This window comes from Desulforhopalus sp. IMCC35007, from assembly GCF_005116575.1.
Taxonomy (GTDB): domain Bacteria; phylum Desulfobacterota; class Desulfobulbia; order Desulfobulbales; family Desulfocapsaceae; genus Desulforhopalus_A.
The window spans coordinates 115344-163634 of record NZ_SWCN01000012.1; the positions used below are offsets into that span (position 1 = coordinate 115344).

General features: G+C 46.6%; 42 protein-coding genes (1 of these 42 cut by a window edge). 19 read left to right on the plus strand and 23 right to left on the minus strand.

Annotation, left to right across the window (positions count from 1 at the left end):
• Positions 1-1516, minus strand: partial view of a sensor histidine kinase gene (locus tag FCL48_RS13940; RefSeq protein WP_136872899.1) — the 5' portion only. It extends 11 nt beyond the left edge of the window; the window shows 1516 of its 1527 coding nt (coding positions 1-1516); the start codon lies at positions 1514-1516; the stop codon falls past the left edge of the window.
• Between the two features lie 296 nt (positions 1517-1812).
• Between FCL48_RS13940 and nifE the strand changes: the two genes are divergently transcribed.
• The 3 genes from nifE to nifB are packed head-to-tail and all read left to right on the plus strand — an operon-like array spanning position 1813 to position 5830.
• Positions 1813-3165 carry a nitrogenase iron-molybdenum cofactor biosynthesis protein NifE gene (gene nifE / locus FCL48_RS13945; RefSeq protein ID WP_136872900.1) on the plus strand — a complete coding sequence of 451 codons (1353 nt, stop codon included), beginning with the start codon at positions 1813-1815 and terminating at the stop codon, positions 3163-3165.
• Position 3166: 1 nt separating this feature from the next.
• Positions 3167-4519, plus strand: coding sequence for a nitrogenase component 1 (locus FCL48_RS13950; RefSeq protein ID WP_136872901.1), 1353 nt, complete (start codon positions 3167-3169; stop codon positions 4517-4519).
• A 33-nt stretch (positions 4520-4552) separates the two neighbouring features.
• On the plus strand, positions 4553-5830 hold the full coding sequence (gene nifB, locus FCL48_RS13955) for a nitrogenase cofactor biosynthesis protein NifB (protein WP_136872902.1): 1278 nt from the start codon (positions 4553-4555) through the stop codon (positions 5828-5830).
• 138 nt (positions 5831-5968) lie between these two features.
• Here nifB and eno read toward each other — a convergent pair whose 3' ends face one another.
• The 4 genes from eno to FCL48_RS13975 all read right to left on the minus strand — a co-directional run bounded on the left by eno (position 5969) and on the right by FCL48_RS13975 (position 9854).
• Positions 5969-7261 (minus strand): phosphopyruvate hydratase, encoded by a 1293-nt coding sequence (gene eno, locus FCL48_RS13960; RefSeq protein WP_136872903.1) that lies wholly within the window; start codon positions 7259-7261, stop codon positions 5969-5971.
• A gap of 176 nt (positions 7262-7437) precedes the next feature.
• The gene (gene yedF / locus FCL48_RS13965) at positions 7438-8061 is read right to left on the minus strand and encodes a sulfurtransferase-like selenium metabolism protein YedF (RefSeq protein ID WP_136872904.1); all 624 of its coding nucleotides are present in this window, start codon (positions 8059-8061) and stop codon (positions 7438-7440) included.
• 68 nt (positions 8062-8129) lie between these two features.
• Positions 8130-9176: a selenide, water dikinase SelD gene (gene selD, locus FCL48_RS13970; RefSeq protein WP_136872905.1), complete on the minus strand. Its 1047-nt coding sequence runs from the start codon at positions 9174-9176 to the stop codon at positions 8130-8132.
• A gap of 216 nt (positions 9177-9392) precedes the next feature.
• Positions 9393-9854 carry a helix-hairpin-helix domain-containing protein gene (locus tag FCL48_RS13975; RefSeq protein ID WP_169309224.1) on the minus strand — a complete coding sequence of 154 codons (462 nt, stop codon included), beginning with the start codon at positions 9852-9854 and terminating at the stop codon, positions 9393-9395.
• A gap of 427 nt (positions 9855-10281) precedes the next feature.
• Between FCL48_RS13975 and FCL48_RS13980 the strand changes: the two genes are divergently transcribed.
• Complete coding sequence (locus FCL48_RS13980; protein WP_136872907.1) at positions 10282-11070, plus strand: Mbeg1-like protein; 789 nt, start codon at positions 10282-10284, stop codon at positions 11068-11070.
• A gap of 24 nt (positions 11071-11094) precedes the next feature.
• On the opposite strand, the gene FCL48_RS13985 is transcribed toward FCL48_RS13980, so the two are convergent.
• Entirely contained in the window at positions 11095-11871 is a 777-nt protein-coding gene (locus FCL48_RS13985) for a response regulator (protein ID WP_136872908.1), read from the minus strand.
• Between the two features lie 328 nt (positions 11872-12199).
• Between FCL48_RS13985 and FCL48_RS13990 the strand changes: the two genes are divergently transcribed.
• Both FCL48_RS13990 and FCL48_RS13995 read left to right on the plus strand, forming a co-directional pair.
• On the plus strand, positions 12200-12877 hold the full coding sequence (locus tag FCL48_RS13990; protein ID WP_136872909.1) for a metal-dependent hydrolase: 678 nt from the start codon (positions 12200-12202) through the stop codon (positions 12875-12877).
• Positions 12878-13071: 194 nt separating this feature from the next.
• Positions 13072-13518 (plus strand): flavodoxin domain-containing protein, encoded by a 447-nt coding sequence (locus FCL48_RS13995; protein ID WP_136872910.1) that lies wholly within the window; start codon positions 13072-13074, stop codon positions 13516-13518.
• 182 nt (positions 13519-13700) lie between these two features.
• Here FCL48_RS13995 and FCL48_RS14000 read toward each other — a convergent pair whose 3' ends face one another.
• From FCL48_RS14000 to FCL48_RS14010, 3 genes are all read right to left on the minus strand, one after another.
• A complete protein-coding gene (locus tag FCL48_RS14000; RefSeq protein WP_136872911.1) occupies positions 13701-13913 on the minus strand; it encodes a dodecin family protein in 213 nt (70 codons plus the stop codon).
• 173 nt (positions 13914-14086) lie between these two features.
• Entirely contained in the window at positions 14087-15331 is a 1245-nt protein-coding gene (locus FCL48_RS14005; protein ID WP_136872912.1) for a mechanosensitive ion channel family protein, read from the minus strand.
• A 57-nt stretch (positions 15332-15388) separates the two neighbouring features.
• Positions 15389-15838 carry a CBS domain-containing protein gene (locus FCL48_RS14010; protein WP_136872913.1) on the minus strand — a complete coding sequence of 150 codons (450 nt, stop codon included), beginning with the start codon at positions 15836-15838 and terminating at the stop codon, positions 15389-15391.
• A gap of 215 nt (positions 15839-16053) precedes the next feature.
• Between FCL48_RS14010 and FCL48_RS14015 the strand changes: the two genes are divergently transcribed.
• Positions 16054-16479: a hypothetical protein gene (locus tag FCL48_RS14015; RefSeq protein ID WP_136872914.1), complete on the plus strand. Its 426-nt coding sequence runs from the start codon at positions 16054-16056 to the stop codon at positions 16477-16479.
• 7 nt (positions 16480-16486) lie between these two features.
• On the opposite strand, the gene FCL48_RS14020 is transcribed toward FCL48_RS14015, so the two are convergent.
• From FCL48_RS14020 to FCL48_RS14035, 4 genes are all read right to left on the minus strand, one after another.
• Complete coding sequence (locus FCL48_RS14020) at positions 16487-17542, minus strand: energy-coupling factor ABC transporter ATP-binding protein (RefSeq protein ID WP_169309225.1); 1056 nt, start codon at positions 17540-17542, stop codon at positions 16487-16489.
• Positions 17529-18233 (minus strand): ABC transporter permease, encoded by a 705-nt coding sequence (locus FCL48_RS14025; protein WP_136872916.1) that lies wholly within the window; start codon positions 18231-18233, stop codon positions 17529-17531. Before FCL48_RS14025 ends, FCL48_RS14020 begins: the two co-directional genes overlap by 14 nt.
• A 101-nt stretch (positions 18234-18334) precedes the next feature.
• Positions 18335-19225: an extracellular solute-binding protein gene (locus FCL48_RS14030; RefSeq protein ID WP_371418679.1), complete on the minus strand. Its 891-nt coding sequence runs from the start codon at positions 19223-19225 to the stop codon at positions 18335-18337.
• A gap of 6 nt (positions 19226-19231) precedes the next feature.
• Positions 19232-20170, minus strand: a complete 939-nt coding sequence (locus FCL48_RS14035) for a helix-turn-helix transcriptional regulator (RefSeq protein WP_136872918.1) — start codon at positions 20168-20170, stop codon at positions 19232-19234.
• A 299-nt stretch (positions 20171-20469) separates the two neighbouring features.
• On the opposite strand from FCL48_RS14035, the gene FCL48_RS14040 reads away from it, so the two are divergent.
• From FCL48_RS14040 to FCL48_RS14050, 3 genes are all read left to right on the plus strand, one after another.
• On the plus strand, positions 20470-22155 hold the full coding sequence (locus tag FCL48_RS14040; protein WP_136872919.1) for an ATP-binding protein: 1686 nt from the start codon (positions 20470-20472) through the stop codon (positions 22153-22155).
• A complete protein-coding gene (locus FCL48_RS14045) occupies positions 22156-23457 on the plus strand; it encodes a sigma-54 dependent transcriptional regulator (RefSeq protein WP_136872920.1) in 1302 nt (433 codons plus the stop codon).
• Positions 23458-23739: 282 nt separating this feature from the next.
• Entirely contained in the window at positions 23740-24969 is a 1230-nt protein-coding gene (locus FCL48_RS14050) for a response regulator (protein ID WP_136872921.1), read from the plus strand.
• A 59-nt stretch (positions 24970-25028) separates the two neighbouring features.
• On the opposite strand, the gene FCL48_RS14055 is transcribed toward FCL48_RS14050, so the two are convergent.
• Positions 25029-25424 carry a hypothetical protein gene (locus FCL48_RS14055; protein WP_136872922.1) on the minus strand — a complete coding sequence of 132 codons (396 nt, stop codon included), beginning with the start codon at positions 25422-25424 and terminating at the stop codon, positions 25029-25031.
• A gap of 166 nt (positions 25425-25590) precedes the next feature.
• Between FCL48_RS14055 and dtd the strand changes: the two genes are divergently transcribed.
• Entirely contained in the window at positions 25591-26040 is a 450-nt protein-coding gene (dtd, locus tag FCL48_RS14060; RefSeq protein ID WP_136872923.1) for a D-aminoacyl-tRNA deacylase, read from the plus strand.
• 93 nt (positions 26041-26133) lie between these two features.
• Positions 26134-29052 carry an insulinase family protein gene (locus FCL48_RS14065; RefSeq protein WP_136872924.1) on the plus strand — a complete coding sequence of 973 codons (2919 nt, stop codon included), beginning with the start codon at positions 26134-26136 and terminating at the stop codon, positions 29050-29052.
• Positions 29053-29400: 348 nt separating this feature from the next.
• Here FCL48_RS14065 and FCL48_RS14070 read toward each other — a convergent pair whose 3' ends face one another.
• A complete protein-coding gene (locus FCL48_RS14070) occupies positions 29401-31011 on the minus strand; it encodes a mechanosensitive ion channel (protein ID WP_169309226.1) in 1611 nt (536 codons plus the stop codon).
• 180 nt (positions 31012-31191) lie between these two features.
• Entirely contained in the window at positions 31192-31485 is a 294-nt protein-coding gene (locus FCL48_RS25215; RefSeq protein ID WP_205747719.1) for a hypothetical protein, read from the minus strand.
• Between the two features lie 518 nt (positions 31486-32003).
• Between FCL48_RS25215 and trkA the strand changes: the two genes are divergently transcribed.
• The gene (gene trkA / locus FCL48_RS14080; protein ID WP_136872926.1) at positions 32004-33338 is read left to right on the plus strand and encodes a Trk system potassium transporter TrkA; all 1335 of its coding nucleotides are present in this window, start codon (positions 32004-32006) and stop codon (positions 33336-33338) included.
• Entirely contained in the window at positions 33338-34792 is a 1455-nt protein-coding gene (locus FCL48_RS14085; protein WP_136872927.1) for a TrkH family potassium uptake protein, read from the plus strand. Before trkA ends, FCL48_RS14085 begins: the two co-directional genes overlap by 1 nt.
• 90 nt (positions 34793-34882) lie before the next feature.
• Here FCL48_RS14085 and FCL48_RS25670 read toward each other — a convergent pair whose 3' ends face one another.
• The 5 genes from FCL48_RS25670 to FCL48_RS14110 all read right to left on the minus strand — a co-directional run bounded on the left by FCL48_RS25670 (position 34883) and on the right by FCL48_RS14110 (position 40743).
• A complete protein-coding gene (locus FCL48_RS25670; RefSeq protein ID WP_136872928.1) occupies positions 34883-35080 on the minus strand; it encodes a YidB family protein in 198 nt (65 codons plus the stop codon).
• Positions 35081-35346: 266 nt separating this feature from the next.
• Positions 35347-35829, minus strand: coding sequence for a c-type cytochrome biogenesis protein (locus tag FCL48_RS14095; RefSeq protein ID WP_136872929.1), 483 nt, complete (start codon positions 35827-35829; stop codon positions 35347-35349).
• A 78-nt stretch (positions 35830-35907) separates the two neighbouring features.
• A complete protein-coding gene (gene mrcB, locus FCL48_RS14100) occupies positions 35908-38205 on the minus strand; it encodes a penicillin-binding protein 1B (protein WP_136872930.1) in 2298 nt (765 codons plus the stop codon).
• A 206-nt stretch (positions 38206-38411) separates the two neighbouring features.
• Positions 38412-39791, minus strand: a complete 1380-nt coding sequence (locus FCL48_RS14105) for an SLC13 family permease (RefSeq protein ID WP_136872931.1) — start codon at positions 39789-39791, stop codon at positions 38412-38414.
• Positions 39792-39876: 85 nt separating this feature from the next.
• Complete coding sequence (locus FCL48_RS14110; protein ID WP_136872932.1) at positions 39877-40743, minus strand: NAD(P)-dependent oxidoreductase; 867 nt, start codon at positions 40741-40743, stop codon at positions 39877-39879.
• A 370-nt stretch (positions 40744-41113) separates the two neighbouring features.
• Here FCL48_RS14110 and FCL48_RS14115 point away from each other — a divergent pair, with 370 nt between their 5' ends.
• Entirely contained in the window at positions 41114-41791 is a 678-nt protein-coding gene (locus FCL48_RS14115; RefSeq protein WP_205747720.1) for a hypothetical protein, read from the plus strand.
• A 120-nt stretch (positions 41792-41911) separates the two neighbouring features.
• Here FCL48_RS14115 and FCL48_RS14120 read toward each other — a convergent pair whose 3' ends face one another.
• On the minus strand, positions 41912-42406 hold the full coding sequence (locus tag FCL48_RS14120) for a hypothetical protein (protein ID WP_136872933.1): 495 nt from the start codon (positions 42404-42406) through the stop codon (positions 41912-41914).
• Between the two features lie 29 nt (positions 42407-42435).
• Positions 42436-43446 (minus strand): amino acid ABC transporter substrate-binding protein, encoded by a 1011-nt coding sequence (locus FCL48_RS14125; RefSeq protein WP_136872934.1) that lies wholly within the window; start codon positions 43444-43446, stop codon positions 42436-42438.
• 388 nt (positions 43447-43834) lie between these two features.
• Between FCL48_RS14125 and rsmB the strand changes: the two genes are divergently transcribed.
• The 4 genes from rsmB to FCL48_RS14145 all read left to right on the plus strand — a co-directional run bounded on the left by rsmB (position 43835) and on the right by FCL48_RS14145 (position 47703).
• Complete coding sequence (gene rsmB, locus FCL48_RS14130; RefSeq protein ID WP_169309227.1) at positions 43835-45214, plus strand: 16S rRNA (cytosine(967)-C(5))-methyltransferase RsmB; 1380 nt, start codon at positions 43835-43837, stop codon at positions 45212-45214.
• Positions 45215-45382: 168 nt separating this feature from the next.
• Positions 45383-45958, plus strand: coding sequence for a hypothetical protein (locus FCL48_RS14135; RefSeq protein ID WP_136872936.1), 576 nt, complete (start codon positions 45383-45385; stop codon positions 45956-45958).
• Between the two features lie 86 nt (positions 45959-46044).
• A complete protein-coding gene (locus FCL48_RS14140; protein ID WP_240744848.1) occupies positions 46045-47217 on the plus strand; it encodes a Xaa-Pro peptidase family protein in 1173 nt (390 codons plus the stop codon).
• Between the two features lie 153 nt (positions 47218-47370).
• A complete protein-coding gene (locus tag FCL48_RS14145; protein ID WP_136872937.1) occupies positions 47371-47703 on the plus strand; it encodes a hypothetical protein in 333 nt (110 codons plus the stop codon).
• Positions 47704-48291: the final 588 nt, after the last annotated feature.

The window sequence follows — 48291 nt, forward strand, 5'->3', positions numbered from 1 at the left end:
CAGAGCAGAGGGAATCTAAAGGCACTTTTACCTGAATTACAGTGCCCTCTGTTGGCGTTGACATGATGTGTATCTTGCCGTTCAGGTGGAGCAATCGATCTTCCAGGGAGGAAAGACCAAAGCCGTCTTTAATGCAGCTTGGTTCAAAACCGACACCCTCATCGGCCACTTCCGCAATAAACTGGGCTCTGGTGTGCCGGAGCAGAATTTGTCCATCTGGGGACTGGGCGTGTTTGATGATATTTATCACAAGCTCCCTGATCAAACGATACAGAATCACGCTTTGTTGCTGACCGATTGAGAGTTCTCCTTTGAGTAGATTCGTAAAAACAAGGCGCATGTTGTGACGCTGGTTTACATCCTCAGCCAGCCACTCTAAAGCCGCCTCCAGCCCGAAATCATAGAGCACCGGTGGGCTTATCTGAAAGGTAAGTCCGCGAAGATCTCTGAGGGCTGTATTCAGATTGCTCTTGAGGCCATCCAGTTCCCGTATTTGAGGATAATGTTTTTTTAAAGCCTGCACCTCTTTGACACTGAGAGCAAGTAACTGGGTTACACTGTCGTGAAGATCCTCTGCAATGGCCCGGCGCTCACGTTCTTCGGTGGTGACAAGCTCCCTGGATATTTTCGCCACCTTCTGTTCAATGTTTCGCCTTTCTTGAGCGATAAGTTTTTCCTGAATCGCCATAATGTGCTGAGTACGCTGGCGAATAATCTCATCCCTGGTTAAGATCTGTTCCTGATACTCTGCCTCAATCGCTTCAGCCTCTTCTGTCAGTTTTCGTATCCAGGGAATTGTCAGCATCACTGCTCTGAAAAGCCTGATTGCAAGGCGGGGTTCAAGATAGACGATCTTAAAATCCCAGATGGCCTGTCCAGATCCTCCCTGTTCAAGAGGCCCGGGATCAATACATTCCATTGTAACCTTTACATCCGTTGCACCGGCAAGCCTTGCATAGGAGAAAAAACAGCCCGCGTTCCACTGCATGGTAAATTCTCCCACCTTTATTCCTTGGTGATGAACAATACGTATTTCCACATAGCCTTTTGCCAGACCGCGGACACTGTACTCTTTAGTTCGGTTATATTTAGCGGCTTCTGATGATACTTTCTGGGCCACCCTGTGCACACCAAGAAGAGAAACCCCAAGAGCTGTACGAATGAGAGGTTTGCTTTTATAGATGGTTCTGCCAATCTTATAACCAAGACTCGGATCCGGGATACGCCTGAGGATCGATTCGTGCAGATTGTAGACAAATCTGTGGGAAAACCAATACCTGGCCTGGAGCAGGTGCCGGAGCGTCAGTTTTTCTAACTTGCCATTCTCTAGGTTTTCTACATAGCAATCCATTTCTGCTTCTACCTCACCGAGCAGTTCCTCAATATCGATCTCAGTGTGATATTTCTGCAAATATTGAATTAGCCAGTAGGTGTTTAGCGCAGAAACCTCTTTCGCCATAACTTTACTCCTCAGGCCGACCGTCATTGTATCCCCTCCCCAGATAAAGCGTTTCATTAAAATAGCTTTTCCATATTACCAATACGTTGAAAGAATTCATTATTAAACCCCCACTGAGCGTCCCACCTTCTAAATTTTTAAAAGCCTGCTGGGCTTCATTCTCCGACAATGACCCCAAACCATTTCGTAGGAAATCTACAATATCGAACAATCCGACCATTCTCACAAAACCAACCAACAAAAACACATCATACTGTTTTTATTAGATATAAACAGAGCAAAACATCATGGCACAGCCCTTGCTCTTAACAGGTAGCAGTTAAGATAAACAGATTTCCTAAAGGACTAATGACATGAGCTCTGCAGCCTTACTCAAAAATCGATCAAAACAAATCCACGTCAAAGGCAGTGCCCCTTTTGAGCTGGATTGTAATAAAGAGAGCCTCGCTGGGGCGGTCAGCCAGAGAGCCTGCGTTTTTTGTGGTTCCCGTGTTGTACTCTACCCCATTGCCGACGCCCTCCATCTTGTACATGGCCCTATCGGCTGCGCAGTCTATACCTGGGATATCCGGGGAGCACTCTCCTCCGGCCCTGAGTTACACCGTCTTTCGTTTTCCACCGACCTCCAGGAGATTGATGTCATCTTTGGTGGTGAAAAAAAACTGGCCAAAGCACTCGATGAACTTATTGACCTGCATAAACCCAAAGCGGCCTTTGTCTATTCGACCTGTATCGTCGGCCTCATAGGAGACGACCTTGAAGCAGTCTGCAAGAAAGCTTCGAAAGAAAAAGGGATTCCTGTTCTTCCCGTACAGTCCGAGGGCTTCAAAGGCAATAAGCGGGCAGGATATGAGGCTGCCTGTAACGCAATGTCACGGCTCGTTGGAACAGGTGACACCAGTGGCATCTCGAAGTATTCGATTAATATTCTGGGAGACTTTAACCTCGCAGGGGAGATCTGGCTGATCCGGGAATATTTTGAAAGAATTGGTGTGCAACCCGTGGCAAACATCACAGGAGACGGACGGGTTGCCGATATCCAGCGCTGCCATGGAGCCGCACTCAATGTTGTACAGTGCTCAGGAGCCACCATGGATCTCGCAAACATGCTTGAGAAAAACTACGGTATCCCTTCACTCCGGGTGTCCTATTTCGGCATCGAGGACATGGCCGAAGCACTTTATGCAGTCGCCCGCCATTTTGGTGACCCCGAAATGCTGGACAAAGCCCGCCAGCTGGTAAAAGAAGAGATTCAGGAACTCATGCCTGAACTGGCAAAATACAAAAAGGCCCTGTCTGGCAAAAAAGCGGCGATCTATGTCGGTGGTGCCTTTAAGGCCTTCTCCCTGGTCAAGGCCTTCAGACTCATCGGGATGGATGTCGTCATGGTCGGCTCCCAGACCGGCACAAAAGAAGACTATATCGAGCTCGAAGAAGTAACAGATGAAGGGACCATCATTGTTGACGACTCAAATCCTCTGGAACTTTCCAGTTTCTTAAAAGAAAAAGACGTCGATCTTTTTGTCGGCGGGGTAAAGGAACGCCCTATTGCCTATAAGCTCGGAGTTGCTTTCTGTGATCACAACCATGAAAGAAAAGAGATGCTCGCAGGATTTAAAGGCATGATCAATTTCGCCCGTGAAGTTTATGGCTCTGTCATGAGTCCGGTCTGGCAGTTTGTGCCCCGCAGAAAAGAGGAGAAATAAAATGACAACAATGACAAACTACACGGCAACCACGAACGCCTGCAAACTCTGCAAGCCCCTGGGCGCCTCCCTTGCTTTTAGAGGCATTGAAGATTGTGTACCTTTTCTCCACGGCTCTCAAGGGTGTGCCACCTATATGCGCCGGTACATCATCAGCCATTTCAACGAACCAATTGATATCGCATCCTCTTCTTTGGGGGAAAAAAACGCGATCTACGGGGGAGGTGCAAACCTTAAACTCGGGCTGCAAAATGTTACCACTAAATATACCCCAAAACTCATCGGGGTTGCGACCACCTGTCTGACCGAGACCATCGGCGACGACGTGCCAATGCTGCTCCATGAATATCACAAGGAATTTGGTTCGGAAGACTCCCCACTGGTCGTAAGCGTATCCACTCCCAGCTATGCCGGCACCCATATGGAAGGGTTCACTGCGGCCATTACCGCGGTGGTAGATCAGCTTTCAACGAAAACGGAGCCAAATGGAACGTTTAATATATTCAGCGGGTTTATCTCGACGGCTGACATCAGATATCTGAAAGAGGTCTGCAATGATTTTCAAATCAAGGCAACCCTTATTCCCGACTATTCGGACACCCTGGATGGACCTGCTCTCAACGATTATCCCCTCATCCCTAAAGGTGGCACTCCCCTGGAGGCCATTAAAGCCATGGGCGGCGCCGAAGCCTCAGTTGAACTCGGCTGGACCTTTCCCGAGAATACTGGAGGCAATGTCCTGAAGAAAAAATTCGGTACCGAACTTTATCAGCTCGGTCATCCAATGGGGATTCGGGCAAGCGATGCTTTTTTTGAGCTTCTGGCCGAACTGACAGGCAGGGAAATTCCTGATAAATACACAGCCGCCAGGGGACGCTTAATCGACAGTATGGTGGATGGACATAAATATATCTTCGGAAAACGGGCGGTGGTCTACGGAGAAGAAGATCTCGTCATTGGCATCACCGGATTTCTAGCCGAGATTGGAATCCACCCAATACTCTGCGCCTCCGGGGGAAAAAGTGGCCGGTTTGAAGAAAAAGTCAAAGAGGTACTGGAGGGACTCAATTGTGAACTGCCCCTTGTCAAAGAAGATGTCGATTTTTATGACATTGAGGCCATGGCAAAGGAACTTGGTACTGACATCGTAATCGGCCACTCCAAGGGCTATGCCTTTGCCAGAAGAGAAAACCTGCCCATGGTACGTGTGGGTTTTCCCATCCATGACCGAATTGGTGGCCAACGGATTCTGCACCTCGGCTATCAGGGAGCGCAAAACCTTTTTGACCAGATAACCAATACAATTATTGAAAAGAAACAGAACGACTCATCGGTGGGTTACAGCTACATGTGACAGGCAAACCACATTACTTCTTGAGGATTGATCATGACAACTAGAACAACCAGAGACCTGAAACAACATCCATGCTTTAACGCCGATGCCAAGGGTAAATTCGGCCGTGTACACCTTCCGGTGGCGCCAAAGTGCAATATTAAATGCAATTTTTGCGACCGTAAATACGACTGTGTCAACGAATCACGCCCTGGCGTCACATCCACCCTGCTCTCCCCTGAACAGGCAGGAATCTATATGGACAAGGTTCTCGAGAAAGAGCCCCGCATTACCGTCGCAGGCATCGCAGGTCCTGGAGATCCCTTTGCAAATGGTCCGGAAACCATTGCCACAATGCGCAACATCCGCAAAAACCATCCGGAAACCATCCTTTGTCTCTCCTCAAACGGTATGGGAATAGCTCCCTACATCGACGCTATCGCAGAAATTGAAGTCTCCCATGTGACGATTACCGTTTGTGCTGTTGATCCAGAAATCGGTCAGAAAATTTATGCCTGGGTACAGGACGGCAAGGTAATCTATAAAGGTCTACAGGGAGCAAAGCTGCTTTTATCAAGGCAGGTCGAGGCCATAAAAAAGCTTAAAGAACATGGCATTACCGTTAAGATTAACTGCATTGTCATCCCAGGAATAAACGACCATCACATTGAAGATATTGCCATAAAAATGAAAGAGCTCGGCGCAGACCTTTTTAATGCCATGGCACTTTTCCCCAACGTAAACACGCCTTTTGGTAGTATTGAACAACCAACCAAGGAAAAAATGGAGGAACTCCGGGCAACAGCTGAAAAATATCTGCCACAGATGCGTCACTGCACCAGATGCCGTGCCGATGCGGTCGGACTTTTAGGCGATGACCGAACAGAAGAATTCAGAAGCTGCCTGAGTTCATGTTCCACCATTAAGCCAATGGCTCCGGAAAAACGCGCCTACGTCGCAGTCGCTTCAGAAGAAGGTGTTCTCATCAATCAACACTTAGGTGAATGTAGATCCTTTGAGATCTGGGAACAAAAAGCTGACGGCTATCAGAAGGTTGAAGAGCGCAGGGCACCGGACACCGGAGGTGGGATCAAGCGCTGGCATAAACTTGCTAAGATTCTAGGGGATTGCAGAGCGGTTCTTATCAGCGGGATTGGTGAGACGCCCTATGACATTCTTCTTAAAGCCGGAATACAGCCCGTTGAAGCGGCCGGCTTTATTGAAGAAGGCCTGGAAACAGTTTATGAAAACAAAAAAACCACCATACTCAAAGGACGCCGTGTTCCGTGCTCTGAGGGGAAATGTTCCGGATCCGGAGGAGGATGTGGCTGAGAACTGCCTGTTGTAAGTCTGCACACTTACCAGAAAAGGCAGGAGCCTTGAAAGCTCCTGCCTTTTTAATCAGCGGCTGAAAAATATAATTTCCACTACTTTTTAGCTTGCGAATTTTTCAAGAAAAAACTCGGCCGCTTATTGTCCTTTAATGCTCTTTTTGCCTAAATAGCCAACCTTATCCCCAAGCTCTTCTTCAATGCGCAGAAGCTGATTATATTTAGCGACCCGGTCAGAGCGGCAGAGAGAACCGGTTTTGATCTGACCTGCTGCTGTACCAACCGCCAAGTCAGAAATCGTCACATCTTCGGTCTCGCCACTTCTGTGTGATATAACCGCAGTATAACCAGCATCCTTGGCCATGCGAATCGCCTCGAGGGTCTCTGTCAGTGAGCCAATCTGGTTAAACTTAATGAGGATGGAGTTGGCAATAGAGTTGTCGATACCACGCTTGAGGATCTTGGTGTTTGTCACAAAGAGGTCGTCGCCGACCAGCTGAATACGTGAGCCAATTTTTTTGGTCAGACTTGCCCAACCATCCCAATCGCTTTCATCAAGACCATCTTCAATGGAAATAATAGGATATTTTTGGCTGAGTGCAGCCAGATAATCGCCAAAACCCTCAGAATCAAAGACCTTGCCTTCGCCTTTGAGGTTGTATTTCCCATCAACAAAAAACTCTGATGCCGCGCAATCAAGTGCCAGGGTAATATCTTTACCCATCTTATAACCGGCTGCTTCAACAGCCTGGATGATAACGGTCAGTGCCTCTTCATTGGAAGAGAGATTAGGGGCAAAACCGCCCTCATCACCAACTGCAGTGCTCAGCCCTTTCGCGCTCAGTACTTTTTTTAGATTATGAAAAACCTCAGCTCCCATCCGCAGTCCTTCGCGAAAGTTTTTGGCGCCAACCGGCTGAATCATAAACTCCTGAATGTCTACGTTGTTATCTGCGTGCTCACCGCCATTGATAATATTCATCATGGGAACAGGCATGAGATACTGACCGGGAGTACCATTCAATTCTGAAATGTATTGGTACAGAGGAATCTTTTTATCAAGAGCGGCAGCCTTGGCAACGGCAAGGGAAACAGATAAAATAGCATTTGCTCCAAGGTTTTCCTTGTTCTCAGTGCCATCAAGATCGATCATGATCTTATCAAGACCCTTTTGATCGTACCCATCTTTTCCAATCAGGGCGGGAGCAATTTTATCATTAACCGCAGCCACAGCCTTTAACACGCCTTTGCCAAGGTAACGATCTTTATCACCGTCACGGAGTTCCAGTGCTTCTCTCGATCCAGTTGATGCTCCAGACGGCGCACAGGCCCTTCCCCATGCACCTGACTCTAAATACACATCTGCTTCAACGGTTGGGTTTCCCCGTGAATCCATAACTTCCCGGCCAATAATCTTACTGATCTTTGCCATGACGACTCCTTTCCAGCTATTTATGCCGTTTATCCAAAACGACGGTTACCTGAATGCTTTCCAAACTTCTTAACAGTTTACACATAAAAATCGTTAGAGCCTGAACAAAACATCGCCATAAAATAATTACGATTACGACAAATGGAAATGTGAAAAAGAGACTCTTACGATTATTCCTAACCCATGGAGACAACTTTATCGGCAAGCTGCGTCGCCATGACAATATCGAGCATATTTGTGGTGCCCCCTACCTTCTTTTCTGCGGCAAGACCAAAATGATCAAGGCAGGTACCACAGGCAAGAACAATTACTCCTGACTTTTCATACTCCTGTATCTCTTTGAGAACCGGTGAAGAAGCCGTGGTGAGTCTCACCCCGCCATTGACAAAGATGAGCTGCCACAGCTCCGGCCCCATCTCTTTGATGGTTTTCAGATAACTGATCATCAATTTTTCGCCCAGGACATCATCCCCTGAACCAAGGGTATTGCTGGTAACCAGAACCAGAATCTTCCGTGGCTCTGGGGCATCCTTCTCTCCAGATTTTGTTTTTTTTGCAGGCTCTGCAGCGCCGCCTCCTGCGGCCTTGCCTCCAGTCGCATGAATATGAAATCGACCATTATCCTCCGCCTGTTGCACCTGATAACCTCTCGTTCCCAGAAAGCGGGAGACATTTTCAGCAGAACCGGGATTATCCACAACAACTGTTAATTCAGCCTCCGGATTCTGTTCCACAGCATCTTTCACCAGCAGAACAGGTGCCGGACAGGCAAGGCCACATGCATCAATCAATTTTGCCATTTTCTTATCCTTTTTTAAAAATCATAACAGTACTCTCTCATCAGATACTGCTCCAAACTCCAGATGATTTAAACAAGCCGTATCATGCCGGCTGGAGTGGTTGTCACGTAGCCGATCCATGCCGCTTCACTCACTCCATTTTCCTGCAATCTCTTGATGAGCTCTGGGACGTCTTTTTCCCCACAGCCGATCAACAAGCCACCTGATGTCTGTGGATCAAAGAGTATATCGCGCATAACCGGGTCAAAACCATCGGCAGCCAAAACCATCTCCTGCCTGAACATGCGATTCTTGTGAGCACCAACAGGTACAAAGCCCATGGAGGCAAATTCCACCGCTTCTGCGATAACCGGAACCCTGGCGGATTCGATCGTCACCCCGACTGCAGTACCTGCTATCATTTCAGCAATATGGCCAAGAAGCCCAAATCCTGTAATATCCGTACAGGCCGACACCTGAAACTGCAACATAATCTCAGCCGCCCGTCGGTTCAGGGTGGCCATGAGATGGGTCACCCTGCGGGTGGTCTCAGCCGAAGCCAGGCCACCTTTAATGGCGGTGTTGACGATCCCGGTCCCCAGAGGTTTGGTCAGCACCAGGCAGTCTCCAACCCTGAAGCCCTGATTGGCAAGGATTCGCCGGGGATGAACATAACCGGTTACAGATAAACCGTATTTGAGTTCATCATCTTCTATACTGTGTCCACCCAGAAGAACCGTATTTGCCTCCCGTAAAACAGCAGCGCCTCCAGACAGCATTTCCCGCAATCCTTCCTTACCCATTTTCTCCATGGGCCAGGCCACAATATTCATCGCTGTCTGAGGAGTTCCCCCCATGGCGTACACATCAGAGAGTGCGTTGGCTGCGGCAATACGGCCGAAATCATAAGGATCATCCACAATGGGCGTAAAAAAGTCTAAAGTCTGAATCAGCGCGAGTTCATCCGACACCTTATAGACACCGGCATCATCTCCAGTTGCAAGGCCCACCAAAACATTTTCATTTGTTGGAAAATCAATTCCTTTTAAAGCCTGCTCCAGGTCCCCCGGAGAAATTTTGGAGGCTCAACCGCCTCCCTTTACGCAGGCTGTAAGTCGTTGTGACAAATTACTCATTATTTCCTCTAGACAATGGACAAAGCACCTCTTGCGCCCTGTACCTATGTATCTTCCCACAGAATGGACAAGGTTGATGTAACAGGATCATACCGTTCAACTCCCGACCACCTTCTGTGGATTCTGTTATTGTGTGCCCTTGTTCAAGAGAATAGTCTTCAGAGCCAAAGACCTCTTTTGTTACAGGGCAGGTGAAATACAATTCCATGACAGGCCTTAGTTGGATTTCTTCTTTCCTGACTCTTTATCTTTTTTCTTCTTTTTTTTCTTTTTCTTCTTCTTTTCGCCTTCTACACCCTCTGCGCCACTCTCCTTCTTTTTCCCTTTTTTACGGCTTTTACTCTTCTTGATCAAGGTTGGGTCAAATGCTTTGGGACCGGGAGACTTCTTTTTTGCTTTTTTCTTTTTCTTGATTTTCTTCTCCGTCACCTGTTCTTCTTTCACCTCTGCCTCGAAGGTTGGCTGAAGGTCCTGTTCCTGACTGAGGTCCGTGACGGCTACAAGGGCGCGGGCGGAAGCAATAACTTTTTCAGCCCTGGATTGCCCAAAGCCTTTAATTTTCATCAGATCCTCTTTTGGGGCGGCGGCCAGGGCTTCGGCACTTTCAAAACCATTTTCAACGAGGATTTCTGCAGTGTGGGCACCAATTCCAGAAACGGCGGTGATGGGGATAGCCATGTAACCTCTCCTTCTTGCGTAGATACGTAACAACTCGCTCATATTTTCAAACACTCCCTTCTTGGAACAATGCTTCCGGGACTGCTGAACCTGGCCTTTTCCCTGCAAGAACAGACAGAGCCTGCAGGTACTCCCTCAAAGTTCGTGAGCAACAATATAGCACAGAAGCTCGATGATACAACTCAACAGTAAGAAATCATGGTTAAAAAAGTATAAACTCTTACAGATATCAGCCTGATAAAAAGCTTCTTTTCCCAGAAACACAACGTACGTCTCAACTCCATCAGTAACTGACGGAAACACAAAAGCAACACCTTCCTCACATTCCTAAAGCTTCCTTGACAAATCCGCCTTCTCTTTCTAAACTCAACGCCTTATTAGATACTTGTTTTTCCTTTAGTTTTTGATTTTTTTTACAGGGCCTGGCATGTTGTATAGTTACGAATGGAAAAAAGTATTCAATCCAGGAGACGCTGAAGACTTTTTCCAGAATAATCCCAGCAGAGATTTTGAACCACAAAGCACACATTTTAGTAAGACCAACGCATGGTGGTTGTCCGAATTCTCACGTCTTATATATGCAAGGGGACAAGAAGGGGCGGATGAAACGGTGGTTCGAAATCATTTTTTACATCGTCTGGGCCTGAAAGAACGCTGGTTCTTTAATGGCAGATACCTGCAATGTGCAATTATTACAGTTAGCTCCAACCAAACCGCACCTTTTTCCGTGCTCGTTTTCAGAGGTACGGCAGGCACAATTACCAACTGGCTGTACAACCTCAATGTCACCCTGTCGCCCTGGCCCTCAGGAGGAAAGGTCCACACAGGTTTTAAACAACTTTTTCTTGAAGCCTGGGAGGAAATTGAGAAGCATATCAGAGCGCTCAATGAGCCTGTCTACTATACCGGGCACAGCCTGGGTGGCGCGTTTGCGGTGCTTTGCGCCTCGCTTCACCCCCCTCACGCGGTCTACACCTTTGGTGCCCCTCGAATAGGTAATGAAGAATTCCTTCGATCAGTCAGGAAGGTTTCGGTATACCGGGTGGCAAACCGTAAAGATATTGTAACAACAATCCCACCGATTCCACAGATGTTGCATGTGGGTGAATCGCTTTATCTGGATAACTCCGGGAACCAGCCAACCGATCGTTCCTGGTTCAGTGCACCTGAATTTCTTGCAGCACATTCCCCTGCAAACTACTCGGTACAATTGTAGCACCCGCTTCCCAGAACAGGCTCTCTACGCCGTTGCCTTTTGAAGAAGGGTGTTGAGGTTAACTATTTCAAGAGCACGACTGATTTTTAAATAAAACTCCTCTGCGATAAAAGGCTCTTTAATCAGATAATCAGTTGCTCCGCTTTTGATATATTTTATCCCCGCAAGTCTATCTTCTGATGGAATAAAACCAATGAGTCCAAGCTCTTCAAAAGGGTGCTTTTCTCGAACTTTCTGACAAAAAAGACAGCTGTCAAGATCAGATGCATCAAAGTCAGTAATGACCAGCTTGATATCAGGATATTGATTAATGATTGCCAGGGCTGAAACGCAATCAGAAGCGTTCAGTACCCTGAACTTCCTCACATAGAGCAGCTCTGACAGATAACTGCGCCTACTGTCGGACGGGTCAACAACAAGCACCAGAGAGTCCTGGTTTCTCTCCAGCTGGCGAATGGCAGAAACAATGTAATCAAGGCTGTTGGGATCTTCTTTGATGATATAATCGGCCACCTTTTTTTCCCAGATCATATTGCGAACATCTGCCTTCATACTGGTTGTAAATACAAGCGCCGATATTCCCCGGTCAACCACTTTATCTATGACTTCTCCCTGAGGGGCATCAGGTAAATTCAGGTCAAGTAAGGCCACAGAAAAATTCCCATTTTCAGCCTCTAAAATCTGTTCTGTTGCAGCCAGACTCTGTGCCCAGATCACGGGCACTTGAAAATCTTTTTCCAGTCGTTTTTTTGCCATTCGGCCAAACATCATGCTGTCTTCAACAAGCAGAATTTGTTGCATTGCCAATCCCGTTTCCCGGTTATTAGATCTTATATATTATTTGCGGTTAAGATGGAGTTCATACAATTTTCTCCAATCAAACAGCAAGAGTTGGACCATTGCTTCCTTGTATCTTATGTGAGATTCAAACAGCGAGTCAAATTTATTTGGCCTGCAGAATAGACTCAACGAATAAAACACAAAAAGGAATAATTATTAAATTCATTACAAAGCGATTGAAAACATAGAACTTTCTTGATACTGTTTTATCTGCGATTGCGATCAACATTTTGCACTGTTTTTACACCAATCCACTCGGCAACTATGAACGGATACAAGGGAGACAGACATGAAACTCAGGTACTTCTCACACTCATCATTCCAGATTACAACCGATGCGGGTAGAGTCATTCTCATTGATCCCTTTCTTGATGACAACCCAACCTCTCCGGTTCGCTCGGAAAATGTCGTCGCAGACTACATAGTTCTCACCCACGCGCACGGAGATCACGTTGGCGACGCATTTAAAATCGCTCAACGCACAGACCCGCTTTTTATCTGTGTCAACGAGCTCGCCAACTATTGTGCAGAGAAGGGCTTTCGGGCTCATAATATGCACATTGGTGGAGCCCATGTATTTGAGTTTGGCCGATTAAAATTTACCATTGCCCACCACGGCTCGATGACACCCGACAATACCTACGGAGGAGAGCCTGCCGGAGTTCTTCTCACAATCGATGGAAAAACAGTCTATCACACGGGTGACACGGGGCTTTTCTATGATATGAAGCTCATAGGGGAGATGACAGCCATTGATTACATGCTGCTGCCCATAGGCGACAACTTCACCATGGGCATAGATGATGCGGTCAAAGCCGTAGAACTGACAAAGCCTGGCGTCGCCATCCCCATGCATTACAATACGTTTCCTGTAATTGAAGCTGACCCCAATGTCTTTGCCGAAAAAGTAATCAAGAACGGCTTTAAGGCGCAAGTTATGGAATTTGGACAGGAAATAACTCTGTAATTGCTATTTCTCTACCCAGGATGGCTGTTGACAGTTCTCAAACGCTCAATAGAATCGTTAGCAAAACGGCTCATTGCTCCATAAAGAACCTATAGACTCAAATGTTGCAACCAACTATATATAACCTAATCAACCTTCACAGCTGGACGAATAAACCATAAATAAGCCGAAGTTTAAATCTACCAGGAGGTTCCATGAAAAAAGTATTGATTGTCTACTCAAGCAGGACAGGAAAAACAGAGGCCATGGCAAATTACCTTGCAGAGGGATTACGTTTTGCAGCCTGTGATGTTACGGTAAAAAGAATTGCCGACATTGAAAACGAACTCGATGTTATCGGTTACGACGGTTATCTCTTCGGCTGCCCTACCTATCACAAGGATATGACTGGCGGCATGAAACAATTCCTCTTTAAGGCGGAACTTGCAAACCTTACGGGCAAGATAGGCGGAGCCTTTGGTTCGCATACCCACAGTGGTGAAAGTGCGCCGATGATCTACGACACCATGCGCCACGTCTTCAAGATGGATATGACCGATCTCGGTCCGCTCAATTTAACTGAGGCCATGGTCGGCAAAGAGGAAGGTTTAAAAGCCTGTCAGGATTATGGCAAAGCCGTTGGAGAAAAATTAGGTAGCTGACGGCCTCCAGTCTGAAGAACCGGGGCGGCAGTAATAAGGTTGCAGCCCTGGATCTTTTTCAAAAAACAGCTCCCACATACAAGCTACGCCCGCTGTGGTATGTTCTCTCAAGGGCTTCAATTCGCCCCGACCCAGGTTCCCCGACACAGTTTCGTCGGGGAAGCTGAACTCCTTTAAAACAATTAGTCAGATAACACTTTAAAAGACAGCTTTACCCGGGCACGGTAAAGAGTCCCTTTGCCATCTTCAATCTTCAAATCCAGTTTTTCAACTTCGGCAATACGCAAGTCTCGCAGACTTAAGCCTGCAGAATTAATAGCATTTTGGGTTGCGTCCTCCCAGGATTTTGTGCTTGCGCCTACCATTTCGATAATTTTATACACGCTCTCAGACATAGATATCCCCCTTGGTTAAAGTTGACGAACAGTTACTGCTGTCCACAGCCGGGGACTTTCCAAAAGAACCCCAGCGTACACCCAGGAATAATTTCTACCATGCTTTATCTTATCATATTTACATCAAAAAAGTGAGCTGTAAATTTTATCCGGACAGGACACAAGCTCGCCTGCTATTTTTGATCAGAGATAACGCCCCCGCCCACACTGTTTAAACCCGAAAAACCTTCAGGTAATCCCTTGATGTATAAATCCTGTTTTGCATACGGAATTTCAATCTGCAATCGTTCAAACTCCTTATAGATTTTACTATTCAATGCATCTATTACCCTGCTGCAGTACCTTGGGTGAGACACCCAGCAACGCAGCTCGAAATCAAGACTCGATGCACCGAATACCCGAAATCGCAGACTCGGCTCAGGGGTACTGCACACCTGTGGCTCATTTTGCGCAATCGACAGCATGAGATCTTTTACCAGGTCGATGTCAGAACCGTAGGCAACTCCAACTGTCAACCGAACCCTCATTTTTTCAGAAGGCCCGCCTGACTGGTTGATAATCGTTGAATTTCCCATAATCGAGTTGGGTATGGTTACCTCAACATCGTCTCTTGTGAGGATTCTTGTGGACCTCAGACCGATGTTTGTCACCTGCCCCCTGCTACCATTATCCATCACGATAAAATCCCCAACCTTGTAGGGGGCATCGGCTAAGATGAATACGCCGGAAAATAAATTGGACAGCGTATCCTTTGCGGCAAAACCAACAGCAATCCCAACGATTCCGGCAGAGGCAAGCCAGGCTGTCATATCAATTTTCCAGATGACAAAAATAAGGTATAAGCCTACGCCAAAGATCACCACCTTCGCGACATTTTCAAACAAGGTCACGGTGCGCCGCTCAATAAAGGCAAATTTATGGGAAAGCAGGGCCAGGCGGTTGAGCAGCAGGGATGAGAGCCTGCTGAAAAACAGGACCCAGACAACGACACCAAGGCTCTGGATAGATCGTACACCTATCTGATGCACAACGGCAGAAAGGGGCATGAGTGACAGGCCATAGGTGAAGCCACTCACGAGAAAAGTATAGTAGACCGGTGGTCGCGCCAGCGCAGTTATATGATCATCAAAATCAATCTTTGTTCGGGATGTAAATTTTTTTACAACTTTAAACAGTATCCAGGTAACAACGGAAGCAACAGTAAACGTTGCGGCTATTGCCGCGACTCCCTGCAACCAGCTGTTGCCTGCAAAAATCTCAATGACCGGGCGTAAAAATGAGATGACACTCTGCTCAAAGCTCCCCGCAGAATCCTCTTTCACTCCGGCACCAACCCTGGAATACACAGACACTACAAGTAAAAAAGAGACGGAAACAGTGCCATAGCCACACCGTCTCCGTTGTACGTCCTTCCCCATTCCACCTCCATCAATACAATTCATTCAAGGTACTTTAAAAAAACAACGTTCGCCATGTCAGCTCATAAGAGTTTTAATGATATCACGCTTACCTATGACACCAACGAGTTCAGAGTCCCGCATTACAGGAAGGGTATGGACATTTTTCTCCGACATGATCGTAGCAATATCTTCAAGGGAAGTATCCTCTCTGACGGTGAGAGGATTTGGAGTATAAATATCCCCAACCGTGGTCCCGGCTATTTTCAGCATTTCTTTTTCCATTTTGTCTGGGCTTTCCAGGTAAATGACAGAATCGAGGATTGTGATAACGGTGGGAATATGAACCTTTTTATTCTGATCGATAAGATCGCTTTCTGTGACAACTCCCAACAATTTTCCTTCTGAATCTACAACCGGTATTCCACCAATACTATGCGTCGCAAAGAGCTTTGCCAGTTCTGGAACCGTGGTCTCTTTTCCCACTGTCACAACTTCTTTTGTCATAATATCAATTGCTTTTTTCATGGCATCTCCTTGTGCTCAATAAATATCACCATCGCGAAAAGTACTTCACCCGTAATACTACTCCTCACCATGATTATAAACACGACTTGATTAAACTGTGGTCATATTTCTACTTCTGCAAACGACGTTTTGTTCCTTTTTTCAGCCAACTTATGTATAGTTTGTCTGTAGCTTGATTCTCTTGACTATTTTACCATTTCGAAAGGACATGTAGTATGGGCACTACCGTTGAAATAAGTGAATTATTTAAAACCTGTTCCATGTGTAACTCACAGTGGCATTCAATAGACTCTTTTCTCGCTGACCCCAACATCTCTTTTAACGGATATCAGGCAAATTTCGGGATTCTGAATGAAGGAATCTTCTTTTTTACCCACAACACGCAAGAGTGCGGATCAACATTAGGGATAAAGGTTCGGTCCTTTGGCGCTCTTTTTTCTGGAAAAAAATACTCCAAAAGCAAGCAGCTTTCGCCTGAATGCCCCCGCTACTGTCTTGACCAGAAATACCTTGGAAGATGCAGTGCCGAATGTGAAAACGCTTTTGCCAGAGAAATTTCCCAGATCATCAAAGACAGAACCGCGAAGCATACGATCACCAACGCCATCACCCAGCGCAATAAATTTCCCTGCAAGCAGTAGAGTTCTCTTATTTTCTGGAAGAAGAGAGCGACGATTCAAAACTGCTGAACCCCAAAGCCTGATCAGGTATAAAAATATTCAGTTTTTGTCCAAGAGACGGTTTTTCCAGGAGATACTGCTCCATTGGAAAAATGAGAACCATCTTCACTCCAACATCCACTCCGAGCCGGACACTGCCGCTCTCCTGACTGATATCCGTCACATGGCCGCGAACAACATTACCATCTGTTCGCTTTTCGCATCCCGGCTCAAATGTTAGTAAATACGGGTCTATATGCACCTTGGCAAAACTTTTATCCAGAGGCAGAGCCTCTTTGGGAATTTTAATGATGAGTTGGCCGGTTAGCTGGCAAAGGGTCTTATCACCCTCATACCCTGCGACTGTTATTCGAAAAATATTCTCATTGGCCATCTCAGAAAGAGAGCCTCGCTGCAAGAGCAGGCTATGATCAGCCAAACGCTGGCCCTGAGAAAGATAATGGGTTGAAAAAATAACTGAGGTCTTCTGTTCTTTATTGATTTGCTCGATGATATCAAGAATGATCTCCTGATTCTCGGCATCAACATTTGCAGTTGGCTCATCACAAAGGAGTACTTCTGGCTGGAGTACCAGGGCTCTTGCAAGGGCGATTCGTTTTGTCTCCCCTCCTGAAAGCCCGCGGGCATTGTAATCCTTAAAGCGCGCCATACCTACCAGGTCAAGGACCTCCCGGATTCGACGACCCTTTTCATCCTCTCTAATATTTCTGACCTTGAGACCAAATTCGATATTTTTCCATACCGACCCTGTGAACATTATCGGACTCTGATCAAGTAAAACCACTCTTTTCCGAAAGCCATAGAGATGCTTCTCGCCGCACAACACCTCTTCTCCCATAAAATGCATCCTTCCCTGACTTGGAGAATCGAGAAAAGAGAGAATCTTCAATAGAGTGGTTTTACCCGCACCGTTTGGCCCTATGAGGGTGTAGATCTTTCCGGCTGCAATTTCAAGATCTTCAATATCGAGAACAGTACGGTTTCCGTGGATTCTTTTTATATTTTCAAGTTTATACAGCTTCACTTTCCGTCCTTCCCTGAAAAAAGTGGAATAGCATATTAATGAGAAAGGCAAGACTCATAAGAGTGATTCCCAGGGCAACAGCCAGAACGAACTCGCCTTTATCGTACTCCAGAGCCATTGCCGTAGTCATTGTTCTGGTAAAGCCTTTGGCGTTGCCACCGAGCATCATGCTGATACCTACCTCAGCTATAACGCGGCCAAAAGCAGCAATCACCGCTGCCAGAATACCATAACGCGCTTCCCGGAGGACGACCCATGCCATCTGATATATATCGGCTCCAAGGGTGAGCGCGGTCATCCGATAACGGTCGTCAATTCTGCTGACCGCAGCGATGGTCAGGGTCATGATGACAGGGACAATGAGAATAACCTGGCCAATGATGATGGCTTTCTGGGTATAGAGAAGGTCAAAAGAGCCAAACAACCCCTTTCTGGAAATAAAAGAATAGACAAGCAGACCGATCACAACCGTGGGCAGGGCAAGCAGGGTATTCAAACAGGTGAGCACCAGTCTTTTGCCCGGAAAGGTCGAATACGCAATAACAAAACCACCGGGAATGCCAACAATTGAGGCAATAAGGGTTGCGAAAAAGCTTACATTCAAAGAGACAAGCACGATTTCAAGCAACTCCCGGTCAAACGACCACAGGAGTACGAAGGCAGAAGCAACACTATCAAAAAGAAGATCCATAGGAAGATATGGGGGCAGAGGGAATCATAATTACAAAAAAAGGGAAGGTGTATCATCACCTTCCCTTTAAACTAAAACCTTATCAGGTTCTTTGCCAGTAACTATTTTGCATCCGGGAAAAAGAGTTGTTGACCTTCAAGACGGTAGTCTCCGATCATCTTCTGTCCCTTTTCTGAAATAATCCAGTCTACAAACTGCATAGCAAGATCATTTTGCACGTGTGGGTGTTTTGCTGGATTGACAGGAATAATACCATATGGATTGGCAAGATCATCACCACCTTCTGTCAACACCTCAAGGTCAACAGCAGGGGTTTTTCCATATTTGAATTTGATGAAGGTTCCACGATCACTCATGGTATATGCCTGCTTTTCTTCAGCAAAGGTAATGGTTTTTCCCATGCCCTGACCAATTGAACGGTACCATGCATCAGAATCGGCAGGAACCTTGTAGGTGATATCGGCTTTCTTGCCACCTTTCACGATGCTCTGGGTCATTTCGAGCAGATCAAGACCTGATTTGGTCCAGAGGTCCTGTTCCTTGGTATGGGTACCACTGTCATCGCCACGGGAAACAAAGGTTGCCTTTGCAGCAGCGATTTTGGCAAGGGCCTGACCAGCATCAGAGAGACCTTTAATACCTGCGGGATCAGCTGCTGGTCCAATAATTACGAAATCGTTGTGCATAACGGCATAACGCTTTGTTCCGAAACCATCAGCAACGAATTTATCCTCACGTTCTCTGGCATGCACAAAAATCACATCAACGTTGCCATCCTCTCCGTCACGAATCGCAGCACCCGTGCCCTTGGCGATAACCTTGATATCAATTCCGGTATCTTTTTTAAATTCCGGCAACAGCAGATCCAACAGACCTGAAGACTGGGTACTGGTTGTAGTGGACATCTTTAAAACTTTGTCCTCTGAAAACGCCGCTGTCTGCATTCCCACTACAACGCACAGCGCTGCAACCAACACACTCATTTTTTTCAACATGTATTATTCCTCCTGGTTAAAGTTATCTGGAAAAAGCATTTTTCCACACAGTGATACATCGTACCCTTCAAAACTTGCAGCGAGATCTTTAAACGATTTTTCATGAAGCAAACCGATAAAGTTCTGAATCCCTCTCTCAAAAAACCGTTCCCTTAAGATCAAGAGATCAAAACGTTCCCAGCGCAGTGGAACAAATCCAAGATCTAATACACCTGCAACAGAACGTATTCCCGGAGCGACATCCACCCTCCCTGCAAGGACTTCCAGACCTGCGTCAAGATGCCTGGACACTTCTCTCCCGTATCCTGACACCTGACTGGCCGATATTTCAGATTTAGCAATTTCGTAATCGAGTAGCAGCCGGGTTCCCGTCCCAAGTGGACGATTGACAATAGTGATATCTTTTCCGGCCAGATCAGCAACACAGGTAATACCCTTGGGATTTCCCTTTTGAACAAGAAGTCCCTGTTGCCTGCGGCTGAAATTGACAAAAACAGGAGCCTTATCCAGTTCCTGATCGGCAAAATCAAAATTGTATTCTTCATTGTCATCCTGCAAAAGATGACATACCCCGATATGACACACACCCCGCCGGAGGGTTTTGAGGCCCCCCATACTCCCGAGGTTGGCAAAAAAACCTATCATACTGGGATCTTTCTGATGAAAAAGTGTTAATGTCTGCTGGAACAGCAGATCATCACTGCCGGCGAGCAGCAACACCCCTTCTTCGGCCAGATCGCCAAAGCCTGGCTTTTTATAGTTGATGATATGCGTTTCAAGCCAATCTTCAACAAGACGCCTGGGAAAAAGCCATTTCCCCGTAACCTTCGTCGCAGGCAACCCCTTTTCATTGACAAGAGAATACACCATCTTGTCATTGACATGGAGAAGCTGTGCAACCTCTTTGGTCGTTAAAAATTTACTTCTCTGTAATCCGTTCATTTATAAAACACTCCTCTTGGGGAACCAGAAAATAGTCACAAAAAAGAGGTAATCAATAGCGATGTTTTTTTCCATGGCTAGGTTCATAGATTTCAAAGAACGACCAAAAATAACTAAAAACGACAGCGATACAACTATTTCCCCGTCAAAAAAAAACGTTGAGTATACACATAATATTTTTCTAAAAAAAGAGCTTTATCGTAATTTCCTTGTTTTCCCTATAAACATCAAGGTATTATTGCGTTTCCAGCTCAGTTCAATCCCTTTCTGACCAACTTCAGGACAAGTAGCAAAAGGCTATGGCAACCACTGACTTCCATGAGACTCCTTTTTTAAACCACCCATCTCCCGGTAATCTCAGCCACCAGTCTATCCTGATCAATGTTCTCCAGGTTGCCCTCAAGCCCCACCCTTTTCAGATTAAAATCAAGAACATCCTTGACTATCTCATAGAACAAAAACATCTGATGCTCGGCCCCAGGGCCATTTTTTTTCTGGTTGACCATACCTCTGAGACAATGACAATGAAAATTGCCAACAGATCCACCTCAGATAACGAACTCACCTGCGGAGATCATCCTTTTGGGATCTGTCACTGCGGCCAGGTTGCCCTGAGCGGGGTCCCACGATATTTCTCCACCCCGCCACCTCTCCACGATTTCTCAAAAAACCCGTATCCATTCCCCGGGGCCTATTATATTCCGGTAAAAAAAGATGGCCTTGCTCTGGCAGTTTTATCCATTTACGTGGCCAACAGAAAAGAACCCAGCGATGAGGTCAAAACCCTGCTGGAAGCAATAGCGAATATCTTTGCAGTCATCATTGAAACCCAGCAAATGGATCAGCAACTCATCAGGCTGGTAAATGATCTTCGCATTTCCATTATCAGTCTGCGGGAGGAAAAAAAGTTCTCCGAGTCAATCATCCAGGGCTTGAAATATGGTTTAATTGTCGCAAACCTTGATGGTAAAATAATAAAGAGTAATTCTGCCGCCCAGACAATCCTTAAATCCTTTACACATCAGCTTGACGGTCAATATCTTGCCACTCTTTTCGGCAAAGAAAATACCGTAAAACTTCTTGAAGTTCTGCCGGCTGGCTCCGAACAACTGGACCGGGAAGTCTCTATCATCAATCAGGATGGCGACAGGAAGATAATTGGCTATTCCAACGTCAGCCGTGAAGATGCCCAGGACAATAAGGTTGGAGTTATCATCTCCATGGCCGATATCTCAGAGCTTAAGTACGTACGCAAGGAGATGGAAAAAATGAACAGGCTTTCCACTGTAGCAGAGATCGCCTCAGCTGTTGCCCATGAGGTACGCAACCCCCTGGCGGGAATCAAAATCATGGCCCAGTCCATTGAGGAAGAGGCCTCCAGTAACAGTGAACAGCTCGAGTGTTCCCAGAGAATCATTCGCCAGGTCGACCGCCTCAATGTTCTGCTCAGTGACTTTTTTTCCTATGCAAGGCCCGCAGAACCAAAAAAGCGTCCCACCCCATTATCCATAATTCTTGCTGAAACCAAGCCCCTTATCAACAACAGACTCTCGAAAAATCATATCAGTCTGACCGAGGATATAGCGGAGCGTCTGCCGCCGATAATAGCCGATTCCCATCAGGTGCAACAGGTTTTTCTCAATCTCTTCCTCAACGCCATAGACACCATCCGCCAGCAGGGCGAGATCACAATCACAGCAAAACTCATAGGCTTGGAAGAGTTATTGCTCTACAAAAAAGAGTACCCCGGACTTCTTGCCGATGTCCCCTATGTTGTCGTTAATTTCACAGATAACGGTGCAGGAATGTCACCCCATATAGCTGAACAGGTCTTTGAACCTTTTTTTACCACTAAAACATCAGGTGCAGGCCTTGGCCTCTCCATTGTGTACCGTACCCTGAAAGAAAATGACGCTGAAATTGTTCTTCAAAGTGAGGAAGGTAAGGGAACGACATTCACTATTTTTTTCCAGGCGGCAGTCTAGATGAGCAGTGTCCTTATAGTCGACGACCAGGAAGATCTCCGCTATGCACTAACCAAGGTCGTACAAAAACAAGGCTACAGCGTTACCACCGCAGCCAGCGGTCAGGACGCCATGGAGATCCTTCAGTCAACGGTGATCGACCTCATCTTCCTTGACATTGGCCTGCCCGATGTCAATGGAATCGATCTTATTCCGACCATCAAAGAAACCAGTGAAGATCTGGATATTGTCATACTCACCGGCCTCAATGATGCAAAAACCGCTGTCGATGCGCTGAGAGCCGGAGCAATTGATTACATCGTAAAGCCTTTTGAATTGCTCGAATTCACATCAATTCTTAACAGAGTACTGCAGGCAAGAATCAGTCGAAAAAAGGCGTCTCTTGAGCATACGGCAATCGGCCTTGACTCGATAATCGGTGAAAGCCCGGGAATGCATAGAGTTAAAAAAACTATTCAAACCGCAGCTGAAGTGGATTCTCCGGTACTGGTTTCAGGAGAAACAGGAACTGGCAAGGAACTGGTCGCCAGAGCGATTCACGAAAGCCGCTCAGGTACAAACGGTGTCTTTGTTAAAATTGACTGCGGAACCCTGTCGAACGCTCTTATCGAATCTGAACTCTTTGGCCACGAAAAGGGTGCATTCACCGATGCACGTCAGGAAAAAAAAGGTCTGGTTGAAATCGCAGCAGGTGGCACACTCTTTCTTGACGAAATAGGCAACCTCCCCATGGACTTACAACCCAAGCTTCTTCGCCTCATTGAAGAATCAACATTCCGACGGGTTGGCGGAGTAAAGGACATCAGCGTTAAAATACGTATTGTGGCTGCGACGAACGCTGATTTACTCGAGAATATTGCCAAGGCAAACTTCAGGGAAGATCTGTACTACCGCCTCAACGTTATCCCCATCGCCCTTCCACCTCTTCGAGACCGCGGCAACGATATTATTTTACTCGCAGAGAGCTTTCTCCACCAATTTGCAAAAGAACTCCGACGTTCAGTTCAGGGCTTCAGCCCTGATGGGCTTGCACGACTTCAACAACACAGCTGGTATGGAAATATCAGGGAATTGCGCAACACCATCGAGCGAGAAATCATCTTTAACAAGGGGTACTGGCTGACCATGAACAGCCTCACAGAGGAGTTCTCTGTAAAGACGAGCGACAAAGACCCTCTGGTCAGCCTGAAAGAAATGGAACGGCGCTATATCAAAAAGGTTCTGGCCAGGGTCAATAACAATAAATCCAAGGCTGCCCGTATTTTAGAAATCTCAAGAACAACTCTACGGGAAAAGTTATAACCTCCGTGAATATCAGGCGCCCCACTGCCAGCCTGGTCAGATTCTGACCAGATGTCTATTTTATGACCAGTCTGGACAAGCCCGCTGAGATCGCCGCGAACTCTACGACAACCTGTCAGGCATCCTATTTTCTGGGATTACCACGCTTGACATTTAAAGCACATAAGGGTGGTCTATCTTTTGCTACACTATCGCCTTAAAGAGTATAAATCGCACAAGATGAAAGCCCCTGAGGCCCATCTCGACATCGCAGATTAATTTTAGCGTTCTACAGGTGAGTATATGAAAAGAGTCCTGGTTGTTGATGACGAAGAGGATATGCTCTGGATGCTCCAGAGAAACCTCAACAAGGGAATGACCGATGTTGAAATCCTCGCAGCCAAATCCGGAGAAGAAGCCCTGGCAGTTCTCAGCGATAAACCCATTAACCTTGTGATCACTGATATCAATATGCCGGGCATCAGCGGTCTTGACCTGCTTGTCGAGATAAACAATAAGTTCCCGGATACAGGCGTGATTATCATGACTGCATATCCCTCAAACGCCTATGAAAACCAGGCAATGACGAGCGGGAGTCTGCGTTTTATCGAAAAGCCCTTCGATATAAAGGACGTGCGGACCATCGTTGAGAATATATTGAGCCGTGGTGACAGGTTCCAGGGCACCCTCGACGGTATCGATCTCATTGATATCGTGCAACTCAATGGCCTGTCTCGGGCAACGGCTGCTCTTAAGGTCAGCACCAGTGACAGGGAGGGCATGATATATTTCAAAGAGGGTACCGTAGTCCATGCCATATGTGGAGATGCCACTGGTGAAGATGCTTTTTTTACCATTCTTGGTTTCAACGGGGGCTCACTGCAGAATATCAACGGCGTACAGCCTCCGATGGTAACGATAGAAAAAAGTATTGAAGCCCTCCTTTTCAAGGCTGCCGTCCAGAGTGACGAGAAGTACAGCCGGAACGACACCGTCGCAGACCAGTTAGCAGAAGCCGAAGAACTTGTAGCCCTGCGGCTCGGTGAGACCTTTGCAACAGGCCAGCAGGAGGTAATCTTTGAAGCAGAAGAAGAGAGTTCCGCTGCGCCAGTAGATTCAACAGAAGAAAATACAATAGAAGATGAATTAACTACAATAACTGAGGATTTTGAAATGACAGCGATTCAGAGTATTTTGGCAGAGTTCACCAACATTGAAGGCGTCCATACAGCATGTCTTGTTGGACGGGACGGTTTTTTGCTCGACAGCCTTGCAAGAGCGGGTATTGACGCTGAAATGATTGGTGCAATTGCCTCCTCGGGTTTTGGATCCGCTGAATCCATGGGGAATCAGTTGGGTCAGGGTGACCTGAAAATGACCATGTTTGAATTCGAGAACGGACCGGTCATGTTTGCTCCCGTGGGCGAAGATGCATTTTTAGTCATCGTGGCCGATCAGGAAACGAATCTCGGCTGGATCAGGATCAGTATCAAGAAGAATTCAGCAAAGATACGAGAAGCAGCATCTCTTTAATACGCCAATCTCAACATCCTCATGGGCCGAGCTGACCGCCGGCCCAGATTGTCCTATACTTACAGATAATTCTCTTCCAGATAGCCACTAAACCGGGCGAACTCCACTTCATATTTTGTTATCAGTTTTCTTGCCTTGCCAAGCCATTCTTCCCTGGTCGTCATCAGAAAAACAAAAAAGGGCTGCCCGTCCACATGACGAATGATAAAGTGGTATTTGCTGGTTGTAATTAAAATATCGTCAACAACCTCATCATCTGCCAGGAGATTTATTGCCTTTGCGTTTGATTTGACTATAGATGCAAGATAGGCAGCAGCAACAGCTGGCTCAATATCATCTCTTCGACTTATCTCGGCAATGGACATTCCATCTTCCACAGTCACGACTGCGGCCGCAAGTATGCCCGGAAGCTCCCCTGAGAGCTGAACAATGAGGCTTTGAAGTTGTTTAATCATTTACATTCCTGCATGGTAGTTAAAGTAGTTATAATGACTGTTAAAGACGTGGTAAAAGCAGTATACCATCTGAAAAGTGTAATATGAAATCATTTGTACATAATAGTGTCGTGACTCATAAAGTCAGGCAAAACAATCACAAACCAATAAAAAGACGGGAAAAAGCATGAGAGTAATCGTCCAAAGAGTGAGTCGCGCCCAGGTCAGCGTCGAGGGCCAGGTCATCGGCGCAATACAACGAGGGCTCCTTGTTTTTGTTGGTATTCGCAAAGAAGACACAGAAAAAGATCTGCAATGGCTCGCAGATAAAATCATACATTTGCGGATTTTTGAGGATACGGAAGGAAAAATGAACAAATCCCTTGCAGACATTGAGGGTGAAATGCTTATAATCTCACAATTCACGCTATACGGAGATTGTCGTAAAGGCCGCAGGCCCGGATTCTCAAATGCGGCACCTCCGCTCCATGCTGAACCATTGTACCAGCAGTTTATTACAGAAATAAAAACCAAGGGGATAAAGGTTGCCACCGGAGTATTTCAGGCAGACATGCAGGTTGAGCTTATCAATGATGGACCTGTCACCCTTCTCCTTGACTCAGAAAAAACAATATAACGTTGTATCCATATTAAATGGATACAGCCTACAATCAGAGTTGGTACCTGCAGTATCTAAAACACCACCAATTAACAGGACAAGGATTTTTTCATGACATTTTCCCAAGGATCGACCTATTCCGGCTTCACCCTCAAGAACCACAGATATATTCAAGAGATTGATTCAGATGTATACCTTTTTGAGCATCAACTTCTGCACTGCCCGCTTCTGGCAATAAAAAACAGTGACAGCAACAAAACCTTTTCTGCTGCATTTAATACCATTCCAACCGATTCTACCGGAGTTGCCCACATCCTTGAACACTCTGTCTTAATGGGATCAAAAAAATATCCCATTAAAGATGTCTTTGGAGAAATTAATAAAGGCGGCCTGACAACCTTTTTAAACGCCATGACCGGCGGAGATATCACCTACTACCCTTTTGCCACAAGAAATTTAAAAGAATATTTCAACATCATGGATGTTTACTGCGATGTTGTCTTCAACCCGCTGCTCGAACGAGCGACCTTTGAACAGGAAGGCTGGCATTACCACCAGGAATCAGAAGACCTGCCTCTGGAATACCAGGGTGTGGTGTACAATGAGATGAAAGGTGCCTTCTCGGATCCTATCCGTTACATCTTCCACCATGTCTACGCAGGTCTCATGCCAGGGTCGACCTACGCCCATGAATCCGGCGGAGATCCACAGAATATCCCCGACCTCAGCTACGAAGATTTTTGTGCCTTTCACCAGAACCACTACCATCCCTCCAACGGCATGTTCTTTGTTTATGGTGACGCCCCGCTGGAAGAGGAACTGGAGTTTCTCCAGTCTAAATTTTTTTCCAGTTACGACAAAAGTGTACCCAAGGCAACCATTGTTGAAGGCAGCCAGCCGACAGAACCGGTCTTTATCACCGAAAGTTATGCTGTCGATTCCAGCGACCTGAAGGAAAAAACCTTCCTGGCTGTGGGCACAAATATCTCCACGGTAGCCGAACGCGAAGAAAATACAGCCTTCCAGATTATCGCAAACATTCTCTTTAACTCCGACGCGTCTCCTTTGAAAAACGCCATCGTCTCAAGTGGCCTGTGCAAAGATTTTGGCGGTATCTACCTCTCAACATCCTCGTACAGGACCGTGATGCTCACCTACCTAGTGGGCAGTGAGGCGGAACACCGGGACCGTTTTTTAGAACTGTACAACGATTCGCTCAAAGAAATGGTGAATAACGGCCTTGATCATGAGCTGGTCCTCTCGGAGCTCAATAAATTTGAATTCAGTTTCAGAGAAGAGTCCTCCAAAGCCCAGCGTGGTCTTGACCTTATTGGCAAGGCCATGACGGGTCTCAAATACGAGACAGACCCACTGCAATTTCTCACCTCGGAAGAGCTCATTGCCTCTCTTCGCCACAAGGCGTTACATGAAGGATATTTTGAAGAGTTAATCAAAAAATATCTCCTCGATAATCCTTCAAAGGTGACGGTCACCTTAACGCCAGATCCGCAAAAGCAAAAAATGAACCTGGATAAAGAGCAGGAAAAACTCAACCAGGCAGACCTTGCTGCAAGCCCGGAAGAACGACAGGCCAGAATCGACCGAACCCGGGAGTTGATGAAGCAGCAGCTGCAACCCAACAGCATCGAAACTCTCTCTCTACTGCCCCAGCTTTCACTGGATGATCTGACAAGCGACCTTGCCTTCCACGCCGTTGAACCGACAGAAATGTTCAACCAGCAGGTACTTGTGAGCGAGTTACCAACAAACCATATCAGCTATATCGATATCGGCTTTGACATCTCACATCTCCCCCCTGAAAACCTGCCCCTTCTCGATCTTTTCGGTACCATTATAACCGAGATTGGAACCAAGAGACTGAACTACCAACAGTTTGCCAAAGAGGTCGCCACCTGCACCGGCTCTCTCTCCTACTCCCTGACCAGCTATACCAGAAAAGACAATGGCAATACCACCCAGCCGGTTTTCTGGGTCCATCTCAAGTGTCTGCCCGACTACCTTGAAAGGGCTCTGGCGCTGGTTTCAGAAATCTTTTCCTCTGTCTCTTTTGCAAATAGAGGTCGTATCCGGGAAATTGTAGGGCGGGAATTTGCCTGGGCGGAACACTCCGTTCAGAGTGAAGGGTACTCACTGCCAGCAGCCAGAGTCTTTGCCCATCTCAGCGATGCAGGCACCTACAATGAACTGTTCAGCGGTGTGACAGCCTATCAGGCCCTCAAAGATCTGGCGCTGAATTACCAGAAAAAAGAAGATGCTTTCCTGGCAAGCCTTGAACAAACCGCAACGCTTCTTTTTAACAAAAAAAATCTCATTCTCGCCAATACGGCTGACGCAAAAGAAATTGAACAATTTTCAAAAGTTGGACACTGCATTGTCGACAGTCTCGGCAACCAGAATCTGAAACGAAATGGGGTCCCGACCCTTGACATCAAGAGACACGAAGCCTTCATTACAGCGGCAGAGGTGGTCTTCGCTGTTCAAGGCGGCAACCTCTTTAAGAATGGAGCTGGTTATAACGGCCATTTTGAAGTACTGAAAACCTACCTGAGCCGAGATTACCTCTGGAACACCGTCCGGCAAATGGGTGGCGCCTATGGTTGTTTTATTCAATTTGGTCAGATAAGCGGCAACCTTGCCTTTATCAGTTATCGAGACCCACAGGTGAAGAAAACCTACGACGCCTACAACGCAGTACCTGAAGTCGTCGCCAAACTCGACTTACCCACCAAGGTGATGGAACAGCTTATTATCGGTACCTACGGTAATTTTGATCCACTCCAGAGTACGGCAGCAAAAGGTGCCACAGCAAGAAATGATTATCTTAATGGCATCACCCCTGCATTCAAAGCACAACGGGTTCAGGAAATTATTGCCACAAGCCCTGCTGACTTGCGTTCATTTGCTGATAATTTTGCCCAAATGACTCCTTTGAGCAACAAAGCAATCATTGGAAATCGTAAAAAAATAGAAAAAGATGCCGAACTCTTCGAGGCTTTTATCGAACTATAGCCTGGATTATTCATCAATACAGTTTTGCGCAGGTCAAGACACAAGCCATGAAGCAGGTAAGGTAGACTCCGGTAGCAAATTACTACAAGTGGCTTGTAACACTTCACCTGCGGAAATATGTATTGACCCGAAGGGTGAACTTTTGATCTGAAACGAAAAAAACACTGTCTTCTGCGATAATCGATTTCTAAAAATGAAATCATGTGGTCAAATTTAAAATCACAATGACCATGAGATATCCGGGACCGGTCGTCCCTTGAGTTTCCCTTGAGGTAATATCCCGGTTCTATGGCTTGCTTGCAGGCGTAGAACCGGGGATATTTACAATCAACTTCAGGTCACCTTAACTCAACCGGGCTGCAACTCCTCCCCTGCCAGGCCGTGCACTGTCAGTTGAGGAAAAGGAATTTCCCAGCTGTTTATAGTGCAACACTCAACACACCACTTCTGAATGGACCGCTCCAACCGCTTGCTGATATCAGCCAAACTCCCACTGAAATCTGCAAGAATGATCAAATCAAGAGACGAGGCATTGGCCTGCATAAACTCAACCCGCAAATTCAGACATTTATTATGATAGCCTTCCTCTTCCAGCCGCAAAGTTATATATTTTTGCAGCACCTCAGGAATCTCGGAAGTGACCTCACTCTGCAGGCTATAACTGAGACCAAAAATAACCCTGACCCGAAAATTACGGGAAAGATTGGCGGGGCTTGCCTCAAGAAAAGTCTGAGTCGGATAGACAATCCGCTTGCCTCCGCGTTCCACCACCTCAACCTGCTCATGGGATAAACTGACAACCTTGGCACGGGACGCATCACCCACCACAACCCAGTCCCCCTTCTTGCAGGGAAACCATGGTTCTTCCGGGTGCCACGGACGCGAGACCATGCCTATGAGATTTTCTATCGGAACCCGAAGTTCAACATCTAAAGATGGATTGACCAGTTTGCAAAAAACATTGATAGAAGCGACCCGCCATGCCACGCCATGCATGAGAAGACGCTCATTTTCCCGAACGGAACCGACATTGAGCATCAATCTCGCCTGTTGCCATAAACGCGGCAAACCCTGACGGATTGTCCAGGCAAGACCAAGAAAGAAAATGATTGCCATGCTCAGCAGAAACCAGTCTTCCGCAAGATACAAGACAAAAAACATACCAACTATCGCAAAGACCACAGACAGGACCTGGAAGATGAGATAGAACAAACGAATCTGTACGGAACGTTCTTCCTGCTGTCCGGCAAATCTAACAGAGAATGCCACCACAAGGCGATACAAGATCCTGAACGCCAACAAAACAGCAAGAAAGGTCAAGGCGGCTACCACCAGATAGAGCCCTCGATTTTTAAAAAACGATCTCAGCGACTTTTGTGAAGACTCAACCAGTGACACCTCCTGACCTTCAAGCTGTTGCAGTTCGCTTCTTGTCAACTCCAGTTTTTTCTGCAAACGTTTTTCAATATTGAACCATTCCGGCTGCAATGCCTTTATCTGATTTTGCACCCGCTTGTCAGCCGTTTCATCTGCAGTCTGCTGCAGATGAGAAACCGCCTGCGTTGCCGTTGCTGTCAAGAGTTCGAGATCGGCTATCTCATCTTTTAGGTCGGTTTTTTTTCTGGCCCGGACGGTGAAGCGTTTCAACTCCTTGATTGCGGGTTCAAGTAAACTTGCCAGCTCATCTTTCCAGCTGAAGATCTCGGCCTTTTTCTCGGCAAATAAGGCCGACTCCACTCCTGTGGCAATTCGCTCAAAATCATTTTTGGCCTCTGATAACTGATTGTCGAGTTGATGTATCTTCTTTTCAAGGTCACTTTTTTCAGACTCAGAGGTACTGTCCTGCAATTTTTGCTGTGAAAGTTCTATCTGCTCCGTGATACTTTTCTGCAGCTCCAGGAGCGAAGTAAGCATCTCCGCCGTTCCCTCCGACATCTCAGCTTCAAACGGCTCTGCCACAGGTACTGTCTCCTGTCCGAACAACGGGGTCCTGGCAGGAAGAATGCAGAGAAAAAGGACAAGAATACAAGTAACAGCAGATCTGATTTTAAACATAAGAGATAGAAATTGAAATTTATCTACAAACCGCTCTTTTACAGCAGTTCCTTCAGAGAATACGCAAGAAGTCGGCCATATAAATCACACAGCATCTTGAAACATCACCATCATTTTTTCCTGCATCTTCCCGGTTACTTCATCTCGACTGTGGCCGTTGCGCAACCTCTCCCCAAGCAACCGACCGGCCTCTACAGCCACATCCATATCCTCCGGCTGCCTGATAACATCGGGAATAATATCTTCAGTTATTTTTACATCAGGGCCATGCATCATAAGAGGAATAGCGACCTGGCAGGTTTCCCTGTGACCACAGCTATAGCAGGCGGTGACATTCATGGTAGAATAGTAGTCAGGAGCCTCAAAGACAATAGGCATCTGCTTCCAAAATTTTTTCTCTGAGCAGAGCCAGATCATCATCCACTGTACAAATATTATCTTTGACACAACCCAGGCAGGTCGATACAACCCGAAACAGCCTTGCCCCTGAGCGATACGACTTCATAGTCAATACCGGTATTTTTCAGTACCGTAGTAGCAAGAGTGTGAACACCTGACGGGCTTTCTTTTCTTGGGCGGCCTGATATTCCCAGAATTTTCAGACATACTCCCTGCCGTTAAAAATCATAGTTGAATACAAACAAATCCACGTCCATATAGTAGTCTCTTTATCACAATATTTCACGCATACTTCCTTATCTGGTATTTCATCCATGGACACCAGAATAATTATGAGTAAACAGTTCGGTGGCCTGTCAATTTTCATCTCCTAAAGGCCTCGTATTGAAATATTAACGATGCGGGTGTATATGAAAGACAACAAGGAACAGATCCCTGAATTACAAAAAAACAAGCAGTGAAGACCACTCATACAGAAACAACAAAGAACCCCAAACATGCAGATAATCATATACGGCGGCACTGACCTTGGTTACATGATAGCATCCCGATTGTACACCAGCCATGACATAACTATCATTGATGAAAAAGACCGTCTTCCGGAAAAATACACCAACCTCGATATAACCCATGTTTCTGGCAGTGGTGCTGATATTGCCACCCTTGAAAAAGCCAACAGTGGAAAAAACAATCTTTTTATTGCCTGCTCTCTCAATGACGAAGCAAACATTGTCGCCTGCTGGACGATCAAAAAAATTACCGACATTAAAACCGTCTGTTTTGTCAGCAAAGTAGAAATCTATAATAATCTCAATTCTGCTCTGCACCTCCGTTATCAGAGTAAGTACGACATCGACACCATCATCTGGCCTGAACAGTTACTGACCCAGGAGATATTTCGTATCATCCTGGTGCCCGAGGCCCTGGATGTCGAATATTTCGATGAAGGTCAGGCAAAGCTTTTTGAGTATCGCATCAAGGAAGAATCCCCCCTCTGCAATAAAAGGATAATGGATTACGGGTTCCCTCCGGGCGTCCTTATTGTTGGTATAACCCGAAAAGGTATCCTGTCGATCCCCATGGGTACCTCGGAGATTATTCTGGACGACAAGGTTATATTCATGGGCAGGGGAAAGGCTCTGGATCTCCTTGCCGCCACCCTTTTTGACAAAATAAATCAGATAAAAACTGCAGCGGTAATCGGTGGCGGCAATGTGGGGTATTTCCTTACCGAACAAATGGAGCAGGCCAAGATCAAGGTGAAGATTATTGAGCTTGATCAAAATCGCTGTAATTTCCTTGCGGACAACCTTAAGAAAAGCCTCGTTCTGCAGGGAGACGGTACAAATCTGGAACTTTTGGAAGAAGAGTCCATTGGCAGCATGGATGTTGTGGTCTGCGTGACCAGTAATGATGAAAAAAACCTTCTCTGCTCTCTGCTGGCCAAACAACTCGGAGCAAAACGAATAATCACCAGAACAAGTAACGAACGTAACGCAGACCTGTTTGAAAGGGTTGGGGTCGACGTCGTTGTCTCCCCAAAAGAATCAGCGATGAAAGAACTGCTCAATGTCATGCAGGCCCAGGACGTTGATCTTCTGGCTCTGGTCGCAGGGGGCCAGGGGGAAGTGCTGCGCATTAATGTACCAGAGACCTTTACGGACACAAAGGTTATGAACCTGAATCTCCCCAAGTCGGCCATCATTGGTGTTATCAAGCGGGGAAAAGGTATAATCATTCCCAACGGCAGCACAACTGTTTGTGCCAATGACCAGTTGCAAATCTTTACCATCACGGAAAAGACCAAATCAATTCAGGCCGTGTTCAAATAATGAAAACAAATATGGTAGCCAATGCACTCGGCCTCATCCTCATGGGTTTTGGAGTTATTCTCCTCTCCCCTATTCTCGTTGCCCTGCTCGAAGAGGAATATAGCTCTATTCTACCTTTTTGCATTGCCTCTTTTGCGGCAATTTCATTTGGCGTTTTCCTTCAGTGGCGAGGAGGCTGGAACCGGAATTTCGATAAGATTAAACGTTCGGACGGGTTCCTTGTGGTCACACTCACCTGGCTGACAACAGGGGCAGTGGGAGCGATTCCCTACCTTTTTTACGGACTGAGCCCACTTGATGCCTATTTCGAATCCATCTCCGGGATTACAACCACTGGAGCAACAATTCTTAAGGATTTTTCTCTTTACCCCAAAGATTTTTTCTTCTGGAGAAGCCTCACCCAATGGCTTGGAGGAATGGGAATTATCGTGCTTTTTGTCGCCATTCTCCCCCAATTCGCCGTCGCAGGTCGTCAGATGTTTTTTGCCGAGGCTCCCGGACCAACCGACGAAAAAATGACCCCGCGGATTGCCCACACAGCAAAGGCACTCTGGTTGATTTATATCCTCTTAACCATCATTGAAATTGCCGCCCTCCGCCTGGCAGGCCTCTCGTTTTTTGACGCTGTATGTAACGCTTTAACCACTATGGCTGCGGGTGGTTTTTCACCTCACCCCCAATCCATAATGGGCTACGGGAACTCCATGGTAACCTGGATCGTTACGGCATTTATGTTTCTTGCCGGCAGCAACTTTGCCCTGCAGTACCGCTTCATGGTACAGATGAAACCTGGCTCACTTTTTAAAAGTGAAGAATTTCAACTCTACACCGCAATCATCTTCGCACTGAGCAGTGTACTCTGTGGGATGCTCTATTTTTCCCATAACCTGTCGTTTGCCGACAGTCTGCGGGACAGTTTCTTTCAGGTTGTCTCCATCATTACCACAGCGGGCTTTTCATCTGCCGACTTTGCCTTGTGGCTTGTACCGGCCCAGGCTATTCTTATTGCGGTTATGCTTGTGGGAGGATGTGCGGGTTCTGCCGGTGGAGGCGTGAAGGTGGTGCGCGTTCTTTTTATGGGTAAGTTTCTCAAACGGGAAATATCGCAGGTCCTGCACCCACAAGCAATCTTACCGATAAAAATCGATAAAACAACGGTTCCCGATGACACCCAAAGGCAGATCTTAGGGTTTCTGCTCTTTTATCTCGTTCTCATGATTTTTTCGGCACTGATCGTCACGATAATTGAAGGTGATGCCTCAATTGGGTTTATCGGAACGGCTGCAACCATAGGTAACATTGGCCCTGGCTTTGGAGAGATCGGCCCGATGGGGACCTTTGGTTATCTCGCAATCCCGACCAAGATTATTTTCATTATAGACATGGTTGTCGGCAGGCTTGAATTCATTCCATTTCTCGCAATGCTCCACCCCGATTTCTGGGCTTCAAGGTAAGTGGAGGAATAAACAGCAAATGTTGTGGCTGGTGAAAGAACGAACTGTTTCTGCAACCTCACCAGCCAGGCATGATCTGATTCAATGGGGTTATCTGCAAAACAGTTTGCCGGCAAGCCCCATAACACCTTCTACTCCACCAAGGGAATCAAGGAGTGAGCCTCCACTACTTCCTTTATCCATAATTTGTGGCAGTGCTTCTGAAAGTCCGCCCGCAGCTTCTTCCGTACTCAACCCAAGTTTAGAGGCAAATTCTGCAATCCTGTCGGAGCCGAGAACAGAGCTGATCTGGTAACTTTACCAGAAAAAAAGTCAGGAGAATATCCTTTATGTATCTCAAGAGTTACAACGGTGACACAGGTTCATGAAATCATCCCAATACAGTATTTCCAGCCCGCTTCCTACTGTAACCGCATTTTTTGCAATGGCCTTTCCCAGCAGGGCAACAGGAATTCCCCGATATTTACGCAGCCTACCCAATAGCAGAGGCTGTACCTTGGGTCAGAGAGTAAGTGTGATCGCCTGAGAAAGACCATACCTGTTGACTGGCCTGACTACCGGGCCTTTTCCATAAGCTGCTCATTGAGACGGAGAAGCTTCACATCATTTCCCGCCATGCTTTTAGATTTCAAACAAAACTGTACCGTTTTCGCGTACTGCTTTTCCCCATACTTAATCTCTGCCAGGGTGTACCAGTAGTAGCCATTTTTCGGTTCAATTCGAAGGGCCCGCTCCATCATGAGTTCCGCCTGGCTATAGTTTTTCTGATCCATAAAAGCTCTGGCTTTTCGATAGAATGGTGCGGCAGGTCCGGAGTAGGCATCTTTGCCAGGCTCTGGTCGGATGATCTCTCTTTCCGGTATAACCGGTTCCTGAGTACCCTGAGGAACCTGAGTGCCCTGAGGAGTGGATGGTGGAGTATATACCGGAATAACGGATCGGCCTCCACAGCCATAAAGAAAGAAGAGCAGAAAAAGAAGGAGAACACACTGTCCCCCGTGCCTTGCAAAGGTTAGCCGGTTAACGGATTGTGTCATGATATTGTGTCCATATGTGATGTAAGATGGTCTTGAAAGATAACCCAAACAATGTGTCCTCTCCTACTCAATTTTTCCTTACTTGAAAATTCTGTTAATGGAATCAAAAATGCCTCTTGCTTTATGTTCAATCGTCTGCAGACCAGATGGTGATGTTTTCCTTACAGCAGGTCTTGGCTCTGTACCACGAATAAAGGGTAAGACGGTGGAAACCGCCCCCTGTTGCTCAGGCGAACTTCTGTTTTGTATAGCAACTTTTAACCAGACAACATCCGAGGATAAGGGTTGGGGGGAGCCTGGTTCAACTTCCAACTTCTGCATGATATCACCCCAGATTTTGAGGGCTCCTGAACTTCCTGTGAAAGGTGTCGGTGAATTATCATCCTTTCCCATCCAGACGACAGCACTAAAGGAGTTGGAGAAACCGGCAAACCAACTGTCGCGCAATCCATCCGTGGTTCCTGTTTTACCGGCAAAGAAACTGCCAGGATCAAAAGGGTAGCTCTTGGCAGTCCCTTCGGAAACGACCCGTGACAGGCCATGGTTCAACAACTCCATAACCGCAGGAGGAAAGCGCTGCTCAATCTCAAGACCATATCTGGTCACAAGCTCGCCATCCTGGGTGCTCACACTCTGAATAGAGCGCAGAGGCTGATAAAAACCGCCGGAAGCAATAGTTTGATACATCTGGCTCACCTGCAGAGGTGACATCTCAACTGCTCCAAGCAGGAGCGATGGATAGCTGGCAACAGATTCCGGATAGCCAAGATTTTGTATAGTTTTTATAACCTTCTCAAGGCCAACTTCCATGCCCAGCCTCACTGTGGCAAGGTTATAGGATTTTGCCAGCGCAGTATAAAGCGGTACCACACCATGTTCTTTTTTGTCGTAGTTTTGAGGAGCCCAGTCACTGTCTCCATTTTTCAGGCCTTCGACACTATCAAGAATGGGAGAAGCAAGGGTATATCCCTCCTGCAGAGCGGTCAAAAACACGGCGGGTTTGACAAGAGAGCCAATCGGACGACTGGCATCAAGTGCCCTGTTGAAACTTCCTGCAGACCCGTCGATGCCACCAGCAAGCCCGAGAACTTCTCCGGTCTCTCTTTGGGTTATCACGACGGCAGCCTGGACGTCCCGGGCACCAGACTGTTGTTCAAGACTTTTTATCCTCTGCTGCATACGCTCTTCTATCAGCCATTGAACCTGAGGGTTGAGATTGGTCAGTATTCTCAGACCATTGGTCTGCAGATCTTCTTTTCGATACTCCTTTTGCAGCTGAAAACGGACCAGATCAAGATAAGCCGGAAAACGGTTGAAGCCGTTTTTCTGTTCACTGTCTCCCCCCAACGGTTCGGCCACAGCCTTTGTATAACCCTCTTTTGAAATGATATTTTCATCGTACATGACCCGGAGAACAACATCACGCCTGGCCTTGCAACGATCCGGGTATTTTCTGGGATTTAAATAGGACGCTCCCTTGACCATGCCGATGAGTGTTGCCAATTGGGCAGTCGAAAGTTCACCCAGATCGGTTCTGAAATAAAACTGACTGGCAAGACCAAAGCCATGTATTGCCCTCGCCCCATCCTGACCGAGAAAAACCTCGTTGATATAAGTGGCCATGATTTCATCCTTGGAGTAGTGATAGTCCAGAATGAGTGCCATGAGCGCTTCACTGATCTTTCTTTGAAGCGTCCGTTGTTGATCGAGATACAGATTTTTCACCAGCTGCTGGGTCAGGGTCGATCCCCCCTGCACGGTCTTTCCTGCCCGAAGATTTGCCACAAGAGCCCGGACAATGGCCGAAGGTGATATGCCATGGTGGTCTTGAAAATCCCGATCTTCCACGGCAATTAAGCCCTGTTTAAGCAGTTCAGGAATTTCGGCGGTCTGCAGCACAAGCCTGTCTTCATGCACCTGGGGATGAAAACTGCCAATTCTCGCGGGATCGAGTCGAACAAAGTCGAGCTCCTCACCCTTGTCACGCCCTTGTAAACCGCTAAGAGTACCATTTTTGATGGTGAGATGAAAAGAAACAGATTCTTCAAAACCGCTCGCAAAATGAAAGCCCCGAGTGACAATATCAAAATCATTATTCTCACGGGAATACCCGCCACTGGCCGTAACGGGAGTCTCTTTCCTGTAATCGGCCAGCTGAAGCTCCTTTTCCAGAAGGTCCGCCGTAATTTTCAGAGATGGATAAATCTCAAGAGGCCGGGCGTAAACAATAGCGGGAAGCTCCCATTTTCTTCCGTTAAATTTCTCCTGAACCTCCATACTTAGCCGTTCAAAGTAACCAAACGAGAAATAACTGACGCCAATGGCTGCGGCAAGTCCAAATAACAATAGTACTTTTAAATATGATCCTTGTTTCATCAGCTGATATGTCCTGAAAGATTATACTGTCTGCAAAAATCCCAATCAAACCTGTAAAACACCTGGCTTGACAAAATACCCAGGCCCAACCTTAGCTCGAAAAAACAGACTTGCACAACTTATTTTCGCCACTTTCTGGACCTGACAATCCTCATCTGTGCAGGCGATGGTTTGGTTTAGCAATATAATTAACACAGTTCTTCTGCCTATAGCCAGCCGAGCAACTGCCACCAGAGATAATCCAGTGGAATAAGGAGTACAAGGGTTGCCAAGGCCAGAGACAAGCAAATTTTAAATCCCTCAAAAATTGGCACTCCAGCCAGCTGCATACCCAGCAGCAACGGTGGCACCTGATACGGGAAGACAGGTTGGGAGAAACCAATTACCTGGGCCATTAACACCGCTTTTACTGAAAAACCGGTGGCAGCAGCAAGCTCCCCTGCAAAAGGCGTAAGCACAGCCGGAATTCCGGGCTGGGTGGTAAATATTCCTGTTACGAGGGAAAGGCCAGCCAGATAAAGATAATTTAAAAAAGGTGTTCCGCTGTCAAAGGGCAGCATGTTGATACACTGTTTGGCCAGTATACTGCCAAGACCGGTGGAGTTAATCATCTGCCCAAGGCCGAGTATCCCAGCAATGTAAAAGAGGGAGCCAAAGTTGATTTTTTGCTGAAACAGTTGGGTATTGACAATGCCCACGACCGGCAGAAGCACGATACATGCCCCCACCATTGCAACCCATGCAGGGGAGATATGGTGCAGAAAATCGAAGATCCAGAAAGCCAGCATAATGCCGAGAATAACTGACAGAGTTGTTTCACTTCTGCTCATTATTCCTGCTTGAGATTCTATCCCATGACTGGTCCCAGTAAGAGTGTCCGGAAACAGAATAAGGATAAGGCCCCAGAGGATAAACGATTTGGCAATGCCCAATACCGGAAAATGAAGCAGCAGGTATTCGCCGTAAAGCGGTGTATACTGGTACAATGTTTCGCTCAGACCAGACAGCACCATATTAGGAACATTTGCTGGCAGGATGGCAAAACCCGGCAAAAAACAACCGAGTACCACCGCTGCAATAACGCCGACATAACCCTTTCTGTCTTTGTGTAAACCAAACTGTTCAGCAACGGTTACAGCAATAGGTACAAGCAACACCACGCGACCAAGTGCCGAAGGCATCAGCAGGCCTGAGACAGCACTGCTGAAAACCAGTCCTCCAATGAGCCCGGCATACCCCCGGTTCAGGCGGGTAGTCACCTGGGTTGCAATCCTCTTACCAAGCCCGGTTGCATTGATACCGACCCCGAGAATCATGCCGCCTAAAATAAGCCAGAAGGCTCCGGAAGAAAAACCGGAGAAAATGACATTTGCCGGAGCAATCTTAAATAATACTGCTCCGGTAAAAAATATCAGGGCAGTCAGATACTCTGCAACAAAACCCGTCGCCCAGAACGAGAGGATAACAAGGGTAAAGGCCGCCGCCCTGCCAGCAGCCGGAGTAAAAAGAGATGGAGGGGAGAGCGCCAGCCACAATGCCAGACATACGGCAGAGATAACCCCGATAGATTTCACAGATATTTTCATAATAAGTCCGGCAGCAAAAGATCGACTCCTCTCCCATTTTTCAATCTAAAATGCCTGTTTTAAAACAGAAAGATTTCCATCAACATCAGTTACCTGCGATTGCCTGAAAAACAGTGGAAAAATCTTCATCTCCATTGCCGGCTTGTCTGGATTTCAAATACAGATTGTTTGCAGCCGCTGCTGTAAACAGGGGCTGGCCAAATTTGTCACCAAGCTCCAAGGCAAGCCGCATATCCTTTTGCATGTGTTTGAGCGGGAATGCCGGGGTGAAATTGCCGCTGGCCATTTGTGGTCCTTTTAAACGAAACATTGGATTATCAATGGCTCCCTGGGTCAAAACGTCAAGAATGTCTGCCATCCCCAGGCCAGCCTTATCCCCAAGGGTGAGTCCTTCGGCAAAAGCCGTCATCATCGTTCCCATGATCATATTGATAACAAGCTTCATCTCCGCCCCCTGCCCTGGTTTGTCAAAGTAGAAAGATTTTTTGCCCATAAGATCCAGAGCGGGTTTTGCTTCATGAAAAAGAGATTCATCACCACTGCAGAGGAAGACCAGGGTGCCATCTTCGGCAGGTTTTTTGCTACCCGAAACCGGTGCCTCGAGAAACCGGCCACCTTCGGCATTCACCGCTCTGGCAATCTCCAATGATGTCGTCGGATCAACTGTTGAGATATCGACGTAGGCCTTGCCGGGAACAATTCCTTCCAGAACCCCGCCTTCACCAAAAAAAAGAGCCGCAGCTGCTGCCGGATCGGACACCATGGCAAAAGTGATATCGCAATCAGCCACAACCTCAGCGGGGCTGTTACCGATGCGCGCCCCCAACGCAGCGAGAGGTGCGCATTTCTCCGTTGTCCGGTTCCAGACTGTGACCTCCAGCCCGCCTGCAAGAAGATTTGCTGCCATGGCCTTTCCCATAATTCCAAGTCCTAAAAATCCATATCGTGTCATCTCTCTCTCCTGCAAAAAGAAGTTAAAGTTAATATACTTTTTTACAAACATATGTTGTCAAGTTCCATTACATGGATAAACTCAACCAGAATCAGGTCTTGCTCCATCCCTGGAAAAGAGCATCAACAAGACCTGAAATTACGTACAGATATGATATATAGTAATTCAGGGAGAAATAAAAACATCATGAAGAAAATAACTCTATTGCTTGCCATAACAATTTGTAGCTCACTCGGCTGGAAGCTAGGTGATTCCTTTGGAATAATGACCGCATACTGGATGAGCTTTTCAGGAAGCTTAATAGGTGTGGTTTTGGGCTGCTTTATCAACAGAAAATACCTGGATTATTGAGAGAAATTGCAGGGAGAATATGATGCAAGCAGCTCCAGAATTTTTCCATCAGCACCCTTATGAAATCTTTATCCCCGCAGGAACGACGAAAATTATTGTCGGAACCCTACCACCCCCACGCTTTTCTCTTGGCCGACTGAAAGAAAAAGATGTGAATTTTTGCTACGGAAGCTGCGATGGTATGCTTTGGCCAGTTCTGGATACGATTTTCAACCTTTCACTCCACTATGATAATTCAGAAGGTGCGGTCAATGAGCGTAAAACTTTTTTACGCCACGAGCGCCTGGGTATTTGTGATATTGTGGAGTCATGCAAACGAAAAAAAATTGATGCCTCTGACCTTGGTATGTATGACATCACCTTGCGAGATATCCTGTTGCAACTGGAAAAACATCAGGATCTCACAACCATAATTTTCACCGGTGGTAACTCTAAAAATGGCCCGGAGTATTTTTTTCGACAACAACTCAGAGCACAAAACCTCTCCCTCAAGCCTCACAACAATGACATTCCACGAAAACACACCTTTTATTATGCGGGAAAAGAGATAAAGACCATCGCCCTCACCTCACCATCCAACGCGGCCAACAGAGCCATCGGCAGTACTGCTCACTACAAAAAACAAAAGGCCGCTAATCCCGCCTATACCACCTTTGATTTCCGCGTAGAGCAATATAAAAAAGTATTTATCCCCTAATGTATAGGATGCTACACAAAAAAGGCCACCCTCATCCTAGGGCGGCCTCTTACTACTTTTTGCCATTAAACCTGACGTTTTTTAATGACTGCGCTATACCAATTGCAAGCCAGCCTTTACTTATTCAGGAGCAGGAGCTGTCATCTCATGGATCTTACCCCTGGTTTTATCTATGAGCTCAGCTGAACCTTCTTTGGTTTTATCCCAGGCTTTTTTACTTGTTTCGGCAGCACTTTCAGCTGCTTCACCAGAAACTTCGGCTGTTTTTTCTGCAAGTTCTTCACTTTTGCTCTTGGTCTTCGACCAAACTTCAGCACTTTTTTCCTTTATTTCCTCGTAGGATTTCCCCGTAGCATCTTTGGTTTTATCCCAACTCTCTTCTGTCGCTTCACCCACCGCTTTAGCCGCCTCAGAAATCTCTTTTCCCGCCTCACTCCATTTTCCTGGCTGCTCTACCGCTGGTGTTTCAACGCCTGTTGCTGCCTCACTCGCATTGGTGACCTGTGTTGAGCCTGCTGAATCTCCTGGATCAGCCGCATATGCATGGACACCGAGAAACAGAAAAAAGAATAAGGAAAATGCAGTCAAAACAAGCTTATTTTTTTGAGAATACATGTCTCCCCCTTCTACAGAAATGAACTGAATTATCTTAATGGAGGTGCATATTGCAGCCCCCCCTGATTCCAGAGGTTGTTGAGGCCTCTCTCAATCTTCAACGAAGAAGCCTGTCCCAGATTTCGCTCAAAAACCTCTCCATAATTACCAACCTGACGAATTATCTCTGCGGCCCAGTCATCATCAAGACCTATACCATTGCCGTGATTTCCCTCAAGCCCAAAGAATCTTTTAATAACCAGACTGTTACTGATTTTCATTTCTTCGACATTATTCATGGTAACTCCAAGCTCTTCACCGTTTATCATGGCAAACAGAGTCCACCGAACAATATTGAACCATACATCATCCCCCTGACGGACCACCGGCCCCAAAGGTTCTTTAGCGATTTCTTCAGTCAGAATTTCAGATGACCGGGTCGAAGCCATCTCCTTTTGTATCCCATACAGCCTTGATTTTTTGAGGGAAATAATATCGCAGGCTCCACCGAAACCTTTAATGGCCAGATCCCATGATTCATATGGCACAGGTTTGAAATCCATAAAATTACGCTCAGAATAATCCATTAACCGAGCAGCTTCATCGGAATCGACGGCAACACAGACTCTCGCCTTTTTTAAACCCTTCACCTCTTGGGCACCAAGTCTGTTCATGACCAGAAACCCCTGAGCATCGTAGTAGCTGACACCGACAAAATGTACGGATAGGGCTGAATCCCTGCTAAAGGTCCATTCCGCCTGCCGTGAAAGGAGGTCGACTTTACCCGAGAGCAGCGCGGTATATGCTTCACCTGAGGCAAGAGGGAGGAGCTCCACCTTCGATGCATCTCCAAGGGTTGCCACGGCCACAGCCCTGCAGAAATCAACATCAAACCCAGACCAGTGCCCTTTGGAATCGACGGTAGAAAAACCGGGAACCCCGGTTGACACACCACACTGGAGATAGCCTCTTTTTATAATTTCTTCCCTGGTATAGCCATGTGCCAAAGAGACCACAGACACCGTCAACAGCAGAGACAGCATCCAGATTTTTATTTTCATAACATTATGTTATACATGTTTTTATTATTGACAAACATTCTTTCAAATCACAGGAATAACCATACCAGCACTCTGCATAATTGTCCATTGAAAGGCGGTATGATCCGCCATTATCAAGCCGACTCCCTGGAGACGGTTTTACATGGCCCGGAGAACGGTTTACTGCTAAGATGGCCCTTGGTTTGTGGAGTGCTCCACATATATTTTCGCATCCACCATGTATACCGTGATCCCTTGGGTGTATGGGCCACTGATCCCGTGTATCAGCAAAATAACTCAAAAAACCGTGCCAAATAATACTTAGATTGGCGAATAATAACATAAAATGAAGCGGTGGCTTTATAGTCCTCCTTTCTCTTTTAAGCTCAACTTCAACAGGCGCAAAACTGTGCAAAAACAACAATCACACTCAGCAAGGTACAGTGCGGCAAAAATACTCGCTTCCCTTGAAAAAAATCATACCCCCGTCAAGGCAATCTTCGACCGTGTCGTGAAACAGTTTTCACTTCCGCCAAATGAGCGGAACCTCACCATGCAACTGGTTTACGGGGTTTTACGACAGCAACAGTATCTCGACAGACTGCTTGGCCTTCTCTCGAAGACGCCCATAAAAAAAATGGACCCGTTCATTCATCAGGCCCTGGCGGTGGGGCTGTACCAGATTTTTTTCCTCAGCCGTATCCCTGAGTCTGCTGCGGTAAATGAAGCGGTCGAGAGCTGCAAGACGGCAAAAATCCACAAACGTCTCCATGGTTTTGTCAATGGAATCCTGCGCCAGGCGATTCGAACCAAAGAGGAGCTACAGCAAAAAGCCCAAAAAGACAACAAAGGCCGCGAGATCCTCAACCATCCCCAGTGGCTGGTTGAGCGATGGACAAAGCATTTTGGTAACGAAGCGACAAAGACATTGTGTAAAAACAATAATGTAGAACCGATCCTGAGTCTCAGAATCAACACAACCCGCATCACCAAGAGCGACTACTTAAACCTTCTGCAGCAGCAGGGCATCCCGGCAGAGGCTGGCGCTTTTGCAAAAGATGCCGTAATTCTAAAGGATTTTTCAGGTCCCCTCACAACCCTGCCGGGGTATGAGGAAGGCTACTTTCAGGTACAGGATGAAGCGGCTCAACTTGCAACCGGCCTCCTGGCCCCTTTTACAATCAACGGCAGATATCTGGATGGATGTGCCGGGCTTGGTGGAAAAACCTCCCATATTTTGCAGGAAACCTTTAATCTGCAAGCCGAAGTCCATGCGGTCGACCCGGAACCATATCGCCTGGAAAAGCTGAGAGAAAATATAGCTCGATTATATTTGAATCCGCCTCTTACGGTCCACCAGAAAAATCTTCAGGATTTTAGTGTAGAGAATTCCCAGCTGTTTGACGGAATACTCATCGATGCACCATGCTCGGGAACGGGTGTTATCGGCAGGCATCCTGATATCCGCTGGAACAGAAGACCGGAAGACCTGGAGCACTATCGCAATGAACAGCAGACTCTGCTTACCCATGCGGCAACGCTTATAAAAGATGGAGGCATCCTTGTCTACGCCACCTGCTCGCTTGAGCCTGAAGAAAATTCTGAGGTGATAGATAATTTCCTTGCAAGCCATCCGCAATTTGAACTGACGGACTGCACAGAGATGCTCCCGGAACCTGCTCGTATTTTCGTTAGAAACGGTTTTTTTCAGCCCCTGCCGGCACCTTCTATTGATGGCTTTTTTGCAGCACGGCTTATGAAAAAACAGGGCATACAGGGTAAGCGGTAAAACTGTTGAAAAGCATGGCACATGCACAGGTTTTCTTTGCCAAGGATAGTGACCTGTTGTACAGTCTCTGCAACTTTGAGACGAATTACCCATGCATTTACAAAATATTCAATGTTAAGATAATTACCAAAATAACCTCAATAATTTAAATCACCCACGGGAACTGATATGGCAGAAATAAAAAGTACAATGGAAATGGTATTGGAACGCGCAGCCAGGATGGCTGAAGCGGCTCCTGATGTGAGCGATAACGATGATCTGCTGAAAGAAGGGATGAAGCTTGCTGCGGAATACCTGAAAGACAAAGAAACCGATCTTCAAGCGTCATTGGGTGCCTATGGTGCAAAAGATCAGATTGATGTGAAAAAAGGCATGGCAAAGACTCTGCTCCGCAACATTGTCCTTCCCCGGGATGAAGAACTGCAGCTCTCAGGTCAGAACGCCCTGCAGGGAATACTGACTCTTTCCCAGAACAACCACGAAATCCAGACCATTTGCCAGGAACTTGGCCAGATTCTTAACCAGTATGGCCAGCACAAAGAGCAGAGCACCCAGCAACTGCAGGAAGCTATAAAGGCACAACTCCAGCAACAGCAAATGGCCAGAGGCATGGAAGCAGATGATGTCAATCCTGCCATGCATCCCAAATACAACGAAGAACTGACAAGAATGTTAATGAATTTAAACAATCAGTATAACGACGCCATGAACCAGCGTAAAGAAATGATTCTGCAACTTTTCTAGTACCTTACAAATTGAGTTCTTGATTTTTTTGCAAGAAATCAATCTGTCTCAAGGTACTTCCCCCGGCTTGCTTCTCGTTGACCGGGGTGAGCAAATATCACACAAGGCAGTACAACATCTACAACAAGGTGACAGTTTCCCACCTGGAATATGAAGATATGGATTACCAGAAACGCTTAGCCCGACTCCAGAAAAAACTGGATCGAAAGAAATTAGACGCAATTCTCATCAGCCAACCTGAAAATCGTCGATATCTCAGTGGCTACACAGGAGGCGATCATGGCATTGCCGAGACATCCGGAGTACTCCTTGCTTTACGCAAAGGACGAACATTTCTCCTCACCGATTTTCGTTTCAAACTCCAGGCGGAAAAAGAGACATCAGGGGTCGAGGTGATGCTGTATCCGAAAGGACTTCTGGAACTGCTGGGCCGGTTATTACCTGATCTTGGTGTCAGAAAACTTGGATTCGAATCTCACTATACCCTGCACAGCACTGCAGTAGAGCTGAAAGCGCAACTTTCTCAAAAAAAGATCGCCCTTTCACCCCAGAGCGGCCTGATTGAAGCCATGCGAATTATTAAAGATGAAGATGAGATTGCAGCTATTAAACAGTCCGTCCGACTGAATGAAAAGGTCTTTGAAGAGGTCTACTCCTCTTTTGCTGACTACAAGAGTGAAATCGAAGTAGCCATCGCCATAGAAACCGCCATGCGCAGATATGGTGCAGAGCGGCCAAGCTTTGCTACTATTGTCGCCACCGGACCAAATGGTGCACTGCCCCACGCTGTCCCCGGCGTCGACAAAATTCAAAAAAACAAGAGTCTGACCATTGACATGGGTCTTATCCTGGATGGCTACTGCTCTGATATGACAAGAAACTTTGTTCCGGGCAAAGCAACAAAACGGTACACTAAACTCCACCGACTTGTGCGTAAAGCCCAACTGGCTGGAATGGCCGGAATCAGAGCCGGCATCCGGAGTTGTGAGGCCGACAAATGTGCCAGATCTGTCATTGCCGAGGCAGGCTACGGTAAGTACTTCGGCCACTCACTGGGCCACGGGGTCGGTCTTGCGGTGCATGAAGGACCTTCGCTCTCAGGGCGGAGCAAGAAAAAGCTGAAAGCGGGTATGATTGTCACTGTGGAACCGGGGATCTATATCCCGGGCTGGGGCGGTATACGGCTTGAAAATATGGGTGTCGTCCGTGAAGATGGTTTTGAAAACTTCAACACGAACAGCACCTGGCTCGACATTTAAGAACAGACAATTTTTTGTTTTATGATAAAAAATTAATCCGTATCAAGGTACTTATCTCAGCGTTAAACGTTACCGAGGAAAGTACTTTCATTGCGAAAAACTGCGTTTATGTGGGATGTAAAATCCTGCACTTTTGTAAAAGGATATAAGATCATGCGACAAATAGTAATTGATGAGCTCTCTCCCATGGAGCTGGACAATATCGACTCGTACCTCAAAAGAAGCCTCAAACAGGGTCCGATGATCGGCCTATACTGGCTCCAACTCCCTCCTGACCTGCTTTCCGAGGCACAACAAGGCCATGAGGAACATGGGCCATTTTATCTGGCGGTCGAAGTCACCCGCGATGGGGTCAAATTTGAACTTCTCGTTCGCAGTCAGACAAACCTCCATTGCAGCTGCATTGCCCACGCAAGTCCCGCCCAACGGCAGTTTGTTCTCGACTTCATGGACAAAATGCTCACAGAAGAGATGATCAGGGCCTAATTTCTTATCCTGTCCAGCAACGAAAGGCGGACCTTGATTGGGGCCCGCCTTTTTTGTTTTCAATTTTCGTTCTCTTTTCAATATTAGTTTATTTTCAAGATGATACATCAGAATAGAGGGGAGTTAAAACCGAAAACCCGTCTGTATTACACTTGATGAAGAAACCGATCTTCAAAAGCATCCCAGACAAAAAATAGTTGTTGGCGATAATAACGTTCACTCTATTACCTATAGAGCATCATGCCGTGGCCTCTTGCAGCTATCTCCTTTGAAGTGGAGCAACTTTTTATAGCGTAATGAAACAACGAAAATAGATCAAAACAACGGCACCCGATTCATCAATCGCCACACTAAAAACCCTTTATCCTCCCCTCCCTCAGCCTGCTCCTCGCCCTTTTGCCATAACCATCTCTTGCACCCAGAAAAGGCCCCAGCTTTTAGGACCACTGGATAAGTTATGAAAGTATGCATAGTTTCTCAAACAAACCAGCAAGGAGAAATTATGAAAAAGCAAAGAAGAAAACATACAGCAGCATTCAAAGCACGGGTGGCTCTCGAAGCGATTAAAGGTCTCAAAACTATGAGTGA

Bases quoted from the DNA above. Each gene is read 5' to 3' on its own strand.
- FCL48_RS14115 (WP_205747720.1), top strand. From the start codon at position 41,114: ATGATGCAAGCAGCTCCAGAATTTTTCCATCAGCACCCTTATGAAATC.
- FCL48_RS13995 (WP_136872910.1), top strand. From the start codon at position 13,072: ATGAAAAAAGTATTGATTGTCTACTCAAGCAGGACAGGAAAAACAGAG.
- yedF (WP_136872904.1), bottom strand. From the start codon at position 8,061: ATGGCAAAATTGATTGATGCATGTGGCCTTGCCTGTCCGGCACCTGTT.
- FCL48_RS14040 (WP_136872919.1), top strand. From the start codon at position 20,470: ATGGCAACCACTGACTTCCATGAGACTCCTTTTTTAAACCACCCATCT.
- dtd (WP_136872923.1), top strand. From the start codon at position 25,591: ATGAGAGTAATCGTCCAAAGAGTGAGTCGCGCCCAGGTCAGCGTCGAG.
- FCL48_RS14035 (WP_136872918.1), bottom strand. From the start codon at position 20,170: ATGAACGGATTACAGAGAAGTAAATTTTTAACGACCAAAGAGGTTGCA.
- FCL48_RS14125 (WP_136872934.1), bottom strand. From the start codon at position 43,446: ATGAAAATAAAAATCTGGATGCTGTCTCTGCTGTTGACGGTGTCTGTG.
- FCL48_RS14065 (WP_136872924.1), top strand. From the start codon at position 26,134: ATGACATTTTCCCAAGGATCGACCTATTCCGGCTTCACCCTCAAGAAC.
- FCL48_RS14105 (WP_136872931.1), bottom strand. From the start codon at position 39,791: ATGAAAATATCTGTGAAATCTATCGGGGTTATCTCTGCCGTATGTCTG.
- FCL48_RS13980 (WP_136872907.1), top strand. From the start codon at position 10,282: ATGTTGTATAGTTACGAATGGAAAAAAGTATTCAATCCAGGAGACGCT.
- FCL48_RS13990 (WP_136872909.1), top strand. From the start codon at position 12,200: ATGAAACTCAGGTACTTCTCACACTCATCATTCCAGATTACAACCGAT.
- FCL48_RS14000 (WP_136872911.1), bottom strand. From the start codon at position 13,913: ATGTCTGAGAGCGTGTATAAAATTATCGAAATGGTAGGCGCAAGCACA.
- nifE (WP_136872900.1), top strand. From the start codon at position 1,813: ATGAGCTCTGCAGCCTTACTCAAAAATCGATCAAAACAAATCCACGTC.
- nifB (WP_136872902.1), top strand. From the start codon at position 4,553: ATGACAACTAGAACAACCAGAGACCTGAAACAACATCCATGCTTTAAC.
- FCL48_RS14095 (WP_136872929.1), bottom strand. From the start codon at position 35,829: ATGACACAATCCGTTAACCGGCTAACCTTTGCAAGGCACGGGGGACAG.
- FCL48_RS13985 (WP_136872908.1), bottom strand. From the start codon at position 11,871: ATGCAACAAATTCTGCTTGTTGAAGACAGCATGATGTTTGGCCGAATG.
- FCL48_RS14120 (WP_136872933.1), bottom strand. From the start codon at position 42,406: ATGTATTCTCAAAAAAATAAGCTTGTTTTGACTGCATTTTCCTTATTC.
- FCL48_RS14045 (WP_136872920.1), top strand. From the start codon at position 22,156: ATGAGCAGTGTCCTTATAGTCGACGACCAGGAAGATCTCCGCTATGCA.
- FCL48_RS13950 (WP_136872901.1), top strand. From the start codon at position 3,167: ATGACAACAATGACAAACTACACGGCAACCACGAACGCCTGCAAACTC.
- FCL48_RS14110 (WP_136872932.1), bottom strand. From the start codon at position 40,743: ATGACACGATATGGATTTTTAGGACTTGGAATTATGGGAAAGGCCATG.
- FCL48_RS14085 (WP_136872927.1), top strand. From the start codon at position 33,338: ATGAAAACAAATATGGTAGCCAATGCACTCGGCCTCATCCTCATGGGT.
- FCL48_RS14145 (WP_136872937.1), top strand. From the start codon at position 47,371: ATGCGACAAATAGTAATTGATGAGCTCTCTCCCATGGAGCTGGACAAT.
- FCL48_RS25215 (WP_205747719.1), bottom strand. From the start codon at position 31,485: ATGCCTATTGTCTTTGAGGCTCCTGACTACTATTCTACCATGAATGTC.
- FCL48_RS14005 (WP_136872912.1), bottom strand. From the start codon at position 15,331: ATGGGGAAGGACGTACAACGGAGACGGTGTGGCTATGGCACTGTTTCC.
- FCL48_RS14015 (WP_136872914.1), top strand. From the start codon at position 16,054: ATGGGCACTACCGTTGAAATAAGTGAATTATTTAAAACCTGTTCCATG.
- FCL48_RS14055 (WP_136872922.1), bottom strand. From the start codon at position 25,424: ATGATTAAACAACTTCAAAGCCTCATTGTTCAGCTCTCAGGGGAGCTT.
- mrcB (WP_136872930.1), bottom strand. From the start codon at position 38,205: ATGAAACAAGGATCATATTTAAAAGTACTATTGTTATTTGGACTTGCC.
- eno (WP_136872903.1), bottom strand. From the start codon at position 7,261: ATGGCAAAGATCAGTAAGATTATTGGCCGGGAAGTTATGGATTCACGG.
- FCL48_RS14135 (WP_136872936.1), top strand. From the start codon at position 45,383: ATGGCAGAAATAAAAAGTACAATGGAAATGGTATTGGAACGCGCAGCC.
- trkA (WP_136872926.1), top strand. From the start codon at position 32,004: ATGCAGATAATCATATACGGCGGCACTGACCTTGGTTACATGATAGCA.
- FCL48_RS14010 (WP_136872913.1), bottom strand. From the start codon at position 15,838: ATGAAAAAAGCAATTGATATTATGACAAAAGAAGTTGTGACAGTGGGA.
- FCL48_RS14050 (WP_136872921.1), top strand. From the start codon at position 23,740: ATGAAAAGAGTCCTGGTTGTTGATGACGAAGAGGATATGCTCTGGATG.
- FCL48_RS13975 (WP_169309224.1), bottom strand. From the start codon at position 9,854: ATGGCTATCCCCATCACCGCCGTTTCTGGAATTGGTGCCCACACTGCA.
- FCL48_RS14025 (WP_136872916.1), bottom strand. From the start codon at position 18,233: ATGGATCTTCTTTTTGATAGTGTTGCTTCTGCCTTCGTACTCCTGTGG.